This window comes from Serratia sp. CoH_122_TC_1 (assembly GCF_058191755.1).
Genome location: NZ_JBXWLA010000006.1, coordinates 115344 through 173014 on the forward strand (window position 1 = coordinate 115344; position 57671 = coordinate 173014).

The 57671-nt window shown below is 55.1% G+C and carries 47 protein-coding genes and 2 tRNA genes (2 of these 49 cut by a window edge); 35 read left to right on the forward strand and 14 right to left on the reverse strand.

The features are described from left to right. Both xylB and xylA read right to left on the reverse strand, forming a co-directional pair. A protein-coding gene (gene xylB / locus AC2FC2_RS09520; RefSeq protein ID WP_490659128.1) for a xylulokinase crosses the window boundary here: on the reverse strand, positions 1-809 show its 5' portion. It extends 643 nt beyond the left edge of the window; the window shows 809 of its 1452 coding nt (coding positions 1-809); the start codon lies at positions 807-809; the stop codon falls past the left edge of the window. A gap of 43 nt (positions 810-852) precedes the next feature. Further along, entirely contained in the window at positions 853-2172 is a 1320-nt protein-coding gene (gene xylA / locus AC2FC2_RS09525) for a xylose isomerase (protein ID WP_490659129.1), read from the reverse strand. A 365-nt stretch (positions 2173-2537) separates the two neighbouring features. On the opposite strand from xylA, the gene xylF reads away from it, so the two are divergent. The 4 genes from xylF to xylR all read left to right on the forward strand — a co-directional run bounded on the left by xylF (position 2538) and on the right by xylR (position 7667). Beyond that, positions 2538-3533, forward strand: a complete 996-nt coding sequence (xylF, locus tag AC2FC2_RS09530) for a D-xylose ABC transporter substrate-binding protein (protein ID WP_490659130.1) — start codon at positions 2538-2540, stop codon at positions 3531-3533. A 29-nt stretch (positions 3534-3562) separates the two neighbouring features. Further along, on the forward strand, positions 3563-5104 hold the full coding sequence (locus AC2FC2_RS09535) for a xylose ABC transporter ATP-binding protein (RefSeq protein WP_265556669.1): 1542 nt from the start codon (positions 3563-3565) through the stop codon (positions 5102-5104). Continuing rightward, the gene (xylH, locus tag AC2FC2_RS09540) at positions 5082-6266 is read left to right on the forward strand and encodes a xylose ABC transporter permease XylH (RefSeq protein WP_490659131.1); all 1185 of its coding nucleotides are present in this window, start codon (positions 5082-5084) and stop codon (positions 6264-6266) included. Before AC2FC2_RS09535 ends, xylH begins: the two co-directional genes overlap by 23 nt. A gap of 222 nt (positions 6267-6488) precedes the next feature. Further along, positions 6489-7667: a D-xylose utilization transcriptional activator XylR gene (gene xylR / locus AC2FC2_RS09545; protein WP_209637965.1), complete on the forward strand. Its 1179-nt coding sequence runs from the start codon at positions 6489-6491 to the stop codon at positions 7665-7667. A gap of 53 nt (positions 7668-7720) precedes the next feature. Here xylR and AC2FC2_RS09550 read toward each other — a convergent pair whose 3' ends face one another. Further along, on the reverse strand, positions 7721-8575 hold the full coding sequence (locus AC2FC2_RS09550; RefSeq protein WP_490659132.1) for a LysR family transcriptional regulator: 855 nt from the start codon (positions 8573-8575) through the stop codon (positions 7721-7723). Positions 8576-8701: 126 nt separating this feature from the next. On the opposite strand from AC2FC2_RS09550, the gene AC2FC2_RS09555 reads away from it, so the two are divergent. From AC2FC2_RS09555 to AC2FC2_RS09565, 3 genes are all read left to right on the forward strand, one after another. Then, positions 8702-9901 carry a CynX/NimT family MFS transporter gene (locus AC2FC2_RS09555; RefSeq protein ID WP_490659133.1) on the forward strand — a complete coding sequence of 400 codons (1200 nt, stop codon included), beginning with the start codon at positions 8702-8704 and terminating at the stop codon, positions 9899-9901. A 76-nt stretch (positions 9902-9977) separates the two neighbouring features. Beyond that, a complete protein-coding gene (locus AC2FC2_RS09560) occupies positions 9978-11324 on the forward strand; it encodes an esterase-like activity of phytase family protein (RefSeq protein WP_209637959.1) in 1347 nt (448 codons plus the stop codon). Between the two features lie 101 nt (positions 11325-11425). Continuing rightward, positions 11426-11520 (forward strand) — tRNA-Sec (locus AC2FC2_RS09565). Positions 11521-11625: 105 nt separating this feature from the next. On the opposite strand, the gene AC2FC2_RS09570 is transcribed toward AC2FC2_RS09565, so the two are convergent. Continuing rightward, positions 11626-12027 (reverse strand): MerR family transcriptional regulator, encoded by a 402-nt coding sequence (locus AC2FC2_RS09570; protein WP_490659134.1) that lies wholly within the window; start codon positions 12025-12027, stop codon positions 11626-11628. A gap of 70 nt (positions 12028-12097) precedes the next feature. Between AC2FC2_RS09570 and AC2FC2_RS09575 the strand changes: the two genes are divergently transcribed. Then, complete coding sequence (locus AC2FC2_RS09575; RefSeq protein ID WP_490308378.1) at positions 12098-13321, forward strand: NADH:flavin oxidoreductase/NADH oxidase family protein; 1224 nt, start codon at positions 12098-12100, stop codon at positions 13319-13321. Between the two features lie 355 nt (positions 13322-13676). Further along, positions 13677-14417: a helix-turn-helix transcriptional regulator gene (locus AC2FC2_RS09580; RefSeq protein WP_490659135.1), complete on the forward strand. Its 741-nt coding sequence runs from the start codon at positions 13677-13679 to the stop codon at positions 14415-14417. A gap of 42 nt (positions 14418-14459) precedes the next feature. On the opposite strand, the gene AC2FC2_RS09585 is transcribed toward AC2FC2_RS09580, so the two are convergent. Further along, on the reverse strand, positions 14460-15047 hold the full coding sequence (locus AC2FC2_RS09585) for a histidine phosphatase family protein (RefSeq protein ID WP_490659136.1): 588 nt from the start codon (positions 15045-15047) through the stop codon (positions 14460-14462). Between the two features lie 146 nt (positions 15048-15193). On the opposite strand from AC2FC2_RS09585, the gene AC2FC2_RS09590 reads away from it, so the two are divergent. Then, a complete protein-coding gene (locus tag AC2FC2_RS09590; protein ID WP_209637920.1) occupies positions 15194-15430 on the forward strand; it encodes a DUF4282 domain-containing protein in 237 nt (78 codons plus the stop codon). A 140-nt stretch (positions 15431-15570) separates the two neighbouring features. Here AC2FC2_RS09590 and AC2FC2_RS09595 read toward each other — a convergent pair whose 3' ends face one another. Continuing rightward, positions 15571-15885, reverse strand: a complete 315-nt coding sequence (locus AC2FC2_RS09595) for a hypothetical protein (protein WP_490659137.1) — start codon at positions 15883-15885, stop codon at positions 15571-15573. Between the two features lie 47 nt (positions 15886-15932). Here AC2FC2_RS09595 and AC2FC2_RS09600 point away from each other — a divergent pair, with 47 nt between their 5' ends. Continuing rightward, on the forward strand, positions 15933-17381 hold the full coding sequence (locus AC2FC2_RS09600; protein WP_404760613.1) for an alpha/beta hydrolase: 1449 nt from the start codon (positions 15933-15935) through the stop codon (positions 17379-17381). Here the strand turns inward: AC2FC2_RS09600 and AC2FC2_RS09605 are convergent. Both AC2FC2_RS09605 and AC2FC2_RS09610 read right to left on the reverse strand, forming a co-directional pair. After that, entirely contained in the window at positions 17378-18127 is a 750-nt protein-coding gene (locus tag AC2FC2_RS09605; protein ID WP_209637916.1) for an NAD-dependent epimerase/dehydratase family protein, read from the reverse strand. The genes AC2FC2_RS09600 and AC2FC2_RS09605 overlap by 4 nt on opposite strands. A 92-nt stretch (positions 18128-18219) precedes the next feature. Beyond that, entirely contained in the window at positions 18220-19083 is an 864-nt protein-coding gene (locus AC2FC2_RS09610) for a LysR family transcriptional regulator (protein ID WP_265556444.1), read from the reverse strand. A 114-nt stretch (positions 19084-19197) separates the two neighbouring features. Between AC2FC2_RS09610 and AC2FC2_RS09615 the strand changes: the two genes are divergently transcribed. The 4 genes from AC2FC2_RS09615 to AC2FC2_RS09630 all read left to right on the forward strand — a co-directional run bounded on the left by AC2FC2_RS09615 (position 19198) and on the right by AC2FC2_RS09630 (position 25135). Next, positions 19198-19956 carry an SDR family NAD(P)-dependent oxidoreductase gene (locus AC2FC2_RS09615; protein ID WP_490659138.1) on the forward strand — a complete coding sequence of 253 codons (759 nt, stop codon included), beginning with the start codon at positions 19198-19200 and terminating at the stop codon, positions 19954-19956. 261 nt (positions 19957-20217) lie between these two features. Continuing rightward, entirely contained in the window at positions 20218-22077 is a 1860-nt protein-coding gene (gene bglF / locus AC2FC2_RS09620) for a PTS beta-glucoside transporter subunit IIABC (RefSeq protein WP_490659139.1), read from the forward strand. Positions 22078-22091: 14 nt separating this feature from the next. Beyond that, on the forward strand, positions 22092-23495 hold the full coding sequence (locus AC2FC2_RS09625) for a glycoside hydrolase family 1 protein (protein WP_490659140.1): 1404 nt from the start codon (positions 22092-22094) through the stop codon (positions 23493-23495). Between the two features lie 245 nt (positions 23496-23740). Then, entirely contained in the window at positions 23741-25135 is a 1395-nt protein-coding gene (locus tag AC2FC2_RS09630; protein ID WP_490659141.1) for a carbohydrate porin, read from the forward strand. A 3-nt stretch (positions 25136-25138) separates the two neighbouring features. On the opposite strand, the gene AC2FC2_RS09635 is transcribed toward AC2FC2_RS09630, so the two are convergent. After that, positions 25139-25738, reverse strand: a complete 600-nt coding sequence (locus tag AC2FC2_RS09635; protein ID WP_209637904.1) for an HD domain-containing protein — start codon at positions 25736-25738, stop codon at positions 25139-25141. A gap of 109 nt (positions 25739-25847) precedes the next feature. On the opposite strand from AC2FC2_RS09635, the gene AC2FC2_RS09640 reads away from it, so the two are divergent. The 7 genes from AC2FC2_RS09640 to AC2FC2_RS09670 all read left to right on the forward strand — a co-directional run bounded on the left by AC2FC2_RS09640 (position 25848) and on the right by AC2FC2_RS09670 (position 32877). Next, positions 25848-26312 carry a MarR family winged helix-turn-helix transcriptional regulator gene (locus AC2FC2_RS09640; protein ID WP_265556438.1) on the forward strand — a complete coding sequence of 155 codons (465 nt, stop codon included), beginning with the start codon at positions 25848-25850 and terminating at the stop codon, positions 26310-26312. Positions 26313-26470: 158 nt separating this feature from the next. Further along, the gene (locus AC2FC2_RS09645; protein ID WP_209637900.1) at positions 26471-26896 is read left to right on the forward strand and encodes an organic hydroperoxide resistance protein; all 426 of its coding nucleotides are present in this window, start codon (positions 26471-26473) and stop codon (positions 26894-26896) included. Positions 26897-27121: 225 nt separating this feature from the next. After that, positions 27122-28816 (forward strand): kdo(2)-lipid A phosphoethanolamine 7''-transferase, encoded by a 1695-nt coding sequence (gene eptB, locus AC2FC2_RS09650; protein WP_209637898.1) that lies wholly within the window; start codon positions 27122-27124, stop codon positions 28814-28816. A 306-nt stretch (positions 28817-29122) separates the two neighbouring features. Continuing rightward, complete coding sequence (uhpA, locus tag AC2FC2_RS09655; protein WP_265556435.1) at positions 29123-29713, forward strand: response regulator transcription factor UhpA; 591 nt, start codon at positions 29123-29125, stop codon at positions 29711-29713. Then, a complete protein-coding gene (uhpB, locus tag AC2FC2_RS09660) occupies positions 29713-31254 on the forward strand; it encodes a signal transduction histidine-protein kinase/phosphatase UhpB (protein WP_490659175.1) in 1542 nt (513 codons plus the stop codon). The genes uhpA and uhpB overlap by 1 nt, the downstream gene beginning before the upstream one ends. Positions 31255-31348: 94 nt before the next feature. Next, the gene (locus AC2FC2_RS09665; RefSeq protein ID WP_209637893.1) at positions 31349-32680 is read left to right on the forward strand and encodes an MFS transporter; all 1332 of its coding nucleotides are present in this window, start codon (positions 31349-31351) and stop codon (positions 32678-32680) included. 120 nt (positions 32681-32800) lie between these two features. Next, a tRNA-Pro gene (locus AC2FC2_RS09670) sits at positions 32801-32877 on the forward strand. Positions 32878-32931: 54 nt separating this feature from the next. Here AC2FC2_RS09670 and AC2FC2_RS09675 read toward each other — a convergent pair. Both AC2FC2_RS09675 and AC2FC2_RS09680 read right to left on the reverse strand, forming a co-directional pair. After that, on the reverse strand, positions 32932-33279 hold the full coding sequence (locus AC2FC2_RS09675; protein WP_490659142.1) for an HVO_A0114 family putative DNA-binding protein: 348 nt from the start codon (positions 33277-33279) through the stop codon (positions 32932-32934). Then, complete coding sequence (locus tag AC2FC2_RS09680; protein WP_490659143.1) at positions 33276-33566, reverse strand: toxin-antitoxin system TumE family protein; 291 nt, start codon at positions 33564-33566, stop codon at positions 33276-33278. The genes AC2FC2_RS09675 and AC2FC2_RS09680 overlap by 4 nt, the downstream gene beginning before the upstream one ends. Before the next feature lie 375 nt (positions 33567-33941). Between AC2FC2_RS09680 and chiA the strand changes: the two genes are divergently transcribed. From chiA to dppF, 6 genes are all read left to right on the forward strand, one after another. Next, entirely contained in the window at positions 33942-35633 is a 1692-nt protein-coding gene (gene chiA / locus AC2FC2_RS09685; protein WP_265556431.1) for a chitinase ChiA, read from the forward strand. A 720-nt stretch (positions 35634-36353) separates the two neighbouring features. Continuing rightward, a complete protein-coding gene (gene dppA, locus AC2FC2_RS09690; protein WP_209637885.1) occupies positions 36354-37961 on the forward strand; it encodes a dipeptide ABC transporter periplasmic-binding protein DppA in 1608 nt (535 codons plus the stop codon). Between the two features lie 169 nt (positions 37962-38130). After that, a complete protein-coding gene (gene dppB, locus AC2FC2_RS09695) occupies positions 38131-39150 on the forward strand; it encodes a dipeptide ABC transporter permease DppB (RefSeq protein ID WP_209637883.1) in 1020 nt (339 codons plus the stop codon). Positions 39151-39161: 11 nt separating this feature from the next. Then, positions 39162-40064 (forward strand): dipeptide ABC transporter permease DppC, encoded by a 903-nt coding sequence (gene dppC, locus AC2FC2_RS09700; protein ID WP_209637881.1) that lies wholly within the window; start codon positions 39162-39164, stop codon positions 40062-40064. 15 nt (positions 40065-40079) lie between these two features. Beyond that, positions 40080-41060, forward strand: coding sequence for a dipeptide ABC transporter ATP-binding protein (dppD, locus tag AC2FC2_RS09705; protein WP_209637879.1), 981 nt, complete (start codon positions 40080-40082; stop codon positions 41058-41060). Next, the gene (gene dppF, locus AC2FC2_RS09710; RefSeq protein WP_209637877.1) at positions 41057-42046 is read left to right on the forward strand and encodes a dipeptide ABC transporter ATP-binding subunit DppF; all 990 of its coding nucleotides are present in this window, start codon (positions 41057-41059) and stop codon (positions 42044-42046) included. Before dppD ends, dppF begins: the two co-directional genes overlap by 4 nt. A 336-nt stretch (positions 42047-42382) precedes the next feature. Here dppF and bcsG read toward each other — a convergent pair whose 3' ends face one another. Genes bcsG through bcsE form a run of 3 tightly spaced genes read right to left on the reverse strand, consistent with a single transcriptional unit; the run spans position 42383 to position 45793 of the window. Continuing rightward, entirely contained in the window at positions 42383-44038 is a 1656-nt protein-coding gene (gene bcsG, locus AC2FC2_RS09715; protein ID WP_490308368.1) for a cellulose biosynthesis protein BcsG, read from the reverse strand. Further along, the gene (gene bcsF / locus AC2FC2_RS09720; RefSeq protein ID WP_037422854.1) at positions 44035-44238 is read right to left on the reverse strand and encodes a cellulose biosynthesis protein BcsF; all 204 of its coding nucleotides are present in this window, start codon (positions 44236-44238) and stop codon (positions 44035-44037) included. Before bcsF ends, bcsG begins: the two co-directional genes overlap by 4 nt. Next, a complete protein-coding gene (gene bcsE / locus AC2FC2_RS09725; RefSeq protein WP_404760606.1) occupies positions 44225-45793 on the reverse strand; it encodes a cellulose biosynthesis protein BcsE in 1569 nt (522 codons plus the stop codon). Before bcsE ends, bcsF begins: the two co-directional genes overlap by 14 nt. Before the next feature lie 199 nt (positions 45794-45992). Between bcsE and bcsR the strand changes: the two genes are divergently transcribed. The 7 genes from bcsR to hmsP form a co-directional block, all read left to right on the forward strand. Then, positions 45993-46184 carry a cellulose biosynthesis protein BcsR gene (gene bcsR / locus AC2FC2_RS09730; protein WP_209637870.1) on the forward strand — a complete coding sequence of 64 codons (192 nt, stop codon included), beginning with the start codon at positions 45993-45995 and terminating at the stop codon, positions 46182-46184. 3 nt (positions 46185-46187) lie between these two features. Continuing rightward, on the forward strand, positions 46188-46925 hold the full coding sequence (bcsQ, locus tag AC2FC2_RS09735; RefSeq protein WP_490659144.1) for a cellulose biosynthesis protein BcsQ: 738 nt from the start codon (positions 46188-46190) through the stop codon (positions 46923-46925). Next, entirely contained in the window at positions 46922-49525 is a 2604-nt protein-coding gene (gene bcsA, locus AC2FC2_RS09740) for a UDP-forming cellulose synthase catalytic subunit (protein WP_490659145.1), read from the forward strand. Before bcsQ ends, bcsA begins: the two co-directional genes overlap by 4 nt. Positions 49526-49580: 55 nt before the next feature. Continuing rightward, positions 49581-51890, forward strand: coding sequence for a cellulose biosynthesis cyclic di-GMP-binding regulatory protein BcsB (bcsB, locus tag AC2FC2_RS09745; RefSeq protein WP_209637864.1), 2310 nt, complete (start codon positions 49581-49583; stop codon positions 51888-51890). A 5-nt stretch (positions 51891-51895) separates the two neighbouring features. After that, entirely contained in the window at positions 51896-53008 is a 1113-nt protein-coding gene (gene bcsZ / locus AC2FC2_RS09750) for a cellulose synthase complex periplasmic endoglucanase BcsZ (RefSeq protein WP_490659146.1), read from the forward strand. Beyond that, the gene (gene bcsC / locus AC2FC2_RS09755; protein ID WP_490659147.1) at positions 52990-56463 is read left to right on the forward strand and encodes a cellulose synthase complex outer membrane protein BcsC; all 3474 of its coding nucleotides are present in this window, start codon (positions 52990-52992) and stop codon (positions 56461-56463) included. The genes bcsZ and bcsC overlap by 19 nt, the downstream gene beginning before the upstream one ends. Positions 56464-56880: 417 nt before the next feature. Then, positions 56881-57671: the 5' end (the start) of a biofilm formation regulator HmsP gene (gene hmsP, locus AC2FC2_RS09760; RefSeq protein ID WP_209637858.1), read on the forward strand. The gene runs 1216 nt beyond the window's last position; the window shows 791 of its 2007 coding nt (coding positions 1-791); it begins with the start codon at positions 56881-56883; its stop codon lies beyond the right edge, outside the window.

A 57671-nucleotide genomic window follows, 5' to 3' on the forward strand; every position in this document is an offset into this window, starting at 1 on the left:
GGGTTGCTGAGAAAGCCGTCGCTGACCGCAAAGTAGACGCCGGAAGTGCCAAGCGACAGCATTGCCTGTCCGGCCTGATACAACCCGACACCGATAGCCCCGGCGGCATTATCCCCCCCGCCTGCCACGACGGGTACTGGCGGCATACCCCAGCGCCGGGCCAGGTCGGTATGCGTTTGCCCGGTAATCTGGTTGCCCTCGAAGAGGTGTGGCATTTGGCGGCGGTTCAGGCCGCAGGCGGCCAGCATCTCGTCACTCCAGTCACGCTGCGCCACGTTCAGCCAGCCGGTGCCAGCGGCGTCCGACATGTCGCTGGCGAATTCACCGGTGATACACCAGCGTAAATAATCTTTCGGCAACAGTACTTTATCGATCTGTTCAAAGAGCTGGGGTTCATGTTGTTGTACCCACAGCAGTTTAGGGGCGGTGAAACCCGGCATCATCAGGTTACCGGTGATTTGCCGTGATTGCGGCACCGCCTGTTCCAGCGCCTGGCATTGCGCACCACTTCTGCCGTCATTCCACAAGATTGCCGGGCGTAATACCTGTTGCCGCGCATCTAACAGCGTGGCGCCGTGCATCTGCCCGCTGAGGCCAATGGCTTTCACCTGTTGCAGGCTGTGCTGCTTACCCAGCGCCAGCATGGCGCGATCGGTGGCGAGCCACCAGTCCTGCGGCGCTTGTTCTGACCACAGGGGATGGGGGCGGGATATAGGCAACGACTCACCATGGCTGGCAAGCAGTTGGCCCTGCTCACTGAGCAAAATGACTTTTACGCCGGACGTGCCGAGATCGATGCCGATATACATTGAAAAGATCCTTAAAGGCGCGGCGAGTGCCGCGCGGGGTCAATTAGCCGAACAAATAGCGGTTCATCAGGTTTTCGAGCTGTTCCTGGCGGCCGCTGACGTGCTGTGGCGCCAGTGCATGTCCTTCAGCGTACTGTGCCAGCGCTTCGAGCGACAGTTTGCCCTGCAAAATTTGCTGGCCCAATTCACCATTCCAGCCGGCATAGCGTTTCGATACCTGCTGATGTAGCTGACCGTCAGCCACCATTTTTGCCGCAACCTTCAGTGCCAGAGCCATCGTATCCATGGCGCCGATATGGCCATAGAACAGATCGTACTTGTCGGTGCTTTGGCGACGGACCTTGGCATCGAAGTTCAACCCGCCGGTGGTAAAGCCCCCGGCCTTGAGGATCTCGAACATGACCAGCGCGTTCTCTTCTACGCTGATCGGGAACTGATCGGTATCCCAGCCCAGTTGCGGGTCACCCCGATTGGCATCGACAGAACCGAAGATACCCAGCGCGATGGCGGTGGCGATCTCATGGTGGAATGAGTGACCCGCCAGCGTGGCGTGGTTGGCTTCGATATTCACCTTAATCTCTTTTTCCAGGCCGAACTGCTTGAGGAAGCCGTAGACGGTGGCGACATCGTAGTCGTATTGGTGTTTGGTCGGCTCCTGCGGCTTGGGCTCAATCAGTAGGGTGCCCTGGAAGCCGGTTTTATGCTTGTGCTCCACCACCATTTGCATAAAGCGACCAATTTGTTCGCGCTCCTGCCGCAGATCGGTATTGAGCAGGGTTTCATAGCCTTCACGACCGCCCCACAACACGTAGTTTTCACCGCCCAGCCGCTGGGTGGCGTTCATGGCGGTGAACACTTGAGTGGCTGCCCAACTGAAGACCTCCGGATCCGGGTTGGTGGCGGCACCGGCACCGTAACGCGGATGGGTAAAGCAGTTGGCGGTTCCCCACAGCAGTTTCACGCTGCTGCTGTGCTGCTTTTCTTCCAGCACGTCGGTCATGACCGCAAAGTTGTGCAGATACTCTTTCAGCGAGGCGCCTTCCGGCGAGACGTCGACGTCATGGAAGCAGTAGTAGGGCACATTCAGCTTGTGGAAAAACTCGAACGCCACGTCGGCTTTGCGCTTGGCCAGTGCCAGTGCGTCGCCGGGTTGCTGCCAGGGGCGATCGAACGCGCCGACGCCGAACATGTCCGCACCGTTCCAGCAGAAGGTGTGCCAGTAGCAGGCGGCAAAGCGCAGGTGCTCCGCCATGCGCTTGCCGAGCACCAGTTCATCCGGGTTGTAATGGTGAAAGGCCAGCGGATTATGACTGGTGGGGCCTTCGTAGCGCACTTGCTCAAGCTGATCAAAATATGATTGCATTATCGACTCCTGGGTAGCAATGCCCGGTTTACGGGATGGCTTTATCTTCGGAGTTTGCGACAGGCGGCTCAATTACGTTATTTCACAGTTAAATTCACAGAATTATTAAATGTGCGACAGATCTCATAATTGAATATAACCGCAGTTTATTTAAGGCTTAATTCGTTTTTATTTGTCGACCTGCTGTTTTTCAGCGTGAAAGCATGACCGCCATCATAAAAATAACATTAAACCAAAAATCATAATTGGCCGGTAAAAATCAGTAATTGCCGAATAATAAATAAGCGATAACAATCCGCTCTAAGTTGCATCACCAGCCTGTTTCAATTATTGCCCTTACACGTTAAATAACAAAGGTATATAAGATGAAATTTAAACCTGTGTTCCTTTCGGTCTGCGCACTGCTGGCGCTGGCCAGCCAACCGGCATTCAGCAAAGAAGTCAAAATCGGCATGGCGATCGATGACCTGCGTCTTGAACGCTGGCAAAAAGATCGCGACATCTTCGTCAGCAAAGCCAAGTCGCTGGGAGCAGACGTGTTTGTCCAATCAGCCAACGGCAATGAAGAAACCCAAATGGCGCAGATTGAGAATATGATCAACCGCGGTGTCGACGTGCTGGTGATTATTCCCTACAACGGCCAGGTATTGAGTAACGTCATCAGCGAAGCCAAGCGGGAAGGCATTAAGGTCTTGGCTTACGACCGCATGATCAATAACGCCGATATTGATTTCTACATCTCCTTTGATAATGAAAAGGTCGGTGAGTTGCAGGCGAAAAGTCTGGTACAGCGGGTACCGCAGGGCAATTATTTCCTGATGGGCGGCTCGCCTGTAGATAACAACGCCAAACTGTTCCGTCAGGGCCAAATGAAGATGCTGCAACCGCTGATCGACGACGGGAAAATCAAGCTGGTGGGCGATCAGTGGGTCGACGGATGGTTGCCGGAAAACGCATTAAAAATCATGGAAAATGCGCTGACTGCCAACAATAACAACATTGACGCGGTGGTCGCCTCTAACGACGCCACTGCCGGAGGCGCGATCCAGGCCCTGGCCGCACAGGGCTTGGCGGGCAAAGTGGCCATTTCCGGCCAGGACGCCGATCTGGCTGCGGTGAAGCGCATTGTCGCCGGTACCCAGACCATGACGGTCTATAAGCCGATCAGCAAATTGGCCGATGAGGCCGCGGACATTGCCGTGCAATTGGGCAAGGGCGAACAGCCGAAAACTAACGCCACCTTAAATAATGGCAACAAAGAAGTGGCATCCTGGTTATTAACACCGATCCCGGTTGATAAGACGAATATTGAAAGCACCATTATTGCCGACGGTTTCCATAAAAAAGCCGACATTAATTAATCAAGACAGCCGGTAATGTGGAGGGAATAATGCCCAGCCTATTAGAAATGAAAAATATTACCATGCAGTTCGGTGAGGTTAAGGCGGTGGATAATGTCAGTCTGAAATTGGAGGCCGGCCAGGTATTATCGCTGTGTGGTGAGAACGGTTCGGGAAAATCCACCCTGATGAAAGTGCTGTGCGGAATATATCCGCACGGCAGTTATCAGGGCGATATTTATTTCTCTGATGATTTATTGGCGGCGAAAAACATCCGCGACACGGAGCAGAAAGGCATCGCCATCATTCACCAGGAGCTGGCGCTGGTAAAGCAAATGACGGTGCTGGAAAACATGTTTCTCGGCAATGAATGGCGGCGGTACGGCGTGATGGATTATGACGCCATGTACCTGCGCTGCCGACGCATGCTGGCGCAGGTCAAGCTGGAGGTCGATCCCAATACCCCGATTGGCGAATTGGGGTTGGGGCAGCAACAGCTGGTGGAGATCGCCAAGGCGCTGAACAAACAGGTGCGGTTGCTGGTGTTGGATGAACCTACGGCGTCGCTGACTGAAAGCGAAACCGCAACGCTGCTGGCAATCATCGGTGATCTGCGGGATCACGGCATCGCCTGCATCTATATTTCGCACAAGCTGAACGAGGTGAAGGCGATCTCGGATCTGATCTGCGTGATCCGCGACGGCAAGCATATAGGGACACGTTCGGCGGCGTTGATGAGCGAGGACGACATTATCGCCATGATGGTGGGGCGTGAGCTGACCGAGCTGTATCCGCAACAACAGCATGAGATAGGCGAGGTGATCTTGCAGGTGGACAATCTGACCGCCTGGCATCCGGTAAACCGTCAGGTTCGCCGGGTGGATGATATTTCCTTCAGCCTACGGCGCGGCGAGATACTCGGCGTTGCTGGGCTGGTCGGCTCTGGGCGTACCGAGACCATGCAGTGCCTGTTCGGCGTCTACCCTGGCCGTTGGCAGGGCAGCATCACCCTCAATGGTCAGCCGGCCATCATCAATAATTGCCGCCAGGCGATAGGGTACGGCATCGCTATGGTACCGGAAGACCGCAAGCGCGATGGCATCGTTCCTGTGATGGGCGTGGGAGCCAATATGACATTGGCAGCGCTGAACGACTTCAGCGGCGTATTAACCGTGATCGACGATGCCCGGGAACAGGCGACCATTCGCCAATCCCTGGCTCAACTTAAGGTGAAAACCTCCTCTCCTGAATTGGCTATCGCCCGGTTGAGCGGTGGCAATCAACAGAAGGCGATTCTGGCCAAGTGCCTGCTACTGAAGCCGAAGATTCTCATTCTGGATGAACCAACGCGCGGCATCGACATCGGTGCAAAACAGGAAATCTATAAGTTAATTAATCAACTGGTACAGCAAGGCATTGCGGTGATTGTGGTGTCTTCCGAGTTGCCGGAAGTGCTGGGATTAAGCGATAGGGTACTGGTGATGCACCAGGGGCGCATCAAGGCGTCGTTGATCAACCGCGGCCTTACCCAGGAACAGGTGATGGAAGCCGCATTGAGGAGTGAAACAGATGTCGAAAAATACGCAGTCTGAGGCGATCGCGCCAGCCAGGGTGGAGAAAACACCGACAGTGAAGCGGAACGCCATTAATTTGCAGGTGTTTGTCATGCTGGCGGCGATAGTCGTCATTATGCTGTTCTTTACGTTTACCACCGAAGGGGCCTATCTCAGCGCGCGTAATATCTCCAACCTGCTACGCCAGACGGCGATCACCGGTATTTTGGCGGTTGGCATGGTGTTTGTGATCGTTTCGGCTGAAATCGATCTGTCGGTCGGTTCGATGATGGGGTTATTGGGCGGCGCAGCGGCGATTTTTGACGTCTGGTTCGGTTGGCCGCTGCCGCTGACCATCGTGGTGACACTGCTGGCCGGTCTGTTGTTGGGTGCCTGGAACGGCTGGTGGGTTGCCTACCGCAAAGTCCCTTCGTTTATCGTCACTTTGGCGGGGATGCTGGCCTTTCGTGGCATCCTGATCGGCATCACTAATGGCACCACGGTGGCACCGACCAGCGGCGCCATGTCGCAAATCGGCCAGAGTTATCTGCCGAGTGGGCTGGGGTTCGGTATCGGCGCGGTGGGGCTGACACTGTTTGTGGTATGGCAATGGCGGCGGCGTAGCCGACGCGTACAGCTTGGCTTGCCCGTAGCGGCGCCTGCCGGTGACGTGACCAGGCAAAGCATTTTGGCGCTGCTGGTACTCGGCGCAATCTATTTGCTCAACGATTACCGCGGGGTACCTACGCCGGTGTTAATTCTGACCGCGTTGATGCTGGCGGGAATATTTATGGCTACCCGCACGGCCTTTGGCCGCCGGATCTACGCTATTGGCGGCAATATTGACGCTGCGCGCTTATCGGGGGTCAACGTCGAGCGCACCAAACTGGCGGTATTTGCCATTAACGGTCTCATGGTGGCGATTGCCGGTCTTATCCTCAGTTCGCGGTTAGGCGCCGGTTCGCCTTCGGCGGGCAATATCGCCGAGCTGGACGCTATCGCCGCCTGCGTGATTGGCGGCACCAGCCTGGCAGGCGGCATAGGCAGCGTGGCCGGGGCGGTGATGGGGGCGTTCATTATGGCATCGCTGGATAACGGCATGAGCATGCTGGACGTACCGACGTTCTGGCAGTACATCGTCAAGGGCGGCATTTTGCTGCTGGCGGTATGGATGGACTCCGCCACCAAACGCCGGGCTTAAGAATATATCCTTCATACTTGACGCTGTATCTGTGTTGGCTACACTCACTCACCCGCATCACTTACTTAAGTAAGCTCATCGGAATGAGTTCCTTTGCCGCCTTGATACAACGTCAATTATTTTGGATATAGCTTTAGAGATCACAGTTATGAGGTGATGCCTGCTGCTCCCACAGAGAGGTTGTGTTATCCCAGAGAGCAGTCTACTTACCGGGGATGCCGCATGTTCGAAAAGCGCTTTCGTATCACGTTGCTATTCAACGCCAATAAAGTGTATGACCGCCAGGTGGTTGAGGGTGTTGGGGAGTATTTACAGGCTTCACAGTGCGACTGGGACATCTTTATCGAAGAGGATTTTCGCTGCCGTATCGACAACATCAAGGATTGGCTGGGTGATGGGGTGATTGCCGATTTCGACGACCGCGAAATCGAACATTTGCTGCATAACGTCAAGGTGCCGATTGTCGGTGTGGGCGGTTCTTATCACCGTGAAGAGGATTACCCGCCGGTGCACTATATCGCCACGGATAATCAGGCACTGATAGAGGCGGCGTTCACTCACCTGAAGGAAAAGGGCATTAATCGGTTTGCCTTCTACGGATTACCGAGCGAAGGCGGCAAGCGCTGGGCGCAGGAACGTGAATATGCTTTTCGTCAGCGGGTGTTGCTGGAGCAGTATCAGGGCGTGGTGTATCAGGGCATGGCCACCGCGCCGGAGAACTGGCAATACGCCCAGAACCGGCTGGCGGACTGGGTGCAGACGTTGCCACAGCAGACCGGCATTATCGCCGTGACCGATGCGCGTGCGCGCCATCTGCTGCAGGTTTGCGAACATCTGGATATCGCAGTGCCCGAAAAGCTGTGCGTAATTGGTATCGACAATGAAGAACTGACCCGTTACCTGTCGCGGGTGGCGTTGTCTTCGGTGGCGCAGGGCACCCGCCAGATGGGCTATCGTGCCGCCAAGCTGCTTCATCAACTGCTTGATAGCCGCGAGATGTCGCTACAACGCATTTTGGTGCCGCCGGTGAAGGTGATCGAGCGTCGTTCTACCGATTTCCGTTCGCTGCGTGACCCGGCGGTGATTCAGGCCATGCATTATATTCGTCACCACGCCTGCAAGGGCATCAAGGTCGAACAGGTGCTGGATGCGGTTGGCCTGTCGCGTTCCAATCTTGAAAAACGCTTCAGGGATGAAACCGGCGAAACCATCCACCATGTGATCCATCAGGAAAAGCTGGATCGAGCCTGTAACCTGCTGAAGGCAACCTCGTTGACCATCAACGAAATCTCGCAAATGTGCGGCTACCCGTCGTTGCAATATTTCTATTCGGTGTTCAAAAAAGGCTATGACATGACACCCAAAGAGTATCGCGAGCGCTATGGCGAGGTTAGCTATTAGGCCGGATGTAGCCATAATGGCTACATGTGTAGCTGATAAGGCAACAGGTTAGCTCATACCAACCCACAAAACGCTTTTAATCGTTCGGCCAGCGCGGGTGTTGCCGCGGGGGCGCCGTCGCGGTAATACAGCGCCAGTTCAATGTTGTCTATCGGCGGCAATCCTTCGGCGATGCCCAGTACCCGGTGGCTTGGCAAGCGACAGCCGGCGGGTAACAGCGTTACGCCCAATCCGGCGGCAGAAGCGGCCGTGAGTGCTGCCAGGCTGGAGCTGCTGTAGCCGATGCGCCACCGCTTGCCCAGATTATCCAATGCCTGGCACAAATCGTCGCGGTATAAGCCATTGAGCGGAAACACCGCCAACGGCACCGGTGATTGCTCAATCGCCGGGAAGGCCAGGCTATCGAGCCACAGCAGCGGCTCCGGCCTGGCGGCGCGCGGCGGTTGGTTACGGCGCTGTTTTACCAAAATCAGGTCCAGTTCTTCACGGGCGTAGGCGCTGTGCAGATCCGCGCTCAGGCCGCTGGTGACGTCCAGCCGCAAATGCGGGTGGGCGCGGCTAAACTCTGCCAGCAATTCGGTGGTCGGTGCGGCAAAATCCTCGGGCATTCCCAGTCTTAACACGCCATCACGCCAGATGCCGGTTAAGGCATCGTGCGCTTCCTCATTCAGTGCAATGATCCGCCGCGCATAGCTCAACAGTTTCACCCCCTCTTCGGTGAGGAGCACCTGATGAGACGAGCGTTCAAACAGCGGCTTACCCAGCATATCCTCCAGCCGGCGCACCTGTTGGCTAACGGTGGATTGCGACAAAAACACCCGTTCTGCGGCGCGAGTGAAACTGTTGCTGTCACACACGGCGACAAAGCTGAGCAGTAGCTGTGGATTAAACATCGGGTAGCGATTCATTTTCCCACTGTTGGCTATTTTATTATTTAATTTCCCAATACTAACGGGGGAGCCTACAGTTAGGCAACGCTGCGGCGGTGACTCTGTGACCCCGCACTCCTCATCCCGGAAGTTCAGGAATAGACCGTGTTAAATCATTTTGCAGTTCCCCCCCTTTTACGCCGCTGGTTCAACCCTCTGCTGTGGGTTTTGGTGCTTATTGGTTTGAATATGCGGCCGTTGCTGACCTCTATCGGCCCGCTGTTGCCGACGTTGCGGCAGGCGACCGGCCTGAGTTTTGGCGGCGCAGCACTGCTGACCACCTTGCCTGTGTTAATGATGGGGCTGATGGCGCTGGCAGGTGGGGCGATCAACCGCCTGTTCAGCGAGCGGACCAGCGTAGTGTTGAGCTTGCTGGCGATTGGCGTGGGTGCCGCCTGGCGGGAGCTGGCACCAGGCAGCACGCAATTGATGCTGAGTGCCGTACTGGGTGGGCTGGGGATAGGTGTGATCCAGGCGGTGATGCCCGGCATTATCAAACATCACTTTCTAAAACAAATGGCATTGGTGGCCGGGTTGTGGTCTGCGGCGCTGATGGGCGGTGGCGGGCTAGGGGCAGCGATTACCCCCTGGCTGATGAACATCGGTCATGACTGGCACAGCGCACTGGCCTGGTGGGCTGTGCCGGCATTAGTTGCCTTGATCGCCTGGTGGCCAGTGAGCCGTAACTTGGCACGCCTGACGCCGTCGGGAACTTCCCGCGGACCGAGCCTGTTGTTCAGCCGCCGAGCCTGGTTACTCGGTGCCTATTTTGGTTTGATCAATGGCGGTTATACCAGCCTGATCGCTTGGCTACCGCCCTATTATATGCAGCTCGGCTGGCAACCACAGGCCAGCGGAACTTTGCTGGCACTGATGACCTTTGGGCAGGTGGTGGGGGCGCTGCTGTTGCCGGCGCTGGCGCGTTCGGCGGATCGTCGCCCGCTGTTATTACTGGCGCTGGTCATGCAGTTGATTGGTTTCGTCGGGCTTATCTACCTGCCGCAGACACTGCCGTGGGTATGGGTATTGCTTTCCGGTTTAGGATTGGGCGGTGCTTTCCCGCTGTGCCTGGTGCTGGCGCTCGACCATATACCTCACCCTGCGGCAGCGGGGCGGTTGGTGGCGTTTATGCAGGGCATCGGCTTCTTGCTGGCGGGCACCACGCCCTATATTTCCGGCCTGCTGCGTGATTACAGCGGTGGTTTTGTGCTGGACTGGCAAATCCATGCATTGCTGGTGGTGGTGCTTATTGCGATTACCTGGCGCTTCCACCCGCACAGCTACCGGCGGGCGTTCGCCGAATAATATTTTTGTCATTGCGGCTCCCTATAGTGACGTTGCTTTTACCTCTGGGTAATAACAACAAAAAGGGAACCATGACATGCACATCACCAAAACCCGTCTGGCGCTGTTGGCTGGCTGTATGGCGCTGAGCACCAACCTGTGGGCTGACGCCCAACCGGTGCCGGCGACCTTGGCCGGGCACGCGCTATTGGCCGTAAAATCCAGCGTCACTGCGCCGCAGGATGCGCCTGCCGATTTACAGCAAAGCGGCAAATACACCAGCGGCAAACGCGTGACCGAACTGGGCAGCGTAGCGGGTAAATCCGCCGATCGCATGACCGGTATTGGCCTGCCGATCAACGGCCAGCCGTTACAGGGGCATTCCGGCATCAAACATATGCCAGACGGTACCTACTGGGTACTGACCGACAACGGTTTTGGCAGCAAGGCCAACTCGCCGGATGCCATGCTGTACCTCAATCATTACAAAATCGACTTCAGCAACGGCACGGTGACGCCGCTGAAAACGGTATTCCTGCACGATCCCGATAAAAATGTACCCTTCCATATCATCAATGAGAGCACCGACAAGCGTTACCTGACCGGCAGCGATTTCGATCCGGAAAGCTTCCAGTTCGCCGACAATGCCCTGTGGATCGGCGACGAGTTCGGCCCTTATCTGATCAAGGCCGACCTGAACGGCAAGGTGCTGGCGGTGTTTGACACCAGGGTGGACGGCAAAGTCGTCAAATCGCCAGATAACCCGACGCTGACGCTGCCGGGGGCGCCGGACGGCAAACAGAACTTCCAGGTGGCGCGTTCTAAAGGCTTTGAAGGCATGGCGGCGTCGCCGGACGGCAGCAAGCTGTACCCCTTGCTTGAGGGCGCGCTGTGGGATGGCGAGAAGTTTGAAAACCTCGACGGCAAACGTTACCTGCGGGTGCTGGAGTTCGACGTGAAACAGCAGGCCTGGACCGGCCGCAGCTGGCAATACGTGTTGGAAGACAACCAAAACGCCATCGGTGATTTCAATATGATCGACGCCACCCACGGGCTGGTGATCGAGCGCGACAACGGCGAAGGCACGCCGGACAAAGCCTGCGTTGCGGGTGCGCCGACCGACAATTGCTTCAGCCAGGTAGCGAAGTTCAAACGGGTGTATAAAATCGCTTTCTCGGATGCCAACGTCGGCAAACCGGTAGAAAAACTGGCGTATATCGATCTGCTGAACATTCAGGACCCGAACAAGCTGGCGCGCAAGCCGCTGAACGACGGCGTACTGACCTTCCCGTTCTTCACCATTGAAAACGTGGATGTGGTGGACGGCAGTCATATCATCGTCGGTAACGATAATAACTTCCCGTTCTCCTCCAGCCGCCAGCCAAACGTGGCGGATGACAACGAATTTATCTTACTGGACGTGAAGGAACTGTTGAAGCCTTAACCCTGTATGCCTCCGGTGCATTGCCGGAGGCTACCGCCATTTCCCTCTTAGCGCCAAGGGTAAACTGCGCTATAATCAGCCCCTTGCTTCCGATTCCCGAAGGAAGATCATCGTCCCCGGTGGGGCGGCCGGACTTCAAATCCGGTTGGGGCCGCCAGCGGTCCTGGGCAGGTTCGACTCCTGTGATCTTCCGCCAATCGAGTTCTTCTGTGATCTCCGCCAAAGCTATAATCAGCCGCCTGGCGCAGTCAGGCTGCGTCGAAGCCCCGCTGGAAGGAAAACGAGAAGGATCGTTTGGATTTTATCTTCTTCTTTTGGGGGGCAATATTGGTTCGGGTGTGTTCTGGCAAATCCCCGTCAGCCCTAATTCGAGCAGTTTCTGTCGGGCATCCAGCAACGCCTCACGTTGTTGACTCAGGGTTTCCATCAGTTGGTCAATCTCAACCAAGCGTAGATCCATGCCTTGCATCAACCCATCCTGGTATGCCGTGCCTTGCAGGGCAAGCACCTTGCGGATAGCTCCCAGCGTGAAACCCAGATTTTGTCCAATCTGAATCATATGCAAGCGCTCCAGAGCACCTTCTTCATAGACGCGATATCCATTGGCACCGCGCACCGTCTTGGGCAGTAACCCATGCTGTTCGTAGTAACGTATCGCCGATGCGGCTAGCCCGGAACGTTCCGCCAGTTCGCCTATCTTCATGCCCTATTGACCTTAAAGTTAACTTTAAACTTAGTATAACTATTCTATTGTCGATTGAGGAGTCAGCATCATGTTCACCCCACTTACCCTGCCCAATGGCAGTATTTTGCCGAATCGCTTGGCCAAGGCCGCGATGGAAGAGAATATGGCTGAGTCAGGTCAACTGCCTGGCCTCACGCTGCAGCGCTTGTATCAATCCTGGGCTGATGGCGGTGCCGGTTTGATCATTACCGGCAACGTGATGATTGATGGCCGAGCCATGACCGGCCCTGGGGGGGTGGTGCTTGAGGAAAATACGCCGTTGGAACCGTTCAGGGCGTGGGCAAAAGTCGCACGCCAAAACGGGGCTCAGGTTTGGATGCAAATCAATCACCCGGGTCGCCAGGTGATGGCCAGCATGGGTGGCAACGCTTGGGCACCCTCCGCGATTCCGCTGGCGCTGGGGAAGCACAGTAAGCTGTTTGCGCAACCCATTGCCATGAGCTTGAAGCAAATCGACGAGGTGATCGAACGATTTGCAGCCACCGCCTATGCCGCCGAGCAGGCAGGTTTTACCGGGGTGGAGATCCACGCGGCGCATGGTTATTTGATTTCTCAATTTTTGTCACCGCTCACTAACCAGCGTACCGATCAGTGGGGGGGTAATCTCAATAACCGTGCTCGTTTACTGGTGGAGATTGTACAGCGAGTACGTGAGCGCGTGTCTCCCCATTTCTGCGTCGCGGTTAAGTTGAACTCTGCCGATTTCCAGCGCGGTGGATTCTCTGAAGATGATGCGAAACAGGTAATTATGCTGCTGAATAAACTGCCGGTCGATCTGATCGAGTTGTCTGGCGGCAGTTACGAAAGCCCAGCGATGCAAGGCCAGACCGCAGACGGCCGTCGGCTAGCACGTGAGGCTTATTTTCTGGAGTTTGCCCGCGAACTTGCCGCCGTCGCCAGCATGCCGGTGATGACGACGGGCGGTATTGCGCGTAAGTCTGTGGCTCAACAGGTATTGGATAGCGGCGTCGCTGTTGTGGGTATCGCGACGGCCATGGCGGAGGTGCCGGATCTGCCGCTGCAATGGAAAGCCGGCCATGAACCGCATGCATTACCAACCCCGGTAACATGGAAGAATCAAATGATGGCGGCGCTTGCCCGTATGGCATTGATCAAGCGGCGTCTCCGCGCCTTGGGGCGTGCCCGCTCTAAGAATGTACGCTATTCGCCGTTGTTCACATTGATCGTGGATCAGTGGCGAACCTCGCGTATTACCCGTCGCTACCGTGAATGGTTACAGTTACGCGGCTGACAGATAGGTAACGGGGAATTTCAATGGGTTTAATAGGATTCAGCATCAGAATCCTTGGTTGAGGCAATGGCGTTAGGCGGCTATGGATTCAGCGAAGGTGAGTTTGAAAGGGTAAATTAGCAGTGTTAAAGTAAAAATCCCGGTCAGTAATAGTTTTTTATATAATTCTTTCTGACCGGAAGGCTTTCCCTAGCGTTGTTGATGATCGTACAGGTCTGTTTTTTTACTCTGAGCTAATACGGCTTATTATAAACCCTGGTTCCCGATTTATAACCTGAACTTAAGTATAGTTGGTGCCTGTACTTAGGTATGGTTCTTCTCACCAAAAGGAAGAGCCAAACCGCCTGGAGCCTGTATGTTTACCACTTTCAATGAACATCGAACAATAACGGAAACTCTCCAGGATCATATTGACAGGAAGCTGTCTCCGTTCGGAAGCCCGAAATACGCTTACACGGTTGTCAGAAAGAATAACCCATCAGATACTCTTATTATTTCAAGCTATCCCGGCGAGTGGGTGGACCTCTATCGTACCAACAATTTCCAATTGACTGACCCAGTGATACTGGCCGCGTTCAAACGCACCTCGCCTTTTGTATGGGACGAGAATGTAACCCTGATGACAGATAAGATCTTTTCTCTCTCCAAACGGTACAACATTGTTAATGGTTTCACCTTTGTATTGCATGACCCTCTGAGCAATTTGGCGTTGTTGTCCATCATCCTTGCCAGCAATGGAAGCGGGGAACTGGAAAAGCAGCTTTCGTCCGATCCTGGGGCCATACAGATGCTACTGATCGATATTAATGAACAGATGTATCGTCTAGCTGGATCGGCCATTTCCGGTATACAGAAGCGTGATATTGAGGCACGGAAACCCATTTTTACTCCACGAGAAAATGAGATGCTGTACTGGGCCAGCATGGGAAAAACCTATGGGGAGATAGCCGCCATTGCAGGGATTTCCGTGAGTACGGTGAAATTTCATATGGGTAATATTGTGAATAAGTTGGGTGTCAGCAATGCCCGCCAAGCCATCCGGCGGGGTGTTGAACTTGAGCTTATTACGCCGCTAACGATGTCGGCCAGGCAATAGGTAAAGTCTGTCGGTTCCGGCCAATGCGATCCTACCAAACCTTTATCCCGCAAAAGGGCAATTCTCTGACAACTGGGTCAAACCCTCACTTTCCTGCCTGAATGAAACCTTGCCCTGATCCAGCGTAACCACAAAGATGCTGTCGAAGTCGCTGCCTGGCCATTCGGGCACTAGACTGGCGTCGCCACCGCGTGCGGCAACGATGTTCTTCACCGCCTTATCGAGATTCTTATGCTCCCAAGCGATGAAGATACGCGAGTTCTGGTATTTATCGCTGAGCAGCTCTTGCTGCAACCCGGCGATATCATTGGCGTGGAACTGAAGGCCGATCGGTAACCCCACGCGTACGGCGGTGGGCATAATGGTCGACAGCGCCCGCAGCGAACTGCCGGTTTTATTCTCTTTCGGCCCGGCGGCAAAGATAAAGTCCGGCTTGCCATAACGGTTCAGTAGCACGTCTGGCAGCGCCAGCGCGCGGTTCAGCCCTTTGCAGGTTAACTGGCCGCTGTTGTCGGCGGGTTTTTCACCGTGGCGTACGAAGATCAGCGTTTCCTGTGCCAGTGCGCTTTGGCTGAACAGCAACAACGCCGCCAAACCGCCGAGTATTTTCTTGCCCGTTTTGTTAAGCATCCTCAACCCTTATGTAATGGCTTGTTGATTTCAGTGCGCTTTTCGTCGCGTTACTCGTTATCATAACCGGTGTGACAAAAAAGTGAGTGTCGCACCGATGCGGCGCCTCTGGGATAATTAAATACTGGCCTAAGGAAGGATTTACAATGAAAAACATTTTCTTTTTTGACGCGATGCTGACACCGAAAATCATCACCGGCGTTTACTGGCTTTGCCTGCTGGGCATTCTTCTCGGCGGGATCGGTTCTATGTTCTACGGTGAGTTCTTCCGTGGTCTGTTTGCTATCATTATCGGCGGCGTGTTCACTCGCGTTTGCTTCGAAATGATCATCATTGCGTTTAAAAATAACGAATACCTGCGCAAAATCTCCGAAAAACCGTAATTAAGTCACTAACATCAACTATGTGTCGAAAGAGGGGGCGCTCATGGCCCCCCTTTATCCAGGGATTCAGCCGTGATTTTCCGACGGCAGATCTTGTTTTCGCCGTAACGCATAGACAGCGATTAGCAGACCAAGGCTGGTTATGGTTTTACTTCACCCACCCAGTTGGGTGAAGTAAAACCATAACCAGCATTAATAGCGATCCCCCCAAGCCAAACACCGCCAGAGGCACCCAGATTGAACGCTGAGATATTGGCCGCAGGGGCCAGCATTGGCGCGCCGACAGCTTTCTTCATCACGTACATTTGCAATGGTGGAATGGTGCCAAAACCAACTGGACCAAGGAAAAACACACTTACTACGGATAGTGGCTTGCTGTGAATAGTGTTATTCGCCCAGCCTGCTGGTTCCAACCGGTTTTGGAAAGTGCGAGCGGCTGCTGCCGCTGATGACATTTAGCACCTATAATCGCTGCAGGATAACCGTGAATTCAGGAGTGGGTATGCCTTCCAGGGCGATAATCAAATGGACTAAACGGCTGACAATCGTGGTTGTTACCGTGTTACTCACACTGTTTGCGGTACGTATTTACGACACCCAAAGCGGTCCGGCGCTGGAGCCGTGGCATACTTTTGTGCCGCATGAGCTGTCTGCCGCCGAGATGGATAAGACCAATTGGCAGGGTTATCTGGCTGCCGAAAGCCGGGTATTTGATGACGTGAAGGCTAACGTCACGGACAAACTCTCTGCTAGCGAACGTATCCCCCTTAACCGCTATTTTGACGGCAGCCCGGTGTATCCAGAGCACTTTGTCCGGGACTGGAACCGTTCTTACGAACTGATGCCGCAAGGCGAGCCACGTGGCGCTGTGGTGTTGCTGCACGGCTTGACCGATTCCCCTTACAGCCTGCGGCACATTGCTGAGAACTATCGGCAACACGGTTATGTGGCGGTCGGTATTCGTCTGCCGGCACACGGCACGGTGCCGGGCGCATTGACCAATATTGAATGGCGCGACTGGTTGGCGGCGACGCGATTGGCCGTGCGTGAGGCGCGGAGTAAGGCCGGTGGTGATAAACCGTTGCATATCGTAGGCTTTTCCAACGGCGGGGCGCTGGCGATGAAGTATGCGTTGGATGCACTGGATGATCCGCAGTTGGCGGCACCGCAGCGGTTGGTGTTGATTTCACCGATGATCGGCGTCACCAGTTTTGCTCGTTTCGCTGGCATTGCCGGCTGGCCTGCCGTGTTCCCTGCCTTTGCCAAAGCGGCGTGGCTCGGTGTGCTGCCGGAGTTTAATCCCTTTAAATACAATTCATTCCCAGTCAATGGTGCACGCCAGTCTTATCTGCTCAGTAACGGGCTGCAACAGCAAATTGCCCTGGCGGCACGTGACGGAAAACTGGAGAAATTAGCCCCTGTGCTGACCTTCCAGTCCGTGATGGACTCCACCGTGAGCACCCGGGCGGTGATCCGGGCGTTATATAACGAACTACCGGCTAACGGCAGCGAACTGGTGCTATTTGACGTTAATCGTACGGTAAACTTTGGACCACTGCTGCGGCCAAATGCGGCGGCGGCGGTCAGTCAACTGCTGCCACCACCGCCACGTCGTTACCAGACCACGGTGATCGCTAATGCCTCACCAGAAAGCAGTGAGGCGATCGCCCGTGTTACACCGGCTGGAGCGACCACCGAAAGCGATTTACCGCTAGGTATGACCTACCCGACGGATATTTATTCGCTGTCGCACGTGGCGTTGCCCTTCCCGGTGAGTGATTCACTGTATGGCCGGTTCCCCGAGCAGCGCGATGAGTTCGGCATCAGCCTTGGCACTATCGCCGCGCGCGGCGAACGGTCAGTGTTGGTGGTCGATCTCGACTCGCTGATGCGCATTGCCTCCAACCCATTTTTCCCTTACGTGCTCCAGCGGATTGATAACAAGCTTTAGGCAAAACCGAGAATGCTGAACGCATCATCCTGCGGGTAGTAGCCGAGCAAGCGGCTGGTTTCCTCCAGCGACAGCCGCTTATAGCGGTTGTTGGAAACGCCGTGCACCACGGCATGGTGTACGCCTTCGATACGCAGGCAACGTTCCAGCAGATCGGCCGCGTCGCGGTGGCTCAGGAAAGCGCTCATATCACGAGCACTGAGCTGTTCGCCATACTCTAGCGTGGTGAAATTGGCGATGCGTACCGACAAGGCAGACAGCCCCTCTTGATGGGCAAAATAGGCGGCGATACCTTCGCCGAATGCTTTGCTTACCCCGTAGAGGTTTTTCGGTTTGGGGGCATCTTGTGGCCGAATTTGGTAATCCAGTGCGTAACCTTCCACCGCTTGCGCACTGCTGGCGAAGACCACGCGTTTGCAGCCTGCGTCTTTGGCTGCCCGAAAAATATTGAAGGTGCCGAGGATATTGTTATCCATCAGCGAGTGACAAAAGTCCGCATCGGGCGAGGGATCGGCCGCCAGGTGCAGCACCGTATCGATATTGGCGCAGGCCTCACGGCAGGCTGCGATATCGGCAATGTCGAAACTGATCACCTCATCGCCCGGTTGCAGATCGGTCAGCAGACCGAGCTCTTTTTCCGCCAGCCGCAGCTGATAGCGATTTCCTACCGATTGACGGAATGCCGTCGCGACCCGGCCACCTGCGCCGGTAATCAAAATTCGTCCAAACTCTGTACGTAAAGTCATGATCTCAGCCAGTCCTAAAGTCCATTATGCCGCGATCAGTAATAATCCCCTGCGTGAGTTTTGTCCAGCATTCAATTAGCAGTGCTGATGCTTTATGGCGTGGGCGGACATTTTTTTTCGATGATTTCAGTCAGGAACGTCATCACTGCGCGAATGGCTGGGGAGCGCGCCAGATCGGGATAAGTGACCAGCCATAGCTCGCGTGTTGGCGCGGCGATTGACGTGGGCAGTGTCACGAGTTCTGGGTCGCTATCGGCAACAAACGTCGGCAATACTACGGCCCCTAGCCCCGAACGTGCTGCTTCTTGCAGAGAGAAAAGATCGCTGGCCTCAAAGACCACCGGGCGACCCTGCAACAGCTGCTGCAGCCATTGTTGATGGGGCTGGTGTTGGTAGTGATGGTCGTAGGCGATAAAGGCCCGGGCGGCCTCTGGTAAGGCGGCGTGCTGCCGCGTGGCGTACAGCGCGTAGCGCATGATGCCGATGCGTTTTATCAACAGATCCGGCTGCTGTGGCCGCACCATGCGCACTGCCACTTCGGCGTCGCCGCGATCCAGTTCGGCGATCGCCGACTCGCCAGAGAGCACCAACGTAATATGCGGAAAAGCCTGATGAAATTGCGCAATATGCGGAGCGATAACCCGGGCGGCGACCGACGGCGGGGCACTGATGCGCACCTGGGTTTGCGGTGTGTCCCCGGCGCTGCGTGCATGACGCACAATGGCATGGCTTTGATTTTCAACGTCGGCTGCCAGCCCGGCAATCATTTTTCCGTCCTCAGTCAACGGCGTGCTGCGCGGCAGGCGGTGAATCAGCCGTAGCCCAAGCGATTTCTCCAGTGCCGCCACTCTCCGGCCAACGGTAGCGTGATCGCAGCCCAACTCCCGCGCCGCTGCCGACAATGAGCCGGTGCGTGCCAACACCACAAAGTGTTTTAAATCCTGCCAGTCGAACATCAGTGAATTCCTGCACAGTATCGTTGCAAATTTATGGAATATTCACACAGAGTAGGGTGTGATTCAATGGCATTATCGTTGTAACCAGATTGAATTATTAAATAAGGTAATCTTATGTATTTGCGGCTGAAGGGGCGTGTCGCGCTGGTGACCGGTGCGAGTGAGGGGATCGGTGCGGGTATGGTCCGGGTGCTGGCTGCGCAGGGGGTATCCGTGGTGGCGACCGCCCGCCGTGAAGATCGCTTACTGGCTCTGGCTGATGAGGTAGAACAAGCGGGTGGCGTACGGCCCTGGGTGATTGCGGCGGATATTACCGATGCGGGAGCGCTCGACAGCATGCTTGCGCAAGCTATGGGCCGGTTTGGAACCATTGATATTGTGATTAATGCCGTTGGCGGTGCCCGCCCGACCGCATTGAGTGAAGGCGATGCGGGTTGGGAAGAGGCGTTTGCCCTGAACTTCACGCCGGCGCGTCGGGTGACTCACGCACTGTTGCCCGGCATGCAGGCGCAGGGATGGGGGCGGGTCATCAACATCAGCGGCTCGATGGAACCACGCAGTCTGAATGCTGCGACGGCTGCCAAGGGGGCAATACATTTGTGGGCCAAAGGGTTAGCGGGGGAAGTAGCGGCACAAGGCATTACCGTCAATACGCTGCAACCCGGGCGGATTAACAGCGAACAGGTACGTGAAAAGCTGCACCCGACCGAGGCGGCACGCCTGGCGTTTATCGCTCAGAACATCCCGATCGGTTACTTTGGCGAGCCGGAAGATGTGGCCAATCTGGCGGCGTTTCTGTGTTCCCCGCTCGCGCGATATATCACGGGTGCGGTTATCCCGGTAGACGGCGGTATGCACTATTTCGCCCACTGACGTGGTTTTGTCTGCTGGGTCACAGTTCAATAATTTGGCGCCGTAGGGTCTTGCTCCAGCAAAATAGGGAGTGTTAACGTCTTAGCTCAACCGATTTAGGGTTGTCACTGCTTCGGCAGGCAAAACCTAAACCTCGCGTTTCTGTTCCCGTCTGGGTGCAGAGGCCATGAGGTTTAGGTTTTTTTTTGCGCTGAATTCCGTAACGGCGATGGGCCATCGCGCTACGGAGGTCGGCAGAACGTGGATTTTAAGGGTAACGCGATGAAATATGAAACATTAGCCCGTGAGATTTTGGCCGGCGTCGGTGGCCGCGACAACGTGAGAAGTTTGGTGCACTGTGCTACCCGCCTGCGGTTCAAACTGCGCGACAACCAGCGTGCCGATGCCGCTGCGCTGAAAAAAAATCCCGGTGTGATCATGGTGGTGGAAAGTGGCGGGCAGTTTCAGGTGGTTGTGGGTAATCACGTTGCGGAAGTTTATAACGCAGTCAATCAGGTCGGTAGCTTGGGTGATGGCGTGTCGGCGGATGATGACGGAAAAAAGGAAAACCTGTTCAGCCGATTCATTGACGTGGTGTCCGGCATTTTTACACCGCTGTTGGGGGTGATGGCGGCTTCGGGGATCCTGAAAGGTTTCCTGGCGTTGAGCCTGGCTTGTGGCTGGCTGCTGGAGAGCAGCGGTACCTATAAAATGTTGTTTGCCGCCAGCGATGCCCTGTTCTATTTCCTGCCGATTATGCTGGGTTATACCGCCGGTAAAAAGTTCGGCGGTAATCCCTTTATTACCATGGCAATCGGCGGTGCATTGACCCATCCGCTGATGATGGCGGCATTCAATGCCGCACAGCAGCCTGACGCGGTGCGTGAATATTTCTTCGGCATTCCGCTGACCTTTATCAACTACAGCTCGTCGGTGATTCCGATTATTTTCGCCGCCTGGGTTTCATGCCGGTTGGAGCCACTATTTAACCGGGTGATCCACAGTGCGTTGCGCAATTTTGTCACGCCCTTGTTGTGCCTGGTGATTACCGTTCCGCTGACATTCCTGCTGATTGGCCCCGCGGCAACCTGGCTTAGCCACCTGTTGGCCAACGGTTATCAGGGTATCTACGCGTTCAATCCCATCATTGCAGGCGCCTTTATGGGAGCGATGTGGCAGGTGTGCGTGATCTTCGGTCTGCATTGGGGGCTGGTGCCGTTGATGATCAACAACCTGAGCGTATTTGGCCGCGACACCATGGTACCGCTGCTGTTGCCGGCCGTGATGGGGCAAGTAGGGGCGACGCTGGGTGTGATGTTGCGTACCCGTGATGCCAAATTGCGGGCGTTGGCAGGTTCCGCGATTGGCGCCGGGATCTTTGGTATCACCGAGCCGGCGGTGTATGGCGTGACCTTGCCGAACAAACGGCCGTTTATCTTTGGTTGTATTGGCGGTGCGCTTGGTGGGGCGGTGATCGGTTATTTCCATACCGCTACCTACTCCTTTGGCCTGGTGAACATCTTCACCTTTGCGCAGATTATTCCTTCCGGTGGCTTTGACGCCACGGTATGGGGCGCAATCGTCGGTAGTTTACTGTCGTTTTGTTTCGCGGCGGTGGCCAGCTATCTATTCGGTGTTGCACCTGCCGAAACTCACGAGGAACCGACACCTCCCGCCCCCCTTAACCGCAAAGAGTGCGTTGTTAGCCCGATTGCCGGTGACGTGATGCCGCTGGAACAGGTCAATGATGCCACTTTTGCCAGCGGTCTGTTGGGCAAGGGGGTAGCGATTGCCCCGCAGCAAGGCCGGGTGGTGTCGCCGGTCGCCGGGCGTGTGGCCTCATTGTTTAAAACCCGGCACGCCATCGGCATTGAGTCGGACGATGGCGCGGAGATTTTAATCCACGTCGGCATAGATACGGTCAAGCTCGACGGTCTGCATTTCAGCGCCCATGTGCAAGAGGGGGACCGGGTGCAGCCAGGCGATCTACTGATTGAGTTTGACCAGGCGGCGATCCATGCCGCCGGCTTCGACACGACGACACCGATCATCATCAGCAACAGCGATGACTACGTCGAGGTCTTGGCCAGCGGCGAGAGCAGGGTGCAGGAACAGGCGCCACTGCTGACTTTATTACGTTAACCGAGGAGAAAACGATGAGCAGCAAATTCCCAGACCATTTTCTGTGGGGCGGTGCGGTCGCGGCCAATCAGGTGGAAGGAGCCTATCAGACCGACGGCAAAGGGCTGTCGACCTCTGATTTGCAGCCGCACGGCATCTTCGGCGCGATAACACCGCGGGTCGAGGGCGACAGCGGTATCAAGGACGTGGCGATCGATTTTTATCATCGTTATCCCCAGGATATCGCGCTGTTCGCTGAAATGGGCTTTAAGTGCCTGCGCACCTCTATCGCCTGGACGCGTATTTTCCCGCAGGGCGATGAGGATGTCCCGAATGAAGCCGGCTTGGCGTTCTATGACCGGCTGTTCGATGAAATGGCAAAGTACGGCATTCAGCCATTGATCACCCTGTCACACTACGAAATGCCGTATGGCTTGGTGAAGAACTACGGCGGGTGGGGTAACCGCAAGACCATCGGATTTTTTGAGCACTACGCGCGCACTGTGTTCGAACGCTATAAGCATAAGGTGAAGCATTGGCTGACCTTTAACGAGATCAATATGTCGTTGCACGCGCCCTTTACCGGTGTCGGGCTGAAGGAAGACAGCAGCAAGAGCGAGATTTATCAGGCGATCCACCACCAGTTAGTGGCCAGCGCAAAAGCGGTAAAAGCCTGCCATGACCTTGTGCCGGGCGGCCAAATTGGCAATATGTTGCTGGGCGGCATTGTCTATCCTCTGAGCTGCAGACCGGAGGATGTGCTGGAAACCCAGCGCCAAAACCGTGACTGGTTGTTCTTTGGCGACGTACAGGCACGCGGCGATTATCCGGCCTATATGCGGCGTTATTTCCGCGAAAACGGCATTCAGGTCGAGATCACCGCCGAAGACCGCCAGGCGCTGCGCGAAACCATCGACTTTATCTCCTTCAGCTATTACATGAGCGGCTGCGTCACTACCGACGAACAGCAAAACAACGCCGCCCGCGCCAACATTCTCAATATGGTGCCGAATCCGCACTTAGCCAGTTCAGAATGGGGTTGGCAGATCGATCCCGTTGGTCTGCGCTATTTGCTGAATGTGTTGTATGACCGCTACCAAAAACCGCTGTTTATCGTGGAAAACGGACTGGGGGCGAAGGACCGCATTGAAGCTGATGGCAGCATCAACGATGACTACCGTATCAATTATCTTAACGACCATCTGGTACAGGTGGCGGAAGCGATCGACGACGGCGTAGAAGTGATGGGCTACACCAGTTGGGGGCCGATCGATCTGGTCAGTGCCTCGAAAGCCGAGATGTCCAAGCGCTACGGCTTTATTTATGTCGACCGCGACGATGCCGGTAACGGCAGCCTGGAACGCCGCCGCAAAAAGAGTTTCTACTGGTATCGTGACGTGATCCAAAGCAACGGTAACAGCCTGAAAGACAAAGCCTAAGTTTTATCCATCCCCCGGTGGCAACCACCGGGTTATTACCTTTATCTACTGCTGCCAATGTTTGGGGAATTACCCCCAGGGAATGCTGTTGCCCGCAGCTACCCCCGTATTTCAAACCGCCGCATTGTTGGCGACGCGTGCTCACCCCTGTCACTTACTTCAGTAAGCTCCAGGGGACTCCCACGCTTGCCGCCTTACTGCAATTCGAAATCCGTCGGGTATCAATATGTTGGAGAAATATAATAATGAAATACCCATTACCTCACTTTGTTACCCTCGCCGGGTTATTGCTGGCCTGCGCCGGCGCACAGGCCGAAACCTTGCAGGCAGCCAAAGACGTGGAGGCACCCACCGCCAAATGGCAAGGTGTCGCACTTGGCTTCGAACCGCCGCAGGCAGGGCTGTTGGGGGATATGTTAGGGATCAGGCCGATCCTGGAAGATCATGGTTTTCACTATAATCTGGGTTACCTCAGCCAGCTTTCTTATAACGCTGGCGGTGGATATAACCACGACAAGCAGGCTTCTTATATCGATCAGTTCTCGCTGACCTTCAGTCAGGATCTGCAGGCGCTGACGGGTATTCCGGATGCGGTAATTGAAGGCAATATCGTTAACCGCAACCATGATAACAACCTGACACGCGATCGCCTGCAGGATCCCCGCGTCAACCCGACCGATCTGTCGCAGGAAAGCTATGGCGGCCAGTCGATCACCCGGTTGGGTTGGCTGACCTTTAGCCGCAGTTTTCTCGATCGCCGGCTGCAATGGCGCATCGGCATGATGAACAAGGTGCAGGATTTCGATCAGATCATTCCCTGCGATTTCCAAACGTTGACCCTGTGCGGCGGCAAATCGGCCAACTCATTGACTTGGTATAACTGGAACGTCCACTACTGGGGCACCACCTTGCAATATAAACTGACCGATGGGCTGACCTTTAAAACCGGTGTGCTGGAGCAAAACCCGAGTGCCCCAAGCCGCAGCCATGCCTGGAGTTGGTCGACCAAGGGCAGCAAGGGCGTGTTGTTGCCGATGGAACTGGAATTGAAAACCAACGCGGTCAATCAGTTGCCGGGGGTCTACAATATTGGCGTGTTATTTACCAATGCCAGCCAGCAGGATTTGTATGAGGGAGCCTCTGGTGGCCCAGGGGCGAGCGATCCGAACGGCTATCGCAGCCATGATCGCACCTGGTTCCTGTACACCGGCTTTAACCAGCAGGTAACGCGCCACCCGGATGACGCTAATCGCGGTCTTAGCCTGTTCTACAGCCTGGGGCTGGCGGATCAGCGCTCCAACTATATGCATTACTCCACTTCGACCGGCATTCGTTATCGCGGGCTGTTTGATGCGCGCCCGGATGATTGGCTGGGCTTGGGCGTATCGATGGTCAAGCTGAGCAGCCATTATCAGGATAACCAGCGCTATTTGAATCAGATCAACAAGGCTACCGACTATAACGATCCCAACTATCACCCGGTACCGGGGCACTCAGTGACGGCGGAACTCTATTACCGCTTCAACGTCACTCCGTGGCTGCAGTTACAACCGGGGGTGCAATATTGGCACCATCCGGCGGGCGTCAACGAAACGCAAGATGCCTGGGTGACGGCGCTTAAAACGGTGGTGACTTTTTGACGGTTACGCCGCGTCACTTTCCCGGTAGCGCTGGCGCGTATGTTCGAACCAGCTCGCCGGGACGTTATGCGGCGGTAATTGCAGCTTTTGCAGCCCCTGTTCGACAATGTGGTGTGCTTGCTTCCACAGCGTCGGATCGCCTTCGGTCAGCACGTCCAGCAACCGCTGTTTTTCGATCAGGTAAGTCCGTGCAAAATGGCTATCGTATTCAAGCAGTGAGCGGGTGTTGTCGATCATATCTGCCAGTTTGATGGTTTTGGCCTCTGGAGAAGCCGTGGCGCTGTGGCGTCGATCGCGATTTTTGCGTTCGAAGCGGTTACCGCCGCCGGTGCTGCTGACGTTGGTCAGCATCGCAACCAGGGCGGCGACCTGCGGCCCAAAATGGCTTTCGATATCGCTGAGCGTTGTGGGTGTATCTTCTACCGTGTCGTGCAGCCAGGCCGCGGCCAGCATTTCTTCACTGTGCGGCACGCTACTGACAATTTCCATCACTGCCTGCGGGTGAACAATATAAGCGTCATTAGTATATTTTCGACGCTGATCAATCGCCGCATGCGCTTTAGTGGCGTAACGGCGTGCACGCTCTGCCAATGTGTTCGTCATGTCCATTCCCTCCACACAGCACTCTGCTGTGACATCCTCTGTTTTAAAAACGTAGCACAGGGTTTAAAAATAGCTTGCGATTACATCGTGCGCTACCTATATTCACAATATGAAAATCAAAGACGCCGAACAACCCCTTGCGAAAAACCTGCTGCTGCTCGATCAGCAGCTGTGTTTTGCCCTGTACTCCGCCAACCTGGCGCTGCACAAGGTGTATCGCAAATTGCTGAGCCAGCTTGAGCTCACCTATCCGCAATATTTGGTGATGCTGGTGCTGTGGGAACGGGACGAAGTCAGAGTCACGGACATTGGCGAGCGGCTGTTTCTCGATTCGGCAACGTTAACGCCATTGCTGAAACGGCTCGAGAGCGCAGGGTTGTTGGTGCGTTACCGTGCCACTGCCGACGAGCGGCAGGTGATTATCGCGTTAACTGATGCCGGGCGCGCGCTGCGTGAGAAAGCGCAGGCGGTGCCGGAAGCGGTGATGTGTGCCACCGATTGCAGCCTCGATGAAATCGTGAATATCAAGCAGCAGCTGGAAAAGCTGCGTGGCAAGTTGATCGATCAGATTTGACGACCGGTGCCAGACGCAGGATCGACGATCCTGCGCTACACTGAGAATACGTGGTCAATATAAATAGTGTGCGATTTAATCGCAAAAGATATACCTGTGACCGGATTCAGACAATGGGATCCGATGTCATGCCTCCAACCCAAAAGAAGGAATGATTTATGTCGATTGAAAAAGTTGTTTACCGCGCTCATGCCACAGCAACCGGTGGCCGCGATGGCCGTGCGACCTCATCCGACGGCGTGTTGGATGTCAAACTGGGCGTGCCGAAGGAAATGGGCGGTGCAGGCGGTGACGTCACCAACCCGGAACAGCTGTTTGCCGCCGGCTATTCGGCTTGCTTCCTGGGCGCGCTGAAGTTTGTCGCGGCGAAAGAAAAAGTCAAAATCCCGGCCGATGCCAAAATTGACGGCACCGTTGGCATTGGTGAAATCCCCAATGGGTTCGGTATCGAAGTACAACTGGATATTACTCTGCCGGGTATCGAGCGCAGTGTGGCGGAAGACCTGGTGAAAAAAGCCCATGTCGTTTGCCCCTATTCCAACGCTACCCGCGGCAATATTGATGTCACGCTGAACATTAAATAATTCTCTTACCGATACCATTAAAAAATGGAGGGTTTAATCTCTCCATTTTTTGTTTTGCCCACGCCGGTTTCGTCTCACAAAAAGCAGCAAAAAATGCCTGCCATTTGAGAATTCGCTTGATTATTACCCCCAAAATAGCGCTTATTGCCGAGCGGCTGAACCTGAGGCCACATTCAATGTCTGATTGATTCAGAACTGTTACAGTCCCCGGAGCCACCGCGTTAAATGAACAAAGTTAAATCGCTATCACAGCAGAATTTATCGTTATTGTTAGCGATCTATATCGGCATATTTTTAAACCTTTCCGTTTTTTATCGTCGCTTTGATTCGTTTTCACACGGCATTCAGGGGATTAAGGTTATTTCCGCGGTAACTGAGGTTATCGCCATCGTTCTATTCACCTTCTTTATTATGCGGCTGGTGTCGCTTGGCGGCCGGCTGTTCTACCGCATCACCGCTTCGTTGTTGGTTCTGATCTCCGTTGCGGCCAGTTATTACATGACGTTTTTTAACGTGGTGATTGGTTACGGCATTGTCGTTTCGGTGATGACCACGGATATCGATCTGTCTAAAGAAGTGGTAGGGATGCACTTTGTGTTGTGGATGGTGGTGCTCAGTGCATTGCCGCTGCTGTGTATTTGGAAAAACAATCTGCGTTACACGCTGATTGAACAGCTAAAAACGCCTGGGCACCGAGTGAAGCCCTTGGTGGTGCTGGTGGCCGTGGTGGCACTCGTGTGGCTACCGCTGCGTATGCTGGACGACGAACAAAGTGCTCAGGAAAAAATCACCAATGTAGACCTGCCAAGTTACGGCGGCGTCGTGGCGCATTCCTATTTGCCATCCAACTGGCTGTCGGCGCTGGGGCTGTTTGCCTATACCCGTTACGACGAGAGCCAGGATCAGGCGACGCTGTTCGACCCGGCCAAAAATTTTACCTATGTGCCGCCAGCCGATATTGATGACACCTATGTCGTGTTTATCATTGGCGAAACCACGCGTTGGGATCACATGGGTATTCTTGGTTACGATCGTGACACCACCCCACGGTTGTCCAAAGAGAAAAATCTGGCGGCGTTCCGCGGTGAGTCCTGTGATACCGCCACCAAGCTTTCTCTGCGCTGTATGTTCGTGCGGGAAGGTGGGGCGGCCGATAATCCGCAACGTACCCTGAAAGAACAAAACGTGTTTGCGGTACTGAAGGAGCTGGGTTTCACTTCAGAACTGTTCGCCATGCAGAGCGAGGTTTGGTTCTACAACAATACCGAAGTTAACAACTATTCGTTCCGCGAGATGATTGCCTCCGAGAAACGTAACGACGGTAAATCGGTTGACGATATGTTGCTGGTGGATGAAATGAAGGAGTCGCTGGCCCGCTATCCAAAGGGCAAACACATGGTGATCCTGCACACCAAAGGCTCACATTATCTCTATTCCCAACGTTATCCACGTAGCTATGCGCGCTATCAGCCTGAGTGTATCGGCGTCGATGACTTCTGTTCCAAGGATCAATTGATTAACGCCTTCGATAACTCGGTGCTGTATACCGACAGCTTTATCGCTAACGTGATTGATCAGGTGCGGGAGAAGAAGGCGATTGTGTTCTATTCGTCCGATCACGGTGAATCGATTGGCGAGAACTCGCACCTGCATGGCACGCCGCGTGAAATGGCCCCACCGGAGCAGTTCCGCGTGCCAATGATGGTGTGGGCGTCTGACAAGTTCCTGGAAGACCCGCAGCATCGCAGTGCATTTGAGCAATTGCAGGCTCAACAGCGTGTTGGCAAGACACATCGCCATGTCGAGCTGTTCGATACCATTCTCGGCTGCCTCGGTTACACCTCGCCAAACGGCGGCATCGTGGCGAAAAATAACTGGTGTAATATTCCTCAGGACAAAACGCCGGCAACACCGCTGTAACCTCTACAATACCGGGCGCGCATAGCGCCCGGTAAAATCTGTTAATACCTTTCCTTCATCAATTAATCCGGCTCAGGCTTGCGGTATATACCCGTCATCTTTCACGTTGCAGCGTTCAAATCTATTCCCGACAGATTTGTCGTTCACCCCAGTTACTGTAGGAGGCGAATAAATTCGCCCCGATTAATGCGGGCGCAGCATGCGGCGCCCCTACAATACCTGGGGATGAACGAGCTGTGCGCCTAGCTGCAACTTGAAAGCTATAGGGTATACTTGGGCACTTTCCCCCTCGAACTGGAGATTTCCATGACCTTGCGCGTGGCGTTTATTGACGATCATGACATTGTGCGATCGGGCTTTGTGCAACTGTTGTCGCTGGAGGCGGACATTCAAGTGGTCGGGGAATTCAGCAGCGCGACGCAGGCACGTGCCGGTTTGCCGGGTTTGGAGGCGGAGATCTGCATTTGTGACATTTCGATGCCGGACGGCAGCGGGCTGGATTTACTGGCGGATATTCCCTCCGGTATTCGCGTGGTGATGCTGTCGATGCATGATAACCCGGCGCTGGTGGAAATGGCCCTGGAACGCGGTGCCTGTGGTTTTTTGTCCAAGCGCTGTAAGCCAGAAGACCTGATCACCGCGGTGCGCACCGTCGCCAGTGGGGGCGTATACCTGATGCCTGAAATTGCCCAGCAGTTGGCGCGAGTCAAGGTCGATCCCCTGACGCGTCGCGAACGTGAAATCGCGCTGTTGCTGGCGCAGGGACAAGAGGTGCGGGAAATTGCTGCGGCGTTGGGATTATCGCCGAAAACGGTACACGTACACCGCGCCAATCTGTTTGCCAAGTTGGGCATTAACAATAATGTCGAACTGGCGAAGCGGATGCTAAACCTGTGATGCAGCGCCTGATTACCCAACTGGCGCTGTTTTTTATCTATGCCACCAGTGCATTTTGCCTGTGGGGTATCGGCACGGCGCTAATCGATCCGCCGTGGCAGGCGCTGTTGTTATTCCCGTTTGGCCTGCGCATGGGCATTCTGCTGCAAAGCCCTTACCGCTTCTGGCCGGGTATTTTGCTGGCTGACTTACTGCTGATGGTGTTGTTGGCGGATCAATTTGGTTACGGGCCAGCGCTGTGGGCCTCGGTCGTGGTACTGGTGTTGACGGTACTGCTCAGCCTGGTGGCTTCCCCTTGGTTGCTGCGGCATCAACAAAGTGACAGCGAATGGCAATGGCCGCTGATGCAGGGGGCGGTGGTAGCGGCCGCCGCATTGCTACAGGCGTTGGTGTGGCAGGTGGTTAACGGCGAAGGTGCCCGTGCGCTGTTGCTTGGGTTGGCGGGCGGTTTCACTATCGCCCCGACCTGTCTGTTGCTGTGGCATTATCTGGCGCGGCAGATCTGGGTGCCGCTCGAGCCGGGCCTGATCCATAAACCTGTGACCTTGCGGCTGCGCCATCTGGCCAGCTATTTGCTGTTGTTTGCACTCAGTATCTGGCTGCAACAGCAGGTGAACGCCGCCGAACTGCGCCGATTCGCGCCGTTTTGTCTGGCCATCCCGATCGTTTTTATGTCCTATCGCTATGGCTGGCAGGGGGCGCTGCTGGCGACGCTGCTCAACGGTGTGGTGCTGGTGGCCAACGAGCCGCCTCAACCGGAATCGCATCGCGATCTGTTGCTGTCGCTATTGGCCCAGAGTCTCACCGGTTTGCTGCTCGGCGCGGGGATTCAGCGCCAACGAGAGCTAAATCAACAACTCCGTTTGCGCTTGGCAGAGAACCGTCAACTGGCACGCGCGTTGGTGACAGCGGAAGAGCAGACTCGGCGTGAGGTTGCGCGGGAGCTACACGACGAAGTCGGGCAAACTATCACCGTGATCCGTACCCAAGCCAGTATTATCAAGCGTCTGGCGCCGCAGCCGCAGGTCATTGGTTGTGCCGAGGCGATAGATACGTTGGCGCTGCGGGTGTATGACGGCGTCCACGACGTACTGACGCAATTGTGGCCCGCTGCGCTGAATAATCTGCCGCTGTCGGCGGCGGTCGCGGCAATGCTGCGTGAGTCGTTGCCGCAAGATACGTCGTTGGTGAGTACGATGCAGTGGCAGGTACCGGATGCGTTGCTGGATGAAACGCTGAAAATTACCCTGTATCGGGTCTGCCAAGAGGGGGTGACTAACGTCTGCCGCCATGCCGCCGCCAGCCGCATTGAGCTGGATGCACATCTTCGCCATCGTAAAGGGCAACCACCGCAAATCTTGCTGACCATTCGCGATAACGGCATCGGTATCGATTTGACCAATCATGAGCCGGGCTATGGTCTGCGCGGTATGCAAGAGCGTATCAGCGCACTGGGTGGCAGCCTGCGACTGACGTCGGGGAGCGGCACCTGTTTGAATGTGATCTTACCCACAGTTTCAACGGCAGAAGGGCAAAACTAGGAAATACTCTTAGCCGCGTCGGGAATCCGGCGTACGTCATTTACGCGCGCGCGCAGCATGATAGCGGCACTTTTCCTATTCTCTGAGGTTTCACATGTGGTCTTTCCTTAAAAGCCGCCAGGATGTGCCGCCGGTTACCGATCAAAAACAGATCGATGCCAGCTATAAATACTGGCGTATCCAACTGATGTGGACGATGTACATCGGTTATGCCGCGTTTTACTTTACGCGCAAAAGCTTCAACTTCATCATGCCGGCGATGCTGAGCGATCTTGGCCTGACGATGTCCGATGTCGGCATCCTTGGCACGCTGTTTTACATCACCTACGGCTGTTCGAAATTTATCTCAGGCATGATCAGCGATCGTTCCAACCCGCGTTATTTTATGGGGTTGGGCCTGATCATGACCGGCATACTCAATATTTTCTTCGGACTTAGCTCTTCGTTGCTGATGCTGGGTACGCTGTGGATCCTCAACGCCTTCTTCCAGGGCTGGGGCTGGCCGCCATGCTCCAAAATTCTTACCAGCTGGTACTCCCGCTCCGAGCGCGGCGGCTGGTGGGCGATTTGGAACACCTCGCACAACTTTGGTGGCGCACTGATCCCCCTGCTGGTCGGCTTTATCTCGCTGCACTTCAGCTGGCGCTACGGCATGATTATTCCGGGCATCATCGGTGTGGTGTTGGGGCTGTTGATGTGCTGGCGTCTGCGCGACAAGCCGTCCACCATGGGGTTGCCTAGCGTCGGTAAGTGGCGTAACGACGCCATGGAGCTGGTGCAAGAATCGGAAGGCCAGGGGCTGAGCAACCGGGAAATCGTCAAGCGTTACGTGTTGACCAACAAATACATCTGGCTGCTGGCGGTCTCTTACGTCCTGGTGTACATCGTGCGTACCGCCATCAACGACTGGGGTAACCTGTACCTGACGCAGGAAAAAGGCTATTCGCTGATGACCGCCAACTCGGCCATCTCTCTGTTTGAAGTGGGCGGCTTTATTGGCTCGCTGGTGGCGGGCTGGGGGTCTGACAAACTGTTCCGCGGTAACCGTGGGCCAATGAACCTGATTTTCGCTATCGGTATCTTCCTGTCAGTCGCCGCGTTGTGGCTCATGCCGGGTGTGACCTTCCTGCTGCAGGCTGCCTGCTTCTTTGCCATCGGCTTCTTCATCTTTGGCCCGCAGATGCTGATCGGTATGGCGGCGGCGGAATGTTCGCACAAGGACGCTGCTGGCGCGGCAACCGGCTTTGTTGGCCTGTTTGCCTATCTGGGTGCGGCGTTGTCCGGTTATCCGATTGCCCGGATCATGGAAATTTGGCACTGGAACGGTTTCTTCGTGGTGATCTCAATCGCCGCCTGTTTGTCTGCGCTGTTCCTGCTGCCGTTCTTGCGCGCCCAATCACCGGCGTTGAAAACCGCGCAGGCATAACGTCAAAGCGCGGTACAGGGCTCTGTACTGCGCTTTATGCCGCTTTTATCACCACTTGATTGGCCGGGGCAAGAAAGTGATTGACGCGTATTATCGTCAGCAGTAAGATGCGCCCCGCATCGGCGAGTAGCGCAGCTTGGTAGCGCAACTGGTTTGGGACCAGTGGGTCGGAGGTTCGAATCCTCTCTCGCCGACCACATTCGAAAAACCTGCTTTTTAAAGCAGGTTTTTTTTCGCCTGTTATTTGTTCTTCAGGCCGCTTTACCGACCACGAAGTCAAAATGGATTTCGTCATAGGGGAAAATGACACCCCGTTCGCTTTTATCTACAATACCGCAGCCTAACAGAGCTTGTAGGTCGGTATGCACCGCTTTCACATCCCGTTTAACGCGGCGCGCCACTTCTCTAATAGAAAGTTCGCCACTGCAGGTCATGGTATGCAGGATTTGCATTTTCTTAGGCGATAGGGTTTTCCACAGACTTTCCCAATCTAAAAATGTGATGTAGCTTCCCTGCTGCTGTTTATTACCCTGTAGGGCCTCTTCCATATTGCGTTGAACATTCTCAAGAGAAGCTACCCGGATGGTGACTCTATTCATTCCTTTTCTCCTCTTAGTTGCGCCACTTCACTGAAGAAACGTCGCTTCAGTGCCAAGGGATGGGTAAACGTAATCGGCTGTTCTGTATTGCCCAAATGTTTGTGATCGCCTTTACCTGCCTCATTGTCATAACGTAAACGGCAAATGCCTTCTTTTACATAGGCAAACCTATACTTATAGTGATGAGTGCTACCCTGAACAGGTGGCTCGACATGCCAAATGACCAACTGTATGAATTCATTATTTGTTAGCTGAATCTTGTCCTGATAGATCAATCGAGAAGGCACTTCCGTCTCCTTCATGTTGTTTAAAATAACCGCACATTCCGGGTGTTGTCAATGATGACAACGCTGGTTGGGTGAAAAATAGTTGTCCTTTCCCTGTAATTAATTCACATTCCTTATTCCTATTGACAGCAGTTATTCATTATTAAATAAATTCATCGCTGATTAATAAAACCCGGTTGATAGCCATCTTGTTTTAACGATTATTTTATCTATAGTCTGAATGCACAACGCGAGAATGATAATTCCCGCCGCGTGAAAAGATGCGTTTTTATTTAATTTAATCGGCCAGGATTATTGCGGGATTGTTTTGCTCCGATAATGGGCGGCCGTCATTAAATAGTTTACGTTTATCCTCTCGGAATAAAGGAATCAGTTATGCGCAAATTTAACAAACCTCTGTTGGCACTGTTGATCGGCAGCACGCTCTGCTCTGCTGCCCAGGCCGCCGCACCGGGCAAACCGACGTTGGCCTGGGGCAATACTAAGTTCGCCATTGTCGAGGTCGATCAGGCTGCGACGGCTTATAATAATCTGGTGAAGGTAAAAAATGCCGCTGATGTTTCTGTTTCATGGAATTTATGGAATGGCGATACCGGTACTACGGCAAAAGTCTTATTAAATGGCAAAGAAGTTTGGAGCGGTGCCTCAACCGGCGCTTCAGGTACGGCAAACTTTAAGGTGAATAAAGGTGGCCGTTATCAAATGCAGGTATCCTTATGTAATGCCGATGGTTGTACCGCCAGTGACGCAACCGAAATTGTTGTGGCCGATACCGACGGCAGTCATTTGGCTCCCTTAAAAGAACCGCTGTTGGAAAAAAATAAGCCTTATAAGCAAGACTCCGGGAAAGTGGTCGGTTCTTATTTTGTTGAATGGGGCGTTTACGGCCGTAATTTCACCGTCGATAAATTGCCGGCGCAAAACCTGACGCATTTGCTGTATGGGTTTATCCCGATCTGTGGCGGTGATGGCATCAACGACAGTCTGAAAGAGATCGAAGGCAGTTTCCAGGCGTTGCAGCGTTCCTGCCAGGGCCGTGAAGACTTTAAAGTGTCGATCCACGATCCGTTCGCGGCGCTGCAGAAAGGTCAAAAGGGCGTTACCGCCTGGGATGACCCCTACAAAGGGAACTTTGGTCAGTTGATGGCGCTGAAGCAGGCGCGTCCAGACCTGAAAATCCTGCCATCGATCGGCGGCTGGACACTGTCTGACCCATTCTTCTTCATGGGCGACAAGGTGAAGCGCGATCGTTTCGTCGGCTCGGTGAAGGAGTTCCTGCAAACCTGGAAGTTCTTTGACGGTGTGGATATTGACTGGGAATTCCCGGGCGGACAGGGTGCTAACCCGAAACTGGGCAATGCGCAGGATGGGGCGACCTATGTGCAATTGATGAAAGAGCTGCGGGCCATGCTGGACCAGCTTTCGGCAGAAACCGGTCGCAAGTATGAACTGACCTCTGCCATCAGCGCCGGCAAGGACAAGATCGACAAGGTAGATTACAACACCGCACAGAACTCGATGGACCACATCTTCCTGATGAGCTACGACTTCTATGGCGCGTTCGATCTGAAAAACCTGGGCCACCAGACGGCACTGAAAGCACCATCCTGGAAACCGGATACGGCATATACCACGGTGAATGGCGTTAATGCGCTGCTGACGCAGGGTGTGAAGCCGGGCAAAATCGTCGTGGGTACGGCCATGTATGGCCGTGGCTGGACCGGCGTGAATGGCTACCAGAACAACATTCCGTTCACTGGCACCGCGACCGGTCCGGTAAAAGGGACCTGGGAAAATGGCATCGTGGATTATCGCCAAATCGCCAATCAGTTCATGAGCGGTGAATGGCAGTACAGCTACGACGCCACCGCCGAAGCGCCTTACGTGTTCAAACCTTCAACGGGCGATTTGATCACGTTCGACGATGCACGCTCGGTGCAGGCAAAGGGCAAGTATGTGTTGGATAAGCAGTTGGGTGGGTTGTTCTCTTGGGAGATTGACGCTGACAACGGCGACATTCTGAACAACATGAATAGCAGCCTGGGCAACAGTGCCGGCACGCCATAAATCGGTTGTACGACGTTGCCGGGGGATATTTCTTTGCCCCCGGCTTTTTGGTAGAGGAAAGTTTTTTTACGGCGCAGTGATTGTGGCGTCTCTTCGATTAAAAAGTGCGGGAATGCCTCACCCTTTCGGGTAAGGAATCAGCATTTCATCCTGTCTTTAACGCCGATCACAAAAATAACCGTTCAGATATTCATCATTCAGCAACAAACTTTTTCCGTTTTTTATCGGAGTTAAACACCAGTAACTTTCAGGCATGTAGCCTATCGAACTAAAAATAACCGCATAGCATAATTTTTAATGCTGTAACTGTTAAAGAAAGGTTTTTTTTATGTTTGTTTGCTGTTTCTCACAGTCTGTGTAAATCCCTACTGGTTATATTGACGACACCCCAAACAGTTGGCAATTTGGTAGCCTCAGGGGTAAGAGCGAGAGTTGTTTGAGTGAATTCCACGCGCTCAGACGCCCCCACCGGGATACGTTCCACCCGGCTCTCTCGAGCAATTATCCCTTCCAGCCTTCGGGCACTGACTGCACAGGCCGCGCAATAAAAAATACAGGCTCTGGCGGTAATTACCCAATAGCTTTCGAGCTGCAGCAAGGCGGCAATCGAATGAATCCCCGGGAGCTTAGTTGACTGGGGTGAGAGAGCGCAGACAACGCCGCGGCAGTTTGAAAGATGCAGGGTATACACACATCACATCACATAATGGAGCACTCGCGATGACAAGTTCCTTGGGAAAAACAGGGATTCTGAAATTCGGTATCGGGCTGATTGCGCTGACCGTTGCGGCCAGCGTGCAAGCCAAGACGTTGGTTTACTGTTCTGAAGGTTCCCCGGAAGGGTTTAACCCGCAGTTGTTCACCTCGGGTACCACCTATGACGCCAGCTCGGTGCCAATTTACAACCGTCTGGTCGAATTCAAAATCGGTACCACCGAACTGCAGCCGGGCCTGGCTGAAAAATGGGACGTTAGCGAAGACGGCAAAGTCTACACCTTCCACCTGCGTAAAGGCGTGAAGTGGCAGAGCAGCAAAGACTTCAAGCCGACCCGTGACTTCAACGCCGACGACGTGGTGTTCTCCTTCGAACGCCAGTTGGACGCGAATAATGCCTATCACAAAGTCTCCGGCGGCAGCTATGAGTACTTTGAAGGCATGGACATGCCGAAGCTGATCGCCAAAATTGAAAAAGTGGATGATTCCACCGTGCGCTTCGTGCTGAACCGTCCGGAAGCACCATTCCTGGCTGACCTGGGCATGGACTTCGCTTCCATTCTGTCTGCCGAATACGCCGATGTGATGATGAAGGCCGGCACGCCAGAGAAAGTCGACCTGAACCCTATCGGCACCGGTCCGTTCCAACTGCTGCAATACCAGAAAGACTCCAAAATTCTGTATAAGGCCTTCGACGGTTTCTGGGGCACCAAGCCGAAAATCGATCGTTTAGTGTTCTCCATCACGCCTGACGCTTCAGTGCGTTACGCCAAGCTGCAGAAAAACGAATGCCAGGTCATGCCGTTCCCGAATCCGGCGGATATCGCACGCATGAAGCAGGACAAAACCATCAACCTGATGGAACAACCGGGGCTGAACGTGGGCTACCTGTCGTTCAACGTTGAGAAAAAACCGCTGGATAACCTGAAAGTGCGTCAGGCGCTGACCCTGGCCGTCAACAAGCAGGCGATCATCGATGCGGTGTATCAGGGTGCAGGCCAGGCGGCTAAAAACCTGATCCCACCGACCATGTGGGGCTATAACGACGCGGTGAAAGATTACACCTACGATCCGGTCAAGGCCAAAGAGCTGTTGAAAGAAGCGGGCATGGCAGACGGTTTCTCCATCGATCTGTGGGCGATGCCGGTACAACGTCCGTACAACCCGAACGCACGTCGCATGGCAGAAATGATCCAGAACGACTGGGCGAAAATCGGCGTGAAAGCCAAAATCGTGACCTATGAGTGGGGTGAATACCTCAAGCGCGCTAAAGCGGGCGAACATCAGACGGTGATGATGGGCTGGACCGGCGACAATGGGGATCCGGACAACTTCTTCGCCACGCTGTTTAGCTGCGCCGCAGCGAAAGACGGCTCCAACTATTCTCGCTGGTGCTACAAGCCGTTTGAAGATCTGATCCAACCGGCGCGCGCCGAATCGAACCACGAAAAACGTGTAGAACTTTACAAGCAAGCTCAGGTAGTGATGCACGATCAGGCTCCGGCACTGATTGTCGCCCACTCCACCGTGTACGAGCCAGTGCGTAAGGAAGTGAAGGGCTACGTCGTGGATCCGCTTGGTAAGCATCACTTTGAGAATGTCTCTCTAGATTAATTCTGACCGTTCAGTCGGCGACACACGAATGGACTTGGCAGGGGCGCAACAGGTTGCGCTCCTGCTGAGCAGTCTCCGGCGTACGGCATCAGGGTTTTTCAAAGTGTGTGAGCTTTAATAAGCCTGGCGGACGATGAGCTGCCGGGCATTGATACAGAGAGTTCGGGATATGTTGCAGTTCATACTCCGACGTTTGGGGTTAGTTATCCCAACGTTTATCGGCATAACTTTGCTGACTTTTGCATTCGTCCATATGATCCCGGGTGACCCGGTGACCATCATGGCCGGGGAACGCGGGATCTCCGCAGAACGCCATGCACAGCTGATGGCGGAAATGGGGCTGGATAAACCGCTCTATCAACAGTATTTCACTTACGTATCCAACGTATTGCATGGTGACCTGGGTACGTCCCTCAAAAGCCGTATTTCCGTATGGGAAGAGTTTGTCCCGCGTTTTAAAGCGACGTTGGAACTCGGCGTCTGCGCGATGCTTTTCGCCGTGCTGGTCGGGATCCCGGTGGGGGTACTGGCGGCGGTCAGGCGAGGCTCGATATTCGATCATACCGCAGTGGGCATTTCACTGACCGGCTATTCGATGCCGATTTTCTGGTGGGGCATGATGCTGATCATGCTGGTGTCGGTGCAGTTAAACCTGACGCCGGTCTCGGGACGGGTCAGCGACACGGTGTTCCTGGACGATACCTTGCCGTTAACCGGTTTTATGCTGATCGACACCCTGATCTGGGGCCAGCCTGGCGACTTCATTGATGCTGTGATGCACATGATTCTGCCGGCAATCGTATTGGGTACCATTCCTCTGGCCGTTATCGTGCGTATGACCCGCTCCTCAATGCTGGAAGTGCTCGGTGAAGACTACATCCGTACCGCGCGTGCGAAGGGTGTGAGCCGCATGCGAGTGATTGTGGTGCACGCGCTCCGTAATGCCTTGTTGCCGGTAGTGACGGTGATCGGTCTGCAGGTCGGTACGATGCTCGCCGGCGCGATTCTGACGGAGACCATCTTCTCCTGGCCGGGGCTGGGGCGTTGGCTGATGGATGCGCTGCAACGTCGCGACTATCCGGTCGTTCAGGGCGGCGTATTGCTGGTCGCCTGTATGATTATTCTGGTTAACCTGCTGGTAGATGTGCTCTACGGCGTGGTCAACCCGCGTATTCGCCACAAGAAATAAGGGGCGCTCTGATGTCTCAAATCACTGAGTCTGTAGTTAAAGGTGCGCCGAAGCCAATGAGCCCGTTTCAGGAGTTCTGGCACTATTTCAAGCGCAATAAAGGGGCCGTCGTTGGCCTGGTTTACATCATTTTGATGTTCGTGATTGCCATTGGCGCCGGGGTATTGGCACCGCATGCACCGGCGGATCAGTTCCGTGATGCGTTGCTTAAGCCTCCGGTCTGGCAGGAAGGCGGCAGCTGGCAATATCTTCTTGGTACCGATGATGTGGGCCGCGATGTGCTGTCACGCCTGATGTACGGCGCACGACTGTCGCTGCTGGTCGGCTGTCTGGTGGTGGTGCTTTCGCTGATCATGGGCGTGGTGTTGGGTCTGCTGGCCGGTTATTTCGGCGGCGTGGTGGATGCTATCATCATGCGTATCGTCGACATCATGTTGGCGTTGCCGAGCCTGTTGCTGGCGTTGGTGCTGGTAGCGATTTTCGGCCCGTCGATCGTCAATGCTTCGCTGGCGTTAACCTTCGTCGCCTTGCCGCATTACGTACGACTGACACGGGCGGCGGTACTGGTGGAAGTGAACCGCGACTACGTCACCGCTTCGCGCGTGGCGGGGGCCGGTGCGCTGCGCCAAATGTTTATCAATATCTTGCCAAACTGCCTGGCACCGCTGATCGTTCAGGCTTCTCTTGGTTTCTCAAACGCCATTCTGGATATGGCTGCTCTCGGCTTTCTGGGTATGGGTGCGCAACCGCCAACGCCGGAGTGGGGCACCATGCTCTCCGACGTGCTGCAGTTTGCCCAAAGCGCCTGGTGGGTGGTGACCTTCCCCGGTGTGGCGATTCTGCTGACGGTGCTTGCATTTAACCTGATGGGGGACGGTTTGCGTGACGCTCTCGACCCCAAACTCAAGCAGTAACAGAGGACGAGAGAGATGGCGTTATTAAATGTAGACAAGCTTTCGGTGCACTTCGGTGACGAAGGCACTCCCTTCCGTGCAGTAGACCGTATCAGTTATAGCGTGGAGCAGGGTCAGGTGGTAGGTATTGTCGGTGAATCCGGCTCCGGCAAGTCGGTCAGTTCGCTGGCGATTATGGGGCTGATCGATTTCCCCGGTAAGGTCATGGCCGAAAAGCTGGAGTTTAACGGCCAAGATCTGCGCAAAATTTCCGAAAAAGAGCGCCGCCAACTGGTGGGCTCGGAAGTGGCGATGATTTTCCAGGATCCGATGACCAGCCTTAACCCGTGTTACACCGTCGGCTTCCAGATTATGGAAGCGCTGAAGGTGCATCAGGGCGGCAATCGTCGTACCCGTCGCCAACGGGCTATTGATCTGCTCACGCAGGTGGGCATCCCCGATCCGGCCTCGCGCTTGGACGTGTACCCGCATCAGCTTTCTGGTGGTATGAGCCAACGCGTGATGATCGCCATGGCGATTGCCTGTCGGCCGAAATTGCTGATTGCCGATGAGCCGACCACGGCACTCGACGTGACCATTCAGGCGCAAATTATCGAACTGCTGCTGGAGTTGCAGCAGCGTGAAAATATGGCGCTGTTGCTGATCACCCATGATTTGGCGCTGGTGTCCGAGGCCGCGCATCACATTATCGTGATGTATGCCGGTCAGGTGGTGGAGTCCGGTAAGGCGGCAGAAATCTTCCGCGCGCCGCGTCATCCTTACACTCAAGCGCTGTTGCGTGCGCTGCCGGAATTCGCTGCCGACAAGGCGCGTCTGGCTTCGTTGCCGGGTGTGGTGCCGGGTAAATATGACCGTCCAAGCGGCTGTTTGCTCAACCCACGTTGCCCCTATGCCACTGAGCGTTGCCGCACTGAGGAGCCGGAATTGCGTAGCATTCCCGGCCGCCAGGTTAAATGTCACACACCGCTGGATGATGCGGGGAGGCCGACCGTATGAGCCAGAACCAACCCTTATTGCAGGCGATTGACCTGAAGAAACACTACCCGGTCAAGAAGGGGATATTTGCCCCGGAAAGGCTGGTTAAAGCGCTGGACGGTGTCTCTTTCACGCTTGAGCGTGGAAAAACGCTGGCAGTGGTGGGTGAGTCCGGGTGCGGCAAATCGACCCTGGGACGCCTGCTGACGATGATTGAAGTGCCGACGGGTGGTGAGCTGTACTACCAGGGGCAGGATTTGCTGAAGCCGGATGTGACCGCCGAGAAACTGCGCCGACAGAAGATCCAGATCGTGTTCCAGAATCCTTATGGATCGCTCAACCCGCGCAAAAAGGTCGGGCAGATCCTCGAGGAGCCGTTGCAGATCAATACCGGGCTGAGCAGTGCGGAGCGTCGTGAGAAAGCGCTGGAAATGATGGCCAAGGTTGGACTGAAAACCGAGCATTACGATCGCTATCCACACATGTTTTCTGGCGGTCAACGGCAGCGTATTGCAATCGCGCGTGGGTTGATGCTTAACCCTGACGTGGTAATTGCCGATGAACCTGTTTCCGCTCTGGATGTGTCGGTGCGTGCGCAGGTGCTGAACCTGATGATGGACCTGCAACAGGATCTGGGGTTGTCCTATGTGTTCATCTCACATGATTTATCGGTGGTGGAACACATTGCCGACGAAGTCATGGTGATGTATCTCGGCCGTTGCGTGGAGAAAGGCAGTAAAGACGCCATTTTCAACAACCCACGTCATCCGTATACCCAGGCGCTGCTCTCTGCGACACCGCGTCTGAACCCGGATATGCGTCGCGAGCGCATCAAGTTGACCGGCGAGCTGCCTAGCCCGATGAACCCGCCGCCAGGTTGCGCTTTCAATGCCCGGTGCCGTCGTGCGTTTGGGCCCTGCACCCAGTTACAACCTCAGCTGAAGCAATACGGCGAACAGATGGTGGCCTGCTTTGCGGTCGATCAGGATGAAAATCCTGCGGCATAGTATTGTTATTACTGAGCATTCATTTAAATGCCGGCATTTATGCCGGCATTTTTTTATTTAGGGAGTCAGTCGATGAATTAGATTATTGATTGGATATTTTATCTTTATTAATTTCGCTTATTTCCCTTAACGATTTCCTTACGAATAATTGCCTCTATTAGGAATCTTCGCAGGGTCATAATTAACGAGAGAGTGCGATTTCTTTTCGTGTTTTTTGTTTGTCAGGGATGAAAGAAAATGCCCGATGTTAATGTGAGGCTACTCATTGTTCCTCCCTGAATTAATACCCCTATAAAAAAGCACGCCCGAAGGCGTGCCTGAGTGTCTTGCATTGAGTCACTGTGGATAAGGCACCCAATCGCCGCCGTTCAACCGGATATACGGCTTGCCTTGGTATTGCATCACAATAGCGTTGTCATTCTCCGAAATAACCGCAGTCTGCGGCAAGTTCTGCGTTAACGCCTGCCAGTCCACACTCGGTGCCGTGAATGCTTTGCCATCGACCAAACGAGAGACCAGCTCTGACAGAGCCAAATAGCTGCTTGGTGTTTTGATCTCTAGAGGGCTCCCCTGATGTGGGGCTTTCATCCCAACCAGCTTGATACCCACGGGCGTGTGGGTAATGTTCGGGCTTGGGATATCACGCAAGCCGGACATCTGCATCTTGTCACCGACCAGCGCTGCGCCGTGTTCCGGCACAATCACCACCATCACTTTGCGACCGGATTTCTCCAGCTGTTCAAGGAAAGTGTTTAGCTGATCAAACAGCTTTTGCGCGCGTGGTTGATAGTCTGCACTCTTGTTAGCGCCAACGAAGCGGTTGCCATCATGCAATGGAATGACGTTGAAGAAGGTGGCGGTGCGAGCGTCACCGGCCTTTTGCTGCTGATCCAGCCAACGGTTGAGCAAGTCCAGATCGTTGTATATCGGTTCACCGTCGAATGAGGCAAGCTCATTGCTGATACCGGCCTGTGACATCAAGGGTGCCTGCATATCACCCTGCTCACGCAGTTCTTTCAGGAAGTTACCAAACACGCCGGAGTGATCCAGCATCAGCTGTTCTTTAAAGCCCAGCTTGGCAAGATTATCAAATAGATAGCATTGCTGATTCACCGGCTGATACAGGTCGTGGTGCGAGAGCTGTCCGCAGCTGGCGCGCAGCAGGCGTATCGCGGCCGGGCCGCTGTAGGCGGTCGCGGAGTTGAAGTTGTCGAACATGATGTCCATCTTCGACCACAGCGGATGGTTTTGCAGATTCACCGCATCCATATCGGCCCAGGCCAGCGAACAGATATTGATGACCAACAGGTCAAACGGTTGGGCATCGGCAGGCAAGGTCGCCGGGAACGCGGTGGCGCGGGCTTTTTCCTTGTCGTAGAACTGGTTCAGGTAGGCCGTCAGATTCGCGCTGGTTGGCGGCGCACTGTCTGCCGGTGCGTTATTTCCCCCGGCCGCCGGGGTTGTCGTCGCCGGTGTGCTGTTGGTGGACGCGGTGGTGACGCTGGTTGGCAGCAGCGATACTGCCGGCCCGGCGATGTTAACCAGGTTGAGCCACACCAGTGCAGCGACAGTGAATACGGTGACGCGCACCCATTGGGCCAGGAACAGATAGGCAATCAGCATCACAAAGGCGGCGCCGACCATCTGCCAGTTGATAAAGCGGTTTGTCAGTTCTAGCAGATATTGGGCACTGAAGCCGGTCAACTGCGAACCCTGACTCATAATGCTGTTGATGCCGGGGAGCCAGGTATCGTGGTAGAACAGCGCGATGCCTATCGGGATGGCAATGTAATGACGCCAGCGGTGCAGGCGAAGCGCCGGTATCGGCATCAGCAGGAATGCCATGAACACCAGATTCGGCAGCGCATGGAAGTTCAGGTAACCGAACCACAGCAGGCCAAACTTGGCCAGGAAGTAGTAGTTCCAGCCGCCCAGCCCACGCCAGTAGCGCCACAGGGAGTTATCGGATAGCGGGTTGTTTGTTGGCTTCATGGCTGTTTCTTACGCTTAATCTGAGATGAAGAACCTTCGCGCACCCATAACCCAACGGATTTTAAATAGCGCGGTGATAACAACAGGTTTTGCCAGTATTGACGCCAGTGAGGGAAGCGCCGGTGAAAGGCATAACCCAGCGGAATAAAAACGATCGCACACAGAATAATAAGCTGCATAATATCGTTAAGATTCAACATGTTTATTCTCCTGTGTACCGCTAGCCAACGTGAAGGGCACCGGTTGACGACGCTCCTGTGGGCTGTCTGCGACAGCGGTAGCGTGGCGCGGCGTTGCAGGTGCGGCCATGGTGGCTAACGGAATAGTGGCGTTGTGCGCCATCCGTTTGATTTCTGAAAGAATATCCACATCCTGATGCCACACGACCCGATTACTGAACGCCTCGTCCACCGGCAGCCGGAAGATAAACTTCATCGCAGTATCCAGATCGTTAATCCGACAGGTGGAGAGAAACAGCACCAGCCGGCCCTGTACCACCGTCATGACGTCACCGAAACGGCGCAGATGACAGAGGGTCATCGCCTGTTCGGCGCGTAGCCCTGGTGCCGGACGGAGTGCAACCATCACGCCTTTGCCGTCTTCTGGCAGTAACGTGTTACCCATCAGCGAAACCACCGCTTGGCTAAAGTCATTTGGCCGCATATAGCCTTTCAATTGCAATGGGCGCAGACCGGCCAACAGGGCATCAATATCTGCCGGAACGTGGCGAGAAAAGCGTTGACCCTGGATACCTTCAAGCATGGTTAAAAAGCGCGACAGCGGTGCCACGTGCGGCACAATCAGGTTTGCACCACAGGCCAGCAGCAGGCGCTCGTCGCTGTAACGCAGGCTGGCACTCATCTCGCGCACCACAATTTTCAAGCCGTTGCCTCGTTGACGGCGCAGGCTGTGAATTTGATGCGCGAGTGCATCGATTTCATCACTCTGGTAGAGCGCAAAGATCAGTGTGGCCGAGAGGGTCAGCATACCGTGTTGTGCCAGCAGGGCGTTGCTTTCCAGCAGTTGCCAGTTGGCGGAGAGTGGGGGCGCACCTTCAAGGATACTCTGCTGAGCAAGATAACGGCCCTCATCGCTGCGGATAGAGGTTGGTGAAGGTTTGTTGCTGTCATCATCGCCCTGCCAGCCGTGTTCACCGGCATAGAGAGTCAGCAGTTGGTTGGCATTGATGCCATTTTCGGTACTCCACCAATTCACCAGATACTGTGCGCTATCCTGTTGCCACTGCAGGTTGGACAGGCCGTTGAGAATACGGTGTTGTGCGCTGAGCTGCCCTTTGAGCTTGTTGACGCCCCCGCCGTGGCTGAGGATGAGCAGCGTGCAGCCCTGCTGCCGCAGCCAAATGGCGGTGGCGCGCGTCCAGCTGCGCAACTCTTCGCTGGTGAAGGTTTGCCACAGGCTGGCATGGGCCAACAGGATTAATAAGCGATTTTGCGGTTTTAAGGCGCGCATCAGGTCGTCGCTGAAATGCGTCAGCGCGGCTTTTTTTTCTGGTAATTGGTACAGCGGAATTTTTTTCAGGGCGGGGGAGGCCAGCTCAGCCAAAAGCCCGTCGGGTTTGTCTCCGCTGCAAATCAATGCTACCTGGCTGGTTGCAGCCTGGGCGGCTAAGATTTGTTGGCAGAGCAAACTGGCGTCGGTTTGACGATCGACATTCACCCAATAAAACCCCGGGGCCTGCATAACGGACAGTTCTTCCCAAATCTGCCGAATACCTAACGAGAAAGATTGCGCCATAGGATATGTTTCTACTTTCGTTGAAAGTGTCGTCAGTGGCTAACTGAGTGTCGCTATTCAGTTATAGTGTCGTTGGGATCATAATAACAAATCTAACAAACTGTGTAATAATATCTGTTAGGAATCATCTTATTGGCCATGTCTTTTTTTTACGTTGCTATAGTTAATTAACATTAGCCTATTTTTTAAAGGCGGAAGAATGAATAATCAATTAACGCGCTTTCATGCAGTGGCACCGCCGGAAACTCAGGATGATCTGCTGGCTCTCAGCCGCGCCTTTTCTTTACCAAAATTAAGTTATGTTGATATTTCGCGTCAGGAGCGTTTAACGCAAATGATGACGCGCTGGCCCTTGCTTGCTGAATTAGTGCAAACAACGGGGAGCCGCTAGTTTATGCCAGTGATTGCACTGCAGGGTTTGCGAGGCGGCATGGGGACGACGTCGGTCACCGCAGCGCTCGCTTGGGCATTACAACAGTTGGGCGAGTCGGTATTGGCGATAGATTTTGCGCCGGACAACCTGCTGCGCCTGCAGTTTAATATGCCGTTTGAGCTGCCGCGCGGTTGGGCACGTGCCGAGCAGGATGGTGGGGATTGGCGGCAGGGCGCGATGCGCTACTGCGAAAACCTCGATTTTTTGCCCTTTGGCCAACTCACCCTAACGGAACGGTTGAATGTACAACAATCGTGTCGGCAACGCCCCACCCGCTGGCAGGACAATCTGGCACAGCTAACTGCCGGTGCTCAGTACAACTGGATCTTGTTGGATCTGCCAGCCGATGATGAGGCGCTGTCACGGCAGGCGCTGCCGCTGGCAGATTGTGTCTTTATGCTGATTGCCCCAGACGCCAACTGTCAGGTGCGTCTGCATCAGCAGGCATTGCCGGACGGCTGCCATTTCCTGATTAATCACTACATTGCCGGCAGTCAGCTGCAGCAGGATTTGCACCAACTGTGGTTGCAAACCTTGGGCGGCCTGTTGCCGGTGGTGCTTCACCGCGATGAGGCGATGGCTGAAGCCATGGCCGTGAAGCAGCCATTGGGCGAGTATCGCCCGGAAAGCCTGGCTGCCGATGAGGTACTGACGCTGGCTAACTGGTGTTTGATCAACCTGAAGGATAAGGCGCCATGAGCCGGGTGATGAGCCTGCTATTGGTACCGCCTGTTCACCATGCGGTACAGGCGCGTTATCGTGCCTACCGCCGTCATGGGGCCTCGGCGTTTACCGCTTTTTTCACCACGTTACTGGTGGCGTTGAGCTGGATTTTTCTGCGTTTGGAATCCCCCGGTTGGCAGCGTTTACGGGCAGGACGGACCTATTGGTTCCCGCATCTGTCGCCTAACCGCCCACGCCCGGCGGATGCGTTGCGTTATCTGGTACAAGGCCTGTGGTTGCTGGTATTCCGCACTGAGCGCGCGCCGAGAGAAAACACTCGCTTCGCCGGTTGGCAGCGCTTGCAGCTACGCTATGCCAATTGGTTGAAAACTATCCCACAACGGTTAGAAAGCGCCGGGCTGGAGCAGCGCTCGGTGGCACGTTTGGGTCGGATGAACCGGCGCCTGCGCCGCGTACTCTTTATCATTGTCGGCGTCTTGGCGGCGGCCCTCGCTATTTTGTGCATTTCGCAGCCATTCGACCTGCCGGCGCAGTTTGTGTTTGTGCTGCTCCTGTGGGCGATTGCCATGGTGGTGCGCCGGGTGCCGGGGCGTTTGCCTGGGCTGATGCTGATTGTGCTGTCGCTGACTGTCTCTTGCCGCTATTTATGGTGGCGCTATACCGCCACGCTGAACTGGGACGACCCGCTCAGTCTGACCTGCGGTTTGCTGCTGCTGGTGGCGGAAACCTATGCCTGGGTGGTGCTGGTATTGGGCTATTTTCAGACGGTCTGGCCGCTCAACCGTCAGCCGGTGCCTATGCCCGCAGATAGCGCAACCTGGCCAACAATCGATCTGCTGGTGCCCACCTATAACGAAGATCTCGGGGTGGTGAAACCCACCATTTACGCTGCGCTGGGCATCGATTGGCCGAAAGAGAAAGTCACTATCTACATCCTCGATGACGGCAACCGGCCAGAGTTTAAGGCGTTTGCCGAAGAGGTGGGCGTGAAGTATATCGCCAGACCCACCCATGAACACGCCAAGGCCGGTAATATCAATAACGCGTTAAAGCAGGCAACCGGCGAGTTTGTGGCGATTTTTGACTGTGACCACGTGCCGACACGCTCGTTCCTGCAACTGACAATGGGGTGGTTCTTCAAAGACAAGAAACTGGCGATGCTGCAGACTCCGCATCATTTCTTCTCGCCGGATCCGTTTGAACGTAACCTCGGGCGTTTTCGTCAAACACCTAATGAAGGCACGCTGTTCTATGGCTTGGTCCAAGACGGCAACGATATGTGGGACGCGACGTTCTTCTGCGGCTCTTGTGCCATTTTGCGCCGGAGTGCGCTGGATGAAATCGGCGGTATTGCGGTGGAAACCGTCACTGAAGACGCCCACACGTCACTGCGTTTGCATCGCCGCGGACACACTTCGGCCTATATCCGCATTCCGCAGGCGGCGGGGTTGGCGACAGAAAGTCTGTCGGCACACATTGGCCAGCGTATTCGTTGGGCGCGTGGAATGGTGCAAATCTTCCGGCTGGATAACCCCCTGCTCGGCAAAGGGCTGAAGCTGGCGCAGCGCCTGTGCTATGCCAACGCCATGTTGCACTTCTTGTCCGGCATTCCTCGACTGATTTTCCTTACCGCGCCTTTGGCCTTCCTGTTACTGCACGCCTATATCATCTTTGCCCCGGCGCTGGCGATCGCGTTGTATGTGTTGCCGCATATGATTCACGCCAGCCTGACTAACTCACGTATTCAAGGGAAATACCGCCACTCCTTCTGGAGTGAGATCTACGAAACGGTATTGGCTTGGTATATCGCCCGACCGACCACGGTGGCGTTGTTCAATCCGCACAAAGGGAAATTCAACGTTACAGCGAAAGGCGGATTGGTGGAGGAAGAACATGTCGACTGGGTGATCACCCGGCCCTACATGTTCCTGGTGATATTAAATCTGGCCGGGTTGGCTTTCGGTATTTGGCGCTTGGGTTACGGCCCGGCGGACGAGGTCATGACGGTGATCATCAGCCTGGTATGGGTGCTGTACAACATGACGATACTCGGGGGTGCGGTGGCGGTGGCGGTCGAGGCCAAGCAGGTACGCCAAGCACATAGGGTGGAGATTGCCATGCCGGCCGCGATCGCGCGGGCCGATGGGCACCTGTTCCCCTGCACGTTGCGCGATTATTCCGACGGTGGTGTAGGGATTGAGATGCGCGTCGCGGATGTGCTGAAAGACGGTGACAAGGTGTCGCTGTTACTCAAGCGTGGCCAGCAAGAATACAGTTTCCCATGTGTTGTGACCCGCGCCTTCGGCAGCAAGGTCGGGGTCCGCATGGTTAACCTAAGCACCCGCGAACATATTGATTTTATTCAGTGTACCTTTGCCCGTGCCGATACCTGGGCGCTGTGGCAGGACGGGTTCCCTGAAGATAAACCGATCGAAAGCCTGCGCGACGTTCTGGCGTTGGGCTTCCGGGGTTACGTACGTATGGCGGATTACGCACCGCCGATGGTGCGCCGCCTGCTGGTCGGGTTCACGACGTTGATTGCGTGGATAGTGTCATTTATCCCGCACGGTGTCGGTAGGGCTCCGATCTTCAGCCAAAAAGAGACAGTGGTATAGGCAAATCGCCCGTTCACTTGCCTGGTGATCAGGCTCTAACATTGATGATGATACGATGACGAGAAAAATAACCTGGTTTACCGCCCTGGCCTTAGGCATCAGCACCTTGTCTCAGGCTGAAACTGCCACCGCACCGACCGTTGCGGCACAACCGCCGGTGACGGTGCCCGTCGACGCGTCGGTGACGACACCGATGGGCGCGGGTGCACCGCAGGATCCGAATGCACCGGTACGTGACGTACAACTGCCGTTTGCCACTATTGCCCCACCGCCCGGAACCTTTACCCTGCGTGGTACTCGGCCTGATGGTCAGGTTGAATTTGGTGTGCGCAGCGATGAAGTGGTGTCGCAGGCGATGCTCGATTTGGAGTTCACCCCGTCGCCTTCGTTGATTCCGGTGGAATCGCACGTCAAGGTGTACCTCAATGATGAACTGATGGGCGTGACGACCATTGCCAAAGAGCAACTCGGCAAGCCGAATCGCATCCAGATGGCGATTGATCCCCGCTATATCACCGATTTTAACCGTGTAAGGTTAGTTTTCGTCGGACATTATCAGAATATTTGTGAAAACCCGGCCAGTACAACGCTGTGGCTTGAAATCAGTAAATCCAGCTCACTGAACTTGCGTTACCAGACCTTGCCGGTGAAAAACGAGTTATCGCATTTCCCTGAACCCTTCTTCGATAGCCGCGACAACCGGCCGTTGACGTTGCCAGTGGTGTTTGCGGGTCAGCCTGATGTTACCCAACAACGTGCTGCGGGCATTCTGGCGTCGTGGTTTGGCAGCAAAGCCCAGTGGCGTGGCCAGTCGTTCCCGGTGCTCTATAACCAGCTGCCGAAACAGCATGCCATCGTCTTTGCCACCAATAAGCAACGCCCGGACTTCTTGCGCGATTATCCGCCGGTCAATGGCCCTACGGTGGAAATGATCAGCCATCCAGACAACCCGTACATCAAACTGCTGCTGGTGCAGGGGCGTGATGACAACGATTTGATCACTGCGGTGAAAGGTATTGCACAGGGCAACATTCTGTTCCGTGGGCAGAACGTCACGGTCGATAAAGTCGAACAATTGGCACCCCGTCAACCTTACGATGCACCTAACTGGGTACGTACCGATCGCCCTATGACATTTGCCGAGCTGCAGCAGTATGCAGAGCAACTGCAGACCAGTGGCATCGAACCGGGTCCGATCTCGCTAACCATGAACTTGCCGCCGGACCTGTTCCTGATTCGCAGCACCGGCATTGATATGCATTTGAAGTACCGCTACACCGCACCCCGTATTCAGGACGGTTCGCGTCTGAGTGTCAGCCTAAATAACCAGTTTGTGCAGGCGTACTCTTTGGTCCCTGAACACGAGCAGGGTACCCAGTTGCTGCGTTTGCCACTGACCCAAGGGCTGATCGACTCGGACAAAAACGTCAATATTCCGGCGCTGCGGCTGGGCGCGACTAACCAACTGCGTTTCGACTTTGACTACACCACGCTGCTGGCCAGTGGGGCGGAAGGGCGTTGTGAAACTTACTCCTTTACCGCTAACCATGCGGTAATCGATGGTGCATCAACGATCGATTTCTCCGGTTACCGCCACTTTATGGCGATGCCGGATCTACGGGCCTTCGCGAATGCCGGTTTCCCTTTCAGCCGTTTAGCTGATTTGTCGCAGACGCTGGTCTTGGTGAACAAGCAGCCGCAACCGCCACAGGTCAGCGCGTTGCTGAACGCACTGGGGGTTATTGGTGCACAGACCGGTTATCCGACCCTGGCGGTGACGGTGAGTGACGATTGGTCCCAGGCGAAGGATCGGGATGCCGATATTCTGATGATCGGCACCATTCCACCAGAGCTGCGGGACGACAAAAAAATCAGCCTGCTCGTGGATGCCACCCAAAGCTGGGTGAAGCAGCCCACACGCCAGTTGCCGTTACCGACGATGGACGTACTGGCGGAGGACACCAAGCCAGACAGCAAAACCACCATCAGTTCGGAAGGGGCGATGTCGGCGATTATCGGGGTGCAATCACCGTTTAACGATCAACGCAGCATAGTCGCGTTACTGGCTGACAGCCCGCGTGGCTACGATCTGCTGAACAACGCCTTGTTGGACAGCGGCAAGCGTGCGGCCGTGTTTGGGTCTGTGGCGGTGATTCGTGAATCTGGCGTAAACAGCTTACGCGTGGGCGACATTTATTATGTCGGCCACTTGCCGTGGTGGGAGCGCATCTGGCATGCCTTGTCGACCCATCCGGTGTGGCTTGCAGTGATCGCGGTCGTGGTGGTGGTCATTCTGGCGCTGATGCTGTGGCGTGGCTTGAGGATCTTTAGCCGCCGTCGCCTGTCGCCTGAAGATCGGGATTAACCGCGATGCCTGTGGCATTGAAACGTCTGACATTCGGCATGCTGCTGCTGTGCGCTTTCAGCGCGGCGGCGGCTTGCGAATGGCCAGCCTGGCAACAGTACAAACAATTTTATATCAGCGAGCAGGGGCGGGTGATCGACCCGAGTAGTCCGAACCGTATCACCACCTCGGAAGGGCAGAGCTATGGCATGTTCTTCGCCCTGGTAGCGAACGATCGGCCTGCGTTCGACCAATTGCTGACGTGGACGGAAAACAATTTGGCCGCGGGCGATCTCAGTGCCCATTTACCCGCCTGGCTGTGGGGCGAGAACGATAAAAAACAGTGGACGGTACTGGACAGCAATTCTGCATCCGACGCGGATTTATGGATTGCCTACAATCTGCTGGAAGCGGGGCGCTTATGGAACAGCCGCCGTTATCAAACCCTTGGCACGTTGCTGTTGCAGCGAATTGCCCGCGAAGAGGTGGCAGATATTCCCGGTCTGGGCCTGATGCTGTTGCCGGGAAAGGTAGGGTTTGTGGCTGAAGACCGTTGGCGACTCAACCCGAGCTACCTGCCACCCCAACTGCTGGCCCGCTTTGCCGCCTTGAATGGCCCGTGGCGGGCGATGGAGCAAACCTATCTGCGACTGTGGCTGGAAACCGCGCCACACGGCTTCTCACCCGACTGGGTCGTGTGGCAGGTCGGCAAAGGTTGGCAACCGGATACCGTCAAGCCGAACATGGGCAGTTATGACGCTATCCGGGTTTATCTGTGGGCCGGCATGCTGGCGGATGACGATAAACACAAGGCAGCGCTACTCAAGCAATTGCAGCCAATGGCGCAAGCCACGCTGACACAGGGCGTCCCCCCGGAGAAAACGGATACGGCCAGTGGCAAAACCAGCGGTGAGGGTCCGGTGGGCTTCTCTGCTGCTCTGTTGCCGATGCTGGCGAACCAACCTGAGGCGTTGCAGGTACAGCGCCAACGCATTAAGCAAAATCCACCGGGTGATAATGCCTATTTCAGTGCCTCGCTGGTGCTGTTCGGTCAGGGATGGGATCAACAACGTTATCGTTTTAATCGGCAGGGTGAACTTGAACCCTCCTGGGGCAGCCAATGCGTAACTTCAGAATAAACTGGCTAGGCCTGGTGCCTTTAAGTCTTGCAATGCTGCCGCAGGCGCAGGGAGCGGAAACCGTTGCGCCGGAGCAATGGTTGTTGGAACAGGTACGGGTTGGGGAGGCCAGCAATAAGGATGAATTGGTCCGTCAGTCGCTTTACCGGCTCGAGTTAATGGACCCAAACAACCCGGACGTGATTTCGGCTCGTATGCGTTTGGCGTTGCGGCAGGGGAATCAGGCGTTGGCGCAGCAGCAGTTAGATAAGCTGAAAAAGATTGCACCGCAGTCCAGCGCTTATCGTCAGGCAGAAATGAATATGCTGCTGACGCAACCCGAAACCCGACAGAAACTGCAACAGGCGCGCTTAATGGCGACAGCCGGCCGCCTGCCGGAGGCGAAGGCCCAGTATGACGACCTGTTCCACGGTGATCCGCCGACGCTTGAACTGGCGGTGGAATATTGGCGACTGGTTGCGCGGTTACCGGGGCAAGAAGCCGCAGCACTGAAACAACTGCAGGCGCTGGATCAGCAATATTCCGGCAACGTGCCGCTGCGGATGTCGTTGGCACGGATGTTATTTAGTCAGGACCGTGACGCACAGGCTTACGATTTATTGCAGAAAGTGGCGGCCGATCCCGCAGGGCGCGGTGATGCTGCGGATCTGTGGTTGGAAAAAGTGAAAGCGATGCCGGTCAGCCCGCAAAGTGTTGCGGCCCTTAACCGTTTCCTCGGGGTATTTGAAACCGGCGATCAGGCCGCCAGTGCCCAGCAGGAGCTGGCGAGGCAACAGGCACTGCTGTCGGATCCGGCCTATCTGGCACGGGTGCGCGGGTTGGCTCAGGTGGAAAAAGGAGGAAGCCGCGCTGCCATTCCTGAACTGAGAAAAGCGCTGGCAGCTTCCCCCAACGATGCTGAAGTCCTTGGCGCACTCGGGCAGGCCTATTCCCGTGCCGGCAATCGTCCGCAAGCATTAAGCTTGTTCCGTCAGGCATTACAGGCTGATAAAAGCGGTTACGGCAGCAGTAAATGGCAGAGCCTGATCAAGAGCAACAGCTATTGGTTGGCGGTCGATGAAGGTGACAAGGCGTTGAAAGCCGGCAATTTGACGCTGGCACAGCAGAAATATCAACAGGCACGGCAGATAGACAACAGTGATAGCAGCGCAGTGATCGGTCTGGGTGACGTTGCCGTGGCACGCAAAGATGACGCCGCTGCCGAGCGTTTTTATCAGCAGGCACTTCGGCTGGATCCGAGCAGCGGCAGCGCGGTACGCGGTTTGGTCAATATCTACCAGCGCCAATCGCCTGAAAAGGCGTTGGCTTATCTCAATAGTCTGCCGCGTAGCCAGCAAAATAAATTGCGTAGCACCTTAGAGGGTTTGCAGCTCGACATGCTCAAAGAGCAGGCCGATCGGCTTGCAGAGCAAAAACAGTGGCACCAGGCGGCAGAGAAATATCGCCGTGCCCAGCAGATGGATCCTGATGATGTGTGGCTGACGTATCACTATGCGCAGACTTTGCGTCAGGCAGGGCAACCTGGGCAGGCGGATGCCCTGTTCAGGCGACTGGCGCAAAAGCAGCAGGGTAACCCGCAGCTGGCGTATGCCTACGCGCTGTATCTTTCCGGTAGCGATCGCGATCGGCAAGCGCTGGCAGAGTTGAATACATTGCCTGGCGCACAGTGGAACGACAATATGCGGGAATTGGCGCAGCGACTGAAAATGCAGCAGACGTTGGATCATGCCGAGCAACTGCGTGCCGCAGGCGACGAACCGGGTGCGATCGCTTATCTGCGTCGGCAACCCACAGATACCCGTATCGATCTCCAGTTGGCAGATTGGGCGCTGGCACGTGGTGACTATGATGCAGCCCTGGCGGACTATCAACGGGTGCGGGCGCGCGAACCGAATAACCCGGATGTGCAACTGGGTGAAATCGAGGCGTATGTGGCGCAAGGTAAACTGAGCGAGGCGCGCCAGCGGCTACAAACAGAAACGACGGTGCCCAATCCATCCAGCAACACTGAGCGACGGGTGGCTAACGCTTGGTACGCCGTCGGTGAGCCACAAAAAGCGACGGATATCTTTACCCGGCTGAAAACGACGGCACAGCAAGCGCCGCCAAGCCAGGCAAAAGCGCTGATTTATCGCGATGCGGCACGGCTCGAACGCGACCAATTGCAGCCGGCATTGGCGCAACAGGACTATAAACAAGCGATGGTGGCCAGTGGCATTGCACCGAAGCTTCCGTCGGATAACGACAGCTATACCTATCTGACGCGTAACAACCCGGGTGATGACTGGCTCAAACGCGGTATCCGTTCGGATGCGGCGGATCTCTACCGTCAGCAGGATGTTAATGTCACGCTCGATCATGACTACTGGGGGTCCAGCGGTACCGGTGGTATCTCTGATTACAAAGCCCACGACACCATGTTGCAGGTGGACATGCCGTTGTACGACGGACGGGCATTTTTCCGTTCGGATACCGTTCAGTTGGATGCCGGCAGGTTCTCCACCGACAGCAACGGCAAATATTATGAGACCTTTGGCACCTGTAATACTCAGGGCTGTAGCGGCGACGAACATCAGAAAGCTACTGGAACGAGCGTGGCGGTTGGCTGGAAGAACGATCGCTGGGAAGGTGATGTCGGCACTACACCTATGGGTTTTGATGTCGTCGATTGGGTGGGCGGACTGGCTTACAGCAACGACTGGAACCACATTGGTTGGACATTGTCGGCCTCGCGCCGGCCGATATCCAGCTCGCTGCTGGCATTTGGCGGTACCAAAGATCCGAACACCGGCACGACCTGGGGTGGAGTACGCGCCACTGGGGTCAGTCTGAGCGCCAGTTACGATCGCGGCGAGGCACACGGCGTTTGGGCCGACCTCAGTGCGCATCAACTGACCGGTAAAAATGTCGAAGATAACCAGCGCGAGCGTTTTATGGCGGGTTATTACTACAAATTGATCAACGAAGATAACCGCAGAGTGACCGTCGGGTTGAACACCATGCTGTGGCATTATCAGAAGGATTTGAGCGGTTACTCTCTCGGCCAGGGCGGTTACTACAGTCCGCAGCAATATATGTCGCTGGCGGTGCCGGTCAATTATCGCCAGCGTACCGAGAACTGGTCATGGGAGCTGGGTGGATCGGTGTCCTTGTCCCATTCGAAAACCAACAGCCAGGCGCGTTATCCGTTGCAGGGGCTGATTCCGGACTCGTTGCCGGACAAGTTTGCCGTGGAGGACGGCAGTTCCTCTTCCGGTTTCGGTTATACCCTGCGGGCCATTGTTGAGCGTCGCCTCAGTTCACACTGGACACTGGGCGCCGGGATCGATATTCAACAGGCGAAAGACTATACGCCGAGCCATGCATTGCTCTATTTACGCTATTCGATGGCCGGTTGGCAGGGCGACCTGGATTTACCGCCTCAACCGCTGACGCCGTACGCTGATTTTAAGTAACCCTCCTCAGGTGGATTCGGAGTGTCGAACACAGGGGAGTTTTGCTACCCTGTGTGAGTTTGAAGGCGACGTTGTCTTTGAACCCGAGATTCCCGGGTCTAGCGCCCCGGAGGTGCTCCGGCGGACAAGCCGCGACGGCCCCTTCGGCACGCTCTCCCTAATAACGGACTTTGTCAGCAGCCTGAACACGAGGTAGTTTTGTTACCCTGAGTTCAGGTTGCGTCCCGCCAACGACGTTCACGGACAATGGCGGGGCGCGGCCTTTCATTAGGAAAAGACTGAAACCCGCGGTTTTCTTAGGGGGCCAGCGGTTTGGCAGGGTAAAAGCGTTAGACAATCGAGTATACTCAGACCGGTTCAAGGGATGGGTATTATTCATCCCTTTTTTATTTCAGCCCGAATTAGCGGAGAGCAGGTTTGCGGGTCAGGCGTTCATTAACGATTAAACAGATGGCAACGGTGTCCGGTGTGGCGCTGGTGACGATCTGCATCTTTATCGTGATCCAGTTATTCCATTTTGTGCAGCAGCGCAGGGATGACTATGCCCAGCAACTGGAAAATATTGCTCACTCCGTGCGCCAGCCTCTGGCGGAGGCGGTGCTGCGCATGGATATACCCGAAACCAAACGTGTGTTGAACACATTGTTGCCGGTAGGGATTCTGACGCGTGCAGATATCGTGCTGCCGAATGAATTTCAGGCGTTACACGCCAATTTCCCACCGGAACGGCCAGTACCCACGCTGATCGCTCGCCTGTTTGAGCTGCCAATTCAGATTTCTGTTCCGCTCTATTCACTGGAGCGCGTGCCGGCTAACCCACAGCCATTGGCTTATTTGGTACTGCAGGCCGATTCGTTCCGCATGTACCAATTTATTCTCAGCATATTGTCGACCATGCTGTCGACTTACTTACTGTTGGCGTTAATCCTGTCGATTGCCATTAGCTGGTGTATGAACCGACTGATGGTGCACCCGCTGCGCGCAATGGCCAAAGAGCTGGAAAATATTTCGCAGGAAGAAGCACCCTATCACCAACTGATGCTGCCAGCGTTGCATCAGGACGATGAGTTGGGGTTGTTGGTGCGTAACTACAACCGCAATCAGCAGCGGTTGGCAAGAGCCTATGCGGAGATGAGCCGCATGAGCACTCGCCATCCGGTGACAGAGTTGCCGAACCAGGCGCTGTTTACCGCGTTGCTGGAACAGCA

Bases quoted from the DNA above. Each gene is read 5' to 3' on its own strand.
- bcsE (WP_404760606.1), bottom strand. From the start codon at position 45,793: ATGGCGCAATCTTTCTCGTTAGGTATTCGGCAGATTTGGGAAGAACTG.
- dppB (WP_209637883.1), top strand. From the start codon at position 38,131: ATGTTGCAGTTCATACTCCGACGTTTGGGGTTAGTTATCCCAACGTTT.
- xylR (WP_209637965.1), top strand. From the start codon at position 6,489: ATGTTCGAAAAGCGCTTTCGTATCACGTTGCTATTCAACGCCAATAAA.
- AC2FC2_RS09605 (WP_209637916.1), bottom strand. From the start codon at position 18,127: ATGACTTTACGTACAGAGTTTGGACGAATTTTGATTACCGGCGCAGGT.
- AC2FC2_RS09610 (WP_265556444.1), bottom strand. From the start codon at position 19,083: ATGTTCGACTGGCAGGATTTAAAACACTTTGTGGTGTTGGCACGCACC.
- AC2FC2_RS09580 (WP_490659135.1), top strand. From the start codon at position 13,677: ATGTTTACCACTTTCAATGAACATCGAACAATAACGGAAACTCTCCAG.
- bcsC (WP_490659147.1), top strand. From the start codon at position 52,990: ATGCGTAACTTCAGAATAAACTGGCTAGGCCTGGTGCCTTTAAGTCTT.
- dppF (WP_209637877.1), top strand. From the start codon at position 41,057: ATGAGCCAGAACCAACCCTTATTGCAGGCGATTGACCTGAAGAAACAC.
- bcsZ (WP_490659146.1), top strand. From the start codon at position 51,896: ATGCCTGTGGCATTGAAACGTCTGACATTCGGCATGCTGCTGCTGTGC.
- uhpA (WP_265556435.1), top strand. From the start codon at position 29,123: ATGACCTTGCGCGTGGCGTTTATTGACGATCATGACATTGTGCGATCG.
- eptB (WP_209637898.1), top strand. From the start codon at position 27,122: ATGAACAAAGTTAAATCGCTATCACAGCAGAATTTATCGTTATTGTTA.
- dppC (WP_209637881.1), top strand. From the start codon at position 39,162: ATGTCTCAAATCACTGAGTCTGTAGTTAAAGGTGCGCCGAAGCCAATG.
- bcsF (WP_037422854.1), bottom strand. From the start codon at position 44,238: ATGTTGAATCTTAACGATATTATGCAGCTTATTATTCTGTGTGCGATC.
- bcsG (WP_490308368.1), bottom strand. From the start codon at position 44,038: ATGAAGCCAACAAACAACCCGCTATCCGATAACTCCCTGTGGCGCTAC.
- AC2FC2_RS09615 (WP_490659138.1), top strand. From the start codon at position 19,198: ATGTATTTGCGGCTGAAGGGGCGTGTCGCGCTGGTGACCGGTGCGAGT.
- AC2FC2_RS09675 (WP_490659142.1), bottom strand. From the start codon at position 33,279: ATGAATAGAGTCACCATCCGGGTAGCTTCTCTTGAGAATGTTCAACGC.
- AC2FC2_RS09630 (WP_490659141.1), top strand. From the start codon at position 23,741: ATGAAATACCCATTACCTCACTTTGTTACCCTCGCCGGGTTATTGCTG.
- AC2FC2_RS09550 (WP_490659132.1), bottom strand. From the start codon at position 8,575: ATGAATCGCTACCCGATGTTTAATCCACAGCTACTGCTCAGCTTTGTC.
- bcsR (WP_209637870.1), top strand. From the start codon at position 45,993: ATGAATAATCAATTAACGCGCTTTCATGCAGTGGCACCGCCGGAAACT.
- dppD (WP_209637879.1), top strand. From the start codon at position 40,080: ATGGCGTTATTAAATGTAGACAAGCTTTCGGTGCACTTCGGTGACGAA.
- AC2FC2_RS09590 (WP_209637920.1), top strand. From the start codon at position 15,194: ATGAAAAACATTTTCTTTTTTGACGCGATGCTGACACCGAAAATCATC.
- AC2FC2_RS09635 (WP_209637904.1), bottom strand. From the start codon at position 25,738: ATGACGAACACATTGGCAGAGCGTGCACGCCGTTACGCCACTAAAGCG.
- xylA (WP_490659129.1), bottom strand. From the start codon at position 2,172: ATGCAATCATATTTTGATCAGCTTGAGCAAGTGCGCTACGAAGGCCCC.
- AC2FC2_RS09595 (WP_490659137.1), bottom strand. From the start codon at position 15,885: ATGTCATCAGCGGCAGCAGCCGCTCGCACTTTCCAAAACCGGTTGGAA.
- bcsQ (WP_490659144.1), top strand. From the start codon at position 46,188: ATGCCAGTGATTGCACTGCAGGGTTTGCGAGGCGGCATGGGGACGACG.
- AC2FC2_RS09560 (WP_209637959.1), top strand. From the start codon at position 9,978: ATGCACATCACCAAAACCCGTCTGGCGCTGTTGGCTGGCTGTATGGCG.
- AC2FC2_RS09640 (WP_265556438.1), top strand. From the start codon at position 25,848: ATGAAAATCAAAGACGCCGAACAACCCCTTGCGAAAAACCTGCTGCTG.
- bcsB (WP_209637864.1), top strand. From the start codon at position 49,581: ATGACGAGAAAAATAACCTGGTTTACCGCCCTGGCCTTAGGCATCAGC.
- AC2FC2_RS09535 (WP_265556669.1), top strand. From the start codon at position 3,563: ATGCCCAGCCTATTAGAAATGAAAAATATTACCATGCAGTTCGGTGAG.
- xylF (WP_490659130.1), top strand. From the start codon at position 2,538: ATGAAATTTAAACCTGTGTTCCTTTCGGTCTGCGCACTGCTGGCGCTG.
- AC2FC2_RS09570 (WP_490659134.1), bottom strand. From the start codon at position 12,027: ATGAAGATAGGCGAACTGGCGGAACGTTCCGGGCTAGCCGCATCGGCG.
- uhpB (WP_490659175.1), top strand. From the start codon at position 29,713: ATGCAGCGCCTGATTACCCAACTGGCGCTGTTTTTTATCTATGCCACC.
- bglF (WP_490659139.1), top strand. From the start codon at position 20,218: ATGAAATATGAAACATTAGCCCGTGAGATTTTGGCCGGCGTCGGTGGC.
- dppA (WP_209637885.1), top strand. From the start codon at position 36,354: ATGACAAGTTCCTTGGGAAAAACAGGGATTCTGAAATTCGGTATCGGG.
- AC2FC2_RS09585 (WP_490659136.1), bottom strand. From the start codon at position 15,047: ATGCTTAACAAAACGGGCAAGAAAATACTCGGCGGTTTGGCGGCGTTG.
- AC2FC2_RS09600 (WP_404760613.1), top strand. From the start codon at position 15,933: ATGCCTTCCAGGGCGATAATCAAATGGACTAAACGGCTGACAATCGTG.
- AC2FC2_RS09645 (WP_209637900.1), top strand. From the start codon at position 26,471: ATGTCGATTGAAAAAGTTGTTTACCGCGCTCATGCCACAGCAACCGGT.
- AC2FC2_RS09665 (WP_209637893.1), top strand. From the start codon at position 31,349: ATGTGGTCTTTCCTTAAAAGCCGCCAGGATGTGCCGCCGGTTACCGAT.
- AC2FC2_RS09625 (WP_490659140.1), top strand. From the start codon at position 22,092: ATGAGCAGCAAATTCCCAGACCATTTTCTGTGGGGCGGTGCGGTCGCG.
- bcsA (WP_490659145.1), top strand. From the start codon at position 46,922: ATGAGCCGGGTGATGAGCCTGCTATTGGTACCGCCTGTTCACCATGCG.
- chiA (WP_265556431.1), top strand. From the start codon at position 33,942: ATGCGCAAATTTAACAAACCTCTGTTGGCACTGTTGATCGGCAGCACG.
- AC2FC2_RS09575 (WP_490308378.1), top strand. From the start codon at position 12,098: ATGTTCACCCCACTTACCCTGCCCAATGGCAGTATTTTGCCGAATCGC.
- xylH (WP_490659131.1), top strand. From the start codon at position 5,082: ATGTCGAAAAATACGCAGTCTGAGGCGATCGCGCCAGCCAGGGTGGAG.